At 58.3% G+C, this 56497-nt stretch carries 51 protein-coding genes and 1 pseudogene (2 of these 52 only partly in view); 27 read left to right on the top strand and 25 right to left on the bottom strand.

The features are described 5' to 3' along the window. From ACIGHL_RS06425 to dctP, 4 genes and pseudogenes are all read right to left on the bottom strand, one after another. Positions 1-1018 carry the 5' portion of an IlvD/Edd family dehydratase gene (locus ACIGHL_RS06425; protein ID WP_128120629.1) on the bottom strand. 719 nt of this gene lie to the left of the window's left edge, so the window shows 1018 of its 1737 coding nt (coding positions 1-1018); its start codon is at positions 1016-1018; its stop codon lies beyond the left edge, outside the window. Positions 1019-1082: 64 nt separating this feature from the next. Beyond that, complete coding sequence (locus ACIGHL_RS06420) at positions 1083-2384, bottom strand: TRAP transporter large permease (protein ID WP_046164197.1); 1302 nt, start codon at positions 2382-2384, stop codon at positions 1083-1085. Continuing rightward, the gene (locus ACIGHL_RS06415; RefSeq protein ID WP_128120628.1) at positions 2381-2887 is read right to left on the bottom strand and encodes a TRAP transporter small permease subunit; all 507 of its coding nucleotides are present in this window, start codon (positions 2885-2887) and stop codon (positions 2381-2383) included. The genes ACIGHL_RS06420 and ACIGHL_RS06415 overlap by 4 nt, the downstream gene beginning before the upstream one ends. A gap of 143 nt (positions 2888-3030) precedes the next feature. Continuing rightward, a pseudogene (gene dctP / locus ACIGHL_RS06410) lies at positions 3031-4049 on the bottom strand (TRAP transporter substrate-binding protein DctP). Positions 4050-4209: 160 nt separating this feature from the next. Between dctP and ACIGHL_RS06405 the strand changes: the two are divergent. Then, positions 4210-5184 carry a LysR substrate-binding domain-containing protein gene (locus ACIGHL_RS06405; protein ID WP_045428055.1) on the top strand — a complete coding sequence of 325 codons (975 nt, stop codon included), beginning with the start codon at positions 4210-4212 and terminating at the stop codon, positions 5182-5184. A 21-nt stretch (positions 5185-5205) separates the two neighbouring features. On the opposite strand, the gene ACIGHL_RS06400 is transcribed toward ACIGHL_RS06405, so the two are convergent. Both ACIGHL_RS06400 and araD1 read right to left on the bottom strand, forming a co-directional pair. Beyond that, positions 5206-6786: an aldehyde dehydrogenase (NADP(+)) gene (locus ACIGHL_RS06400; RefSeq protein ID WP_128120627.1), complete on the bottom strand. Its 1581-nt coding sequence runs from the start codon at positions 6784-6786 to the stop codon at positions 5206-5208. Between the two features lie 129 nt (positions 6787-6915). Next, entirely contained in the window at positions 6916-7911 is a 996-nt protein-coding gene (gene araD1, locus ACIGHL_RS06395; RefSeq protein ID WP_128120626.1) for an AraD1 family protein, read from the bottom strand. Between the two features lie 124 nt (positions 7912-8035). On the opposite strand from araD1, the gene ACIGHL_RS06390 reads away from it, so the two are divergent. Next, positions 8036-8965 carry a LysR family transcriptional regulator gene (locus ACIGHL_RS06390; RefSeq protein ID WP_128120625.1) on the top strand — a complete coding sequence of 310 codons (930 nt, stop codon included), beginning with the start codon at positions 8036-8038 and terminating at the stop codon, positions 8963-8965. 22 nt (positions 8966-8987) lie between these two features. On the opposite strand, the gene ACIGHL_RS06385 is transcribed toward ACIGHL_RS06390, so the two are convergent. After that, positions 8988-9272, bottom strand: coding sequence for an Rdx family protein (locus tag ACIGHL_RS06385; RefSeq protein WP_046164204.1), 285 nt, complete (start codon positions 9270-9272; stop codon positions 8988-8990). A 73-nt stretch (positions 9273-9345) separates the two neighbouring features. Here ACIGHL_RS06385 and ACIGHL_RS06380 point away from each other — a divergent pair, with 73 nt between their 5' ends. After that, positions 9346-11526: a patatin-like phospholipase family protein gene (locus ACIGHL_RS06380; RefSeq protein WP_128120624.1), complete on the top strand. Its 2181-nt coding sequence runs from the start codon at positions 9346-9348 to the stop codon at positions 11524-11526. Positions 11527-11554: 28 nt separating this feature from the next. On the opposite strand, the gene ACIGHL_RS06375 is transcribed toward ACIGHL_RS06380, so the two are convergent. From ACIGHL_RS06375 to recQ, 3 genes are all read right to left on the bottom strand, one after another. Then, on the bottom strand, positions 11555-13528 hold the full coding sequence (locus ACIGHL_RS06375; RefSeq protein ID WP_128120623.1) for a FimV/HubP family polar landmark protein: 1974 nt from the start codon (positions 13526-13528) through the stop codon (positions 11555-11557). Positions 13529-13860: 332 nt separating this feature from the next. After that, on the bottom strand, positions 13861-14298 hold the full coding sequence (locus ACIGHL_RS06370) for a MarR family transcriptional regulator (RefSeq protein WP_045428075.1): 438 nt from the start codon (positions 14296-14298) through the stop codon (positions 13861-13863). Between the two features lie 166 nt (positions 14299-14464). Beyond that, positions 14465-16588: a DNA helicase RecQ gene (gene recQ, locus ACIGHL_RS06365; protein WP_128120622.1), complete on the bottom strand. Its 2124-nt coding sequence runs from the start codon at positions 16586-16588 to the stop codon at positions 14465-14467. Between the two features lie 243 nt (positions 16589-16831). Here recQ and ACIGHL_RS06360 point away from each other — a divergent pair, with 243 nt between their 5' ends. Then, the gene (locus ACIGHL_RS06360; protein WP_128120621.1) at positions 16832-17419 is read left to right on the top strand and encodes a UPF0149 family protein; all 588 of its coding nucleotides are present in this window, start codon (positions 16832-16834) and stop codon (positions 17417-17419) included. A 14-nt stretch (positions 17420-17433) separates the two neighbouring features. After that, positions 17434-17835, top strand: coding sequence for a YbaN family protein (locus ACIGHL_RS06355; protein WP_128120620.1), 402 nt, complete (start codon positions 17434-17436; stop codon positions 17833-17835). Between the two features lie 6 nt (positions 17836-17841). Here the strand turns inward: ACIGHL_RS06355 and ACIGHL_RS06350 are convergent, their stop codons facing one another. Continuing rightward, positions 17842-18426, bottom strand: a complete 585-nt coding sequence (locus ACIGHL_RS06350; protein ID WP_128120619.1) for a tRNA-uridine aminocarboxypropyltransferase — start codon at positions 18424-18426, stop codon at positions 17842-17844. Between the two features lie 91 nt (positions 18427-18517). On the opposite strand from ACIGHL_RS06350, the gene ACIGHL_RS06345 reads away from it, so the two are divergent. Further along, positions 18518-19189 (top strand): glutathione S-transferase family protein, encoded by a 672-nt coding sequence (locus tag ACIGHL_RS06345; protein ID WP_128120618.1) that lies wholly within the window; start codon positions 18518-18520, stop codon positions 19187-19189. A 25-nt stretch (positions 19190-19214) separates the two neighbouring features. On the opposite strand, the gene ACIGHL_RS06340 is transcribed toward ACIGHL_RS06345, so the two are convergent. Together ACIGHL_RS06340 and aceK are read right to left on the bottom strand one after the other, a co-directional pair. Beyond that, positions 19215-19340 carry a PA1414 family protein gene (locus ACIGHL_RS06340; protein WP_256203908.1) on the bottom strand — a complete coding sequence of 42 codons (126 nt, stop codon included), beginning with the start codon at positions 19338-19340 and terminating at the stop codon, positions 19215-19217. 179 nt (positions 19341-19519) lie between these two features. Further along, entirely contained in the window at positions 19520-21241 is a 1722-nt protein-coding gene (aceK, locus tag ACIGHL_RS06335) for a bifunctional isocitrate dehydrogenase kinase/phosphatase (RefSeq protein ID WP_128120617.1), read from the bottom strand. 152 nt (positions 21242-21393) lie between these two features. Between aceK and ACIGHL_RS06330 the strand changes: the two genes are divergently transcribed. Continuing rightward, the gene (locus ACIGHL_RS06330; RefSeq protein WP_128120616.1) at positions 21394-22311 is read left to right on the top strand and encodes a DMT family transporter; all 918 of its coding nucleotides are present in this window, start codon (positions 21394-21396) and stop codon (positions 22309-22311) included. Positions 22312-22382: 71 nt separating this feature from the next. On the opposite strand, the gene cysK is transcribed toward ACIGHL_RS06330, so the two are convergent. Continuing rightward, a complete protein-coding gene (gene cysK, locus ACIGHL_RS06325) occupies positions 22383-23357 on the bottom strand; it encodes a cysteine synthase A (RefSeq protein WP_045428091.1) in 975 nt (324 codons plus the stop codon). 138 nt (positions 23358-23495) lie between these two features. Here cysK and ACIGHL_RS06320 point away from each other — a divergent pair, with 138 nt between their 5' ends. From ACIGHL_RS06320 to ACIGHL_RS06300, 5 genes are all read left to right on the top strand, one after another. Further along, positions 23496-24572, top strand: coding sequence for an AsmA family protein (locus tag ACIGHL_RS06320; RefSeq protein WP_216706854.1), 1077 nt, complete (start codon positions 23496-23498; stop codon positions 24570-24572). A 141-nt stretch (positions 24573-24713) separates the two neighbouring features. Further along, positions 24714-25559 (top strand): AAA family ATPase, encoded by an 846-nt coding sequence (locus tag ACIGHL_RS06315; protein ID WP_019341637.1) that lies wholly within the window; start codon positions 24714-24716, stop codon positions 25557-25559. A gap of 49 nt (positions 25560-25608) precedes the next feature. Continuing rightward, complete coding sequence (locus tag ACIGHL_RS06310) at positions 25609-26007, top strand: GFA family protein (protein WP_128120615.1); 399 nt, start codon at positions 25609-25611, stop codon at positions 26005-26007. Positions 26008-26053: 46 nt separating this feature from the next. Beyond that, positions 26054-27232 (top strand): vWA domain-containing protein, encoded by a 1179-nt coding sequence (locus ACIGHL_RS06305; protein ID WP_064482145.1) that lies wholly within the window; start codon positions 26054-26056, stop codon positions 27230-27232. A 34-nt stretch (positions 27233-27266) separates the two neighbouring features. Further along, entirely contained in the window at positions 27267-27797 is a 531-nt protein-coding gene (locus tag ACIGHL_RS06300) for a hypothetical protein (RefSeq protein WP_128120614.1), read from the top strand. On the opposite strand, the gene ACIGHL_RS06295 is transcribed toward ACIGHL_RS06300, so the two are convergent. Genes ACIGHL_RS06295 through ACIGHL_RS06285 form a run of 3 tightly spaced genes read right to left on the bottom strand, consistent with a single transcriptional unit; the run spans position 27772 to position 29603 of the window. Continuing rightward, positions 27772-28311, bottom strand: a complete 540-nt coding sequence (locus ACIGHL_RS06295; RefSeq protein WP_128120613.1) for a DUF2937 family protein — start codon at positions 28309-28311, stop codon at positions 27772-27774. The two genes, ACIGHL_RS06300 and ACIGHL_RS06295, sit on opposite strands and share 26 nt — an antisense overlap. Continuing rightward, positions 28311-29087, bottom strand: a complete 777-nt coding sequence (locus ACIGHL_RS06290; protein ID WP_128120612.1) for a class II glutamine amidotransferase — start codon at positions 29085-29087, stop codon at positions 28311-28313. Before ACIGHL_RS06290 ends, ACIGHL_RS06295 begins: the two co-directional genes overlap by 1 nt. Positions 29088-29138: 51 nt before the next feature. Then, positions 29139-29603 carry a hypothetical protein gene (locus ACIGHL_RS06285; RefSeq protein WP_064482142.1) on the bottom strand — a complete coding sequence of 155 codons (465 nt, stop codon included), beginning with the start codon at positions 29601-29603 and terminating at the stop codon, positions 29139-29141. 208 nt (positions 29604-29811) lie between these two features. Between ACIGHL_RS06285 and ACIGHL_RS06280 the strand changes: the two genes are divergently transcribed. Continuing rightward, positions 29812-30252, top strand: coding sequence for a universal stress protein (locus ACIGHL_RS06280; protein WP_019341630.1), 441 nt, complete (start codon positions 29812-29814; stop codon positions 30250-30252). Between the two features lie 27 nt (positions 30253-30279). On the opposite strand, the gene ACIGHL_RS06275 is transcribed toward ACIGHL_RS06280, so the two are convergent. Beyond that, positions 30280-30972: a DUF6901 family protein gene (locus ACIGHL_RS06275; protein WP_128120611.1), complete on the bottom strand. Its 693-nt coding sequence runs from the start codon at positions 30970-30972 to the stop codon at positions 30280-30282. A 127-nt stretch (positions 30973-31099) separates the two neighbouring features. Then, positions 31100-33016: an ATP-binding cassette domain-containing protein gene (locus ACIGHL_RS06270; protein WP_128120610.1), complete on the bottom strand. Its 1917-nt coding sequence runs from the start codon at positions 33014-33016 to the stop codon at positions 31100-31102. Positions 33017-33292: 276 nt separating this feature from the next. On the opposite strand from ACIGHL_RS06270, the gene ACIGHL_RS06265 reads away from it, so the two are divergent. Further along, positions 33293-35224, top strand: coding sequence for a transglycosylase SLT domain-containing protein (locus ACIGHL_RS06265; protein WP_128120609.1), 1932 nt, complete (start codon positions 33293-33295; stop codon positions 35222-35224). A 105-nt stretch (positions 35225-35329) separates the two neighbouring features. Here ACIGHL_RS06265 and ACIGHL_RS06260 read toward each other — a convergent pair whose 3' ends face one another. The 3 genes from ACIGHL_RS06260 to yegS form a co-directional block, all read right to left on the bottom strand. Continuing rightward, positions 35330-36133 carry an MOSC domain-containing protein gene (locus tag ACIGHL_RS06260; RefSeq protein WP_128120608.1) on the bottom strand — a complete coding sequence of 268 codons (804 nt, stop codon included), beginning with the start codon at positions 36131-36133 and terminating at the stop codon, positions 35330-35332. A 26-nt stretch (positions 36134-36159) separates the two neighbouring features. After that, on the bottom strand, positions 36160-37092 hold the full coding sequence (locus ACIGHL_RS06255) for a chemotaxis protein CheV (RefSeq protein ID WP_064482137.1): 933 nt from the start codon (positions 37090-37092) through the stop codon (positions 36160-36162). 125 nt (positions 37093-37217) lie between these two features. Continuing rightward, positions 37218-38147, bottom strand: a complete 930-nt coding sequence (gene yegS / locus ACIGHL_RS06250) for a lipid kinase YegS (protein ID WP_128120607.1) — start codon at positions 38145-38147, stop codon at positions 37218-37220. A gap of 375 nt (positions 38148-38522) precedes the next feature. On the opposite strand from yegS, the gene ACIGHL_RS06245 reads away from it, so the two are divergent. From ACIGHL_RS06245 to ACIGHL_RS06200, 10 genes are all read left to right on the top strand, one after another. Next, positions 38523-39959: an undecaprenyl-phosphate glucose phosphotransferase gene (locus ACIGHL_RS06245; RefSeq protein ID WP_128120606.1), complete on the top strand. Its 1437-nt coding sequence runs from the start codon at positions 38523-38525 to the stop codon at positions 39957-39959. Between the two features lie 159 nt (positions 39960-40118). After that, positions 40119-40556 (top strand): low molecular weight protein-tyrosine-phosphatase, encoded by a 438-nt coding sequence (locus ACIGHL_RS06240; protein WP_128120605.1) that lies wholly within the window; start codon positions 40119-40121, stop codon positions 40554-40556. A 15-nt stretch (positions 40557-40571) separates the two neighbouring features. Next, positions 40572-42782 carry a polysaccharide biosynthesis tyrosine autokinase gene (locus ACIGHL_RS06235; protein WP_128120604.1) on the top strand — a complete coding sequence of 737 codons (2211 nt, stop codon included), beginning with the start codon at positions 40572-40574 and terminating at the stop codon, positions 42780-42782. A gap of 158 nt (positions 42783-42940) precedes the next feature. After that, on the top strand, positions 42941-43999 hold the full coding sequence (locus ACIGHL_RS06230) for a glycoside hydrolase family 5 protein (protein WP_241509156.1): 1059 nt from the start codon (positions 42941-42943) through the stop codon (positions 43997-43999). Between the two features lie 324 nt (positions 44000-44323). Next, the gene (locus tag ACIGHL_RS06225; protein WP_128120603.1) at positions 44324-45580 is read left to right on the top strand and encodes a hypothetical protein; all 1257 of its coding nucleotides are present in this window, start codon (positions 44324-44326) and stop codon (positions 45578-45580) included. Next, positions 45540-46424 (top strand): glycosyltransferase family 2 protein, encoded by an 885-nt coding sequence (locus ACIGHL_RS06220; RefSeq protein WP_128120602.1) that lies wholly within the window; start codon positions 45540-45542, stop codon positions 46422-46424. The genes ACIGHL_RS06225 and ACIGHL_RS06220 overlap by 41 nt, the downstream gene beginning before the upstream one ends. Next, positions 46414-47175 (top strand): WecB/TagA/CpsF family glycosyltransferase, encoded by a 762-nt coding sequence (locus ACIGHL_RS06215; protein ID WP_128120601.1) that lies wholly within the window; start codon positions 46414-46416, stop codon positions 47173-47175. Before ACIGHL_RS06220 ends, ACIGHL_RS06215 begins: the two co-directional genes overlap by 11 nt. 160 nt (positions 47176-47335) lie before the next feature. Beyond that, positions 47336-48367 (top strand): GDP-mannose 4,6-dehydratase, encoded by a 1032-nt coding sequence (gene gmd, locus ACIGHL_RS06210; RefSeq protein WP_128120600.1) that lies wholly within the window; start codon positions 47336-47338, stop codon positions 48365-48367. A 282-nt stretch (positions 48368-48649) separates the two neighbouring features. After that, entirely contained in the window at positions 48650-49573 is a 924-nt protein-coding gene (locus ACIGHL_RS06205; RefSeq protein ID WP_082082174.1) for a GDP-mannose 4,6-dehydratase, read from the top strand. A gap of 571 nt (positions 49574-50144) precedes the next feature. Next, positions 50145-51233 carry a polysaccharide biosynthesis/export family protein gene (locus ACIGHL_RS06200; protein ID WP_128120599.1) on the top strand — a complete coding sequence of 363 codons (1089 nt, stop codon included), beginning with the start codon at positions 50145-50147 and terminating at the stop codon, positions 51231-51233. Positions 51234-51348: 115 nt separating this feature from the next. On the opposite strand, the gene ACIGHL_RS06195 is transcribed toward ACIGHL_RS06200, so the two are convergent. Further along, entirely contained in the window at positions 51349-51549 is a 201-nt protein-coding gene (locus ACIGHL_RS06195; protein ID WP_128120598.1) for a hypothetical protein, read from the bottom strand. A 292-nt stretch (positions 51550-51841) separates the two neighbouring features. Here ACIGHL_RS06195 and ACIGHL_RS06190 point away from each other — a divergent pair, with 292 nt between their 5' ends. The 3 genes from ACIGHL_RS06190 (at position 51842) to tal (ending at position 55383) form a co-directional block, all read left to right on the top strand. Continuing rightward, entirely contained in the window at positions 51842-52858 is a 1017-nt protein-coding gene (locus ACIGHL_RS06190; protein ID WP_128120597.1) for an SDR family oxidoreductase, read from the top strand. 470 nt (positions 52859-53328) lie between these two features. Beyond that, positions 53329-54333: a tRNA dihydrouridine(20/20a) synthase DusA gene (gene dusA / locus ACIGHL_RS06185; RefSeq protein WP_128120596.1), complete on the top strand. Its 1005-nt coding sequence runs from the start codon at positions 53329-53331 to the stop codon at positions 54331-54333. Between the two features lie 123 nt (positions 54334-54456). Then, positions 54457-55383 (top strand): transaldolase, encoded by a 927-nt coding sequence (gene tal / locus ACIGHL_RS06180; RefSeq protein ID WP_128120595.1) that lies wholly within the window; start codon positions 54457-54459, stop codon positions 55381-55383. 1 nt (position 55384) lies between these two features. Here tal and rssC read toward each other — a convergent pair whose 3' ends face one another. Together rssC and rssB are read right to left on the bottom strand one after the other, a co-directional pair. After that, on the bottom strand, positions 55385-55867 hold the full coding sequence (gene rssC / locus ACIGHL_RS06175) for an anti-sigma factor antagonist RssC (protein ID WP_216706855.1): 483 nt from the start codon (positions 55865-55867) through the stop codon (positions 55385-55387). Beyond that, a protein-coding gene (gene rssB / locus ACIGHL_RS06170; protein ID WP_216706856.1) for a two-component system response regulator RssB crosses the window boundary here: on the bottom strand, positions 55864-56497 show its 3' portion. The gene runs 551 nt beyond the window's last position; only the last 634 of its 1185 coding nucleotides appear in the window; the start codon falls outside the window, past its right edge — the gene reads right to left on this strand; its stop codon occupies positions 55864-55866. Before rssB ends, rssC begins: the two co-directional genes overlap by 4 nt.

Raw genomic sequence — 56497 nt, 5'->3', positions numbered from 1 at the left:
TCGGCAGCAGATTATTTTCACCCAGCCGACGGATCACCGCAGGCAATCCACCGGCGTAGTAGAACTCTTCCATCAGGAAGCGCCCCGACGGCTGCAGGTCGACGATGGTCGGCATGCCTCGGCCAATACGTGTCCAGTCATCCAGCTCGAGCTCGACCCCAATCCGCCCGGCGATGGCCTTGAGGTGAATAACGGCATTGGTCGAACCGCCAATGGCCGCGTTCACCCGGATAGCGTTCTCGAAGGCTTCTTTGGTCAGCACCTTGGACAAGCGCAAGTCTTCGTGAACCATGTCGACAATGCGCATACCGGACAGATGCGCCAGCACATAGCGACGCGAATCCACCGCCGGAATCGCCGCGTTGTGCGGCAATGAGGTGCCCAGTACTTCGGCCATGCAGGCCATGGTCGAGGCGGTTCCCATGGTGTTGCAGGTGCCCGCCGAACGCGACATGCCGGCCTCGGCGGAAAGGAACTCATTGAGGTCGATCTGCCCAGCCTTGTACTGCTCATGCATCTGCCAGACGATGGTACCCGCACCAATATCGCGGCCCTTGTGCTTGCCGTTGAGCATTGGCCCACCGGTGACGACGATGGTCGGCACATCACAGCTCGCCGCCCCCATCAGCAGCGCCGGGGTGGTCTTGTCGCAACCGACCAGCAGCACAACCGCGTCCACCGGATTGCCACGAATCGACTCCTCGACATCCATGCTGGCCAGATTGCGTGTCAGCATGGCGGTCGGTCGCAGGTTCGATTCGCCATTGGAGAAGACTGGGAACTCCACCGGGAAACCGCCGGCCTCTAGCACGCCCTTCTTCACGTGCTCGGCGATTTTGCGAAAGTGCGCGTTGCAGGGGGTCAATTCCGACCAGGTATTGCAGATGCCGATGATTGGCTTGCCTTGGAGTTCATGATCCGGGATGCCCTGGTTCTTCATCCAGCTGCGGTACATGAAACCGTTCTTGTCGGTAGTGCCGAACCATTGAGCGGAGCGCAGGGGGCGTTTATCAGTCATTTTGCGTGCACCTCTCCAGCGGCAGACCGCACGGGCCTGCCGGGTTGATCGTTTGTGGGTTGGGTCAAAGCAGCCAGGTCGAAATGGCTGGGAAGTAGAGCAGCAGGCCGAGTACCGCAATCTGGATGACGATGAAGGGCACCATCGAGCGAAAGATGTCGGTCAGTGTGATATCGGGCGGCGCCACGCTTTTGAGATAGAACGCCGCAGGCCCGAACGGGGGCGAGATGTAGGACACCTGCATGCTCACCGCGAAGAGGATGCCGAACCACACCGGGTCGTAGCCGAGTTCTACAACGATGGGCACGAAGATCGGCAGGCAGAGCATGGCAATGCCGATCCAGTCGAGGAACATGCCCAGCAAGAGGAAGATCAGCATCATCACCAGCACGATGACGAAAGGTGCAACCTCAAGGCCGGTGATCGCCGACGAGACGAAACGGTTGCCGCCCATGAGGTTGTAAACCCCGACCAGGCAGGCTGCGCCAATGCCGATCCAGACGATCATGCCGCAGGTTTCGAGGGTCTGGGTCAGGCTTTCCTGCAGCAACTTGATGCTGAATTCACCGCGTACCAGCACCGCCAGCAGTACACCCATCGCGCCCATGGCTGCCGCTTCGGTCACCGAGGCGATGCCGGCGTAGATACTGCCGAGCACCAGTCCGGCGATGGCAATCGGAAAGAACATGCCTTTGAAGGCTTCGCCAAGGGTAAGCCGCGGCAGGCTGGAGTCTTTTTCCAGATGAGCACCGCCCATGTGCGGATAACGCATGCACATCACCACCACATAGAGCATGTAGCTGCCCATCAGCAGCGCCGCGGGAACAATCGCTGCCTTGAACAGATCAGCGATGGAGACACTGGCAATCAGGCCGTAAATGATGAGTACGATGGATGGCGGCACCATGGTACCCAGCGAACCGCCGGCGCAGACCACACCGATGGCGATGCGCTTGTCGTAGCCCAGCCGCAGCATTTGCGGCAACGCCAGCACACCGAGCAGGACAATTTCGCCACCAATGATTCCGGAGATGGCAGCGAGAAAGAACGCCACCACGATGGTCTGCACCGCCACCCCACCCGGGAGCCGCCCGGCGAAAAAGCGCATGGCGTTGAACAGATCCCGCGCCAGCCCTGACCGGTCCAGCAAGCCGGCCATAAACACAAACATCGGCACCGCCACCAACGAATATTCAGTGATGAAACCGAACAGGCGGCTGGCCACTAGCGGCACGGCCACCGGGCCGAACCAGCCTAAGGTGAAGCCGGCAGCGACCAGGCCGGTGACGAATGCCAGCGGCAGTCCCAGCACCAGCAGCGCGAAGATCGCGAAGATCATCAGGTAGGTTGCGATCTCAATACTCATGGCTTGCCATCCCCATCGAGACGCGCACGCCGGTGAGTCGCGATTCGCACCACTTGCTGCACCGCCATCAGCGCGATGGAGACCAGCACGACTATCTTGGTGAATGCAGGCAAAGGCTGGTTCCAGGACGATCCCGAGGTCTCCAGCCGCCAGCTGCCATCGGGCGCGTGGGTGGCGTTGTAGGCCAGCACCCAGGCGGCATAGCCGATCGCCAGGCAGAACAGGATGCCCAGCGCCAGGTTCAGCAATTCGAGCCAGCTGCGCTTACGGGGTGAAAGGCGGTCGAGCAGGATGCGTATCTGGATGTGCCGGTTGGTCGCCAATGCATAGGGTCCGCCCAAGGCAAAGATGGCCGCGACGAGGAAGGTCGTGGTCTCGTGCGCCCATTCAGTGGGCGAGTTGAAGCCGTAGCGCATGACAACTTCAAACACACTGACCAGCATGGCGATGAACACCAGCCAGGCAATGACCTGACCGCCACGTCGAATGCCACGATCAAGCATGCCCTGGCCCGGCTCTGGGGCGCAGACATCCAGATGATCGTCAGACGAAGATTGAGTTTTTTCCCAGCGAAACTCCTCGGACTCTCCGACATGGGCCGGAAAGTCTTTGGTTACTCGGAGATTGGATGGCCGGCTTGCGCGGCTCAGAGCATGCCCTTGTCCTGCAGGTAGCCCTGCATGGAATCCACCGCCTCCTTCGCCTGGGGGCTGCGGTCACGCCAGCGCGACCATTCGTCCCGCGCGGACTGGCGAAACTTCTTCACCTCATCCTCGGGAAGCGAGGTCAGCGTCACATCGCCTTTCTGCCTGGCCAATGCAACCTGCTCCTCGTCTTTCTTCTGCAGATCAGTGACCAGTTGCTCGGTAAAGGCATCGACCGAGTCTTCGAGGATCTTCTGTTGCTCAGGCGACAGGTCATCCCATAGCGCCTTGTTAACCGAGATGTCCTTCATCGGCATCGAGTGGAAGCCGGGATAGACGGCGACGGCGCGTACTTGTGGTAGCCCTGCTGGTAATTGGTGGAAAACACCGTGTAGTCGGCTGCATCAATCACGCCTTTTTCCAGCCCGGTATAGACCTCGGAGGTCGGCAGGTTCACCGGCGCTGCACCGACCAGCTTGAAGATATTCGAAACCATGCCTTCCGGCGCTCGCACTTTCAGGCCTTTGAGGTCGTCGAGGGTTTCGATCTTGCGCTTGCTGATCAGGGACTCCGCGCCCACAGCGCCAGCACGGATAAGGTGAACGTTGTACGGCTCCACCAGACGGTTGTAACCCGCCTCGCCGCCAGCGTTGCGCATGTAATCCAAGAACGGTGCCGGGCCGCTCCAGGCACCGACCATGTTGCCGTATACCGCGAACGCAGGATTTTTACCGGAGAAATAGCCAGGATCGGTGATGTGGCCCTGAATGATGCCGGCTCCGACCGCATCCAGTGTCTCGTTGTTACCGACAATGGTGCCGGTTGGCAGAACCTCTACGGTGATTTCACCATTGGTTTTCTCGCCGACGCTTTTTGCCCACTCCTGAGCGATGCGATATTCGTCATCGCCGGCGTTGACGTTGATCTGGAATTTCCATTCCTGCTTGGCAAAGGCACTGCCGGACGCGAGGATCAAAGTGGCTGCGAGACCGAACCCGAAACGCTGGATATTAAATTGCATAAAGGCTTCTCCGATTATTTTTATTAGGCACCGTCACGATCGAGGCGCTAGCCACCGGAAGCAGCAGAGCAGCGCTCTCGTTGTTTTGAAGCCTAGAGAGACAAGACATCATCAACAAATATATATTTCAGCACTACCGATACACGAATGGATATACCTGATGAAGCCAATCAACAGTAACTGGTTTGTCCGGGCACGGCTCAAGAACCGTCATATCCCGTTGCTAGCCGCTCTCGGTGATACCGGTAACCTTAATCGTGCTGCCGCCGGCCTGGGCATTTCCCAACCGGCAATCTCGAAGCTTCTGAAGGAGCTGGAAGACGGGCTGGGCGTTGAGCTGTTCGAACGACATGCCCGCGGCGTAGTCCCGACGCTGTATGGCGAAGCGATGATTCGCCACGCCAAGCGCATGCTTAATACGTTGGATAGAGCCTACAGTGAGGTCGATGCGCTGCGTCACGGGCAACAGGGCCATGTGCGCATCGGCACCATCCTGACGCCCTGCGCAGAGCTGCTGCCAGAGGTGATCCGACGCGCCAAGCTTGGTTTCCCAGAGTTGGAAGTCACCATCCGCACCGGCTCAAGCCGCGATTTGCTGACGATCCTGGACGATGGCGAGTTGGACTTTCTGGTCGCGCGCTTTTTTGCCAGCAGTCAGCAAGTCGACTTGCACTTCGAGCCTTTGGCCAAGGAGCCCTTGCAGATCTGTGCCCGCGCCGGGCTGATCAAAAGCCCTATGTCTCGCGCGCAACTGAACGCCGCTGACTGGGTGCTACCCCCAGTCGGCAGTGTGTTGCGACAGGAGTTTGATGCGCTGTTCCAGCGCGTCGGCATGCGTCCGCCACGAAAGGTCGTGAATGCGGAGAACTTGCTGATGGTGACCACGTTGGTCGAGAAGGACGACATGCTGACCGTCCTGCCACGCGATGTGCTAGCGCACTATGCGCGCTACGGCATGTTGGAGGAGATCGAGGTCGATGCGAGCATCGACGCCGATCTGAACCAAGGGCTGATGGCCTACGGCATTATCACCAAGACCCCGCAGCAACTTTCGCCAGCAGCCGCCAGCGTGCTGGAACTGCTGCGCGATACCGCGCAGCAGATGGGGCTAGGTCACGGAGCGGCACAGCGTTAGTCGAGCGAGCCGCTCCACCCATCAGAGCGCCGCGTCGGTGGTTTCACCATCCACCAAGCGCTTAATACCCAGCGGGTTGGTGTTCTTCAGCGCGTCCGGCAGCAGCGCATCCGGGAAGTTTTGATAGCAGACCGGGCGCAGGAAGCGGTCGATCGCCAAGGTGCCGACTGACGTACCCCGGGCATCCGAGGTGGCAGGATAAGGCCCGCCATGAACCATGGCATCACAGACTTCCACCCCGGTCGGATAGCCATTGAGCAGTATCCGTCCGGCCTTCTGCTCCAGCAGCGCTACCAGATCGGCGGCGTCCGCCAGGTCAGTAGGTTCGGCGATGAGCGTCGCGGTGAGCTGGCCATGCAAGCCTGACAGCGCGCGCATCAGCTCAGCCTTGTCATTCACTTCCACCACAACGGTGGTCGGGCCGAACACCTCCTCCTGCAACAGCGGATCCCCCTCGATCAGCAGCTTTGCGTCAGCCTTGAACAGTTGCGGCTGCGCCTGGCTGCCCTGCTGGTCCTGGCCGGCAAGATGGCTGATCCCCGGATGGCTTTGCAAATGCTGGACGCCCTTGCCGTAGCTGCTGAGCGTGCCCGCATTGAGCATCGTCTGCGCCGGTTGCTCGTTCATGAAGCCGACCAGCCGCTGCAGAAACTCGCTGAACTCCGGCGAGCGAACACCAATGACCAGACCCGGGTTGGTACAGAACTGGCCGCAGCCCATCACCACCGATGCGGTCAGCTCGTTAGCAATAACATCGCCGCGGCTCTTGAGCGCATCAGGCATCAGCACCACAGGGTTGATGCTGGACATCTCGGCAAAGACCGGGATCGGCTGCGGACGCGCGGCGGCCATGTCACAGAGTGCACGACCGCCGCGTAGCGAACCGGTGAAACCTACCGCCTGAATGAGCGGATGCTTGACCAGCCACTCACCGACACCGCCGCCGTAGATCATGTTGAACACACCCTTGGGCATGCCGGTTTTCTCCGCCGCGCGAATCACTGCATCAGCTACGCATTCAGCCGTCACCATATGGCCGCTATGGGCCTTGAATACCACCGGGCAACCGGCTGCCAACGCAGAGGCGGTGTCGCCACCGGCAGTCGAAAACGCCAATGGGAAGTTGCTCGCGCCGAATACCGCAACCGGCCCCAGCCCCATGCGGCACTGGCGAAGATCAGGGCGTGGCAGCGGCTTGCGTTCTGGCAGCGCTCGGTCGATTCGTGCGCCCAGAAAGTCTCCGCGGCGCAGCACCTTGGCAAACAGCCGCATCTGCCCGCTGGTACGGCCACGCTCACCCTGGATTCGACCTGCTGGCAATGCTGTCTCGCGGCAGACCAGCGCAACGAAGTCATCGCCCAATGAATCCAGCTCGTCGGCAATAGCATCGAGGAAGTCGGCTCGCCTGCCCGCAGGAAGCGCTCGGTACTCTGGATAAGCGCTGGCTGCCGCTTGCGCTGCGGCATTCACTTCGTCTTCGGTCGCCTGATGAAATTCATACGGCAATGCTTCGCCGGTGCTGGCGTCGACGCTCTGGACGACAATCGAACCCTGCGCGCTGCGGGCCCCGGCTATGTAGTTCTGACCGCTGATGTTCGGCATGGAATTGTTCCTCTGATGATGTGGTTCATGAGGCTTCGCCCAGTCCGCCTAAGAGCGAAGAGTTTGAAACGTAAAACCCAGCGCGTAGGTGCGCCGGGGCGTTGCGGCCAGTCACTAGCCATGCGGATGTCAGAGTGGCTTCACGCCGCCCGGGGAAATACCCGAACGGCAAATGCTGATGCCGTTGCGCAGTGGTGCGCCAAACTCATCCAGGCTGACCTCAAACTGATCGCCCGCCTGGGCTTTGATTCCGTCAGCGAACGAAAGCGTCGCCGTCCCGAAAAAATGCACGTGAACATCACCGGGACGCAGGAACTGTGCATATTTGAAATGGTGATACTCAAGGTTTTCCAGCGTGTGACACATGTTTTCCTCGCCGGACAGAAACTCTTTCTCCCACAGCACCTGGTCGCCTCGGCGAATGCGACTGACTCCAGCCAAGTGCGCCGGCAATGGCCCTATCCGCAACTCGGGACCAAACGAACAGTAGCGCAACTTCGAGTGCGCAAGATAAAGGTAGTTCTTGCGCTCAAGCACGTGATCCGAGAACTCGTTGCCCAAGGCAAAGCCCAAGCGGTACGGCTGACCGTCATCCCCGATCACATAGAGGCCGGTTAGCTCGGGCTCTTCGCCGTAGTCCTCGGCAAAATCAGGCGCCGGGAAGTCCGCACCGGGACGCACCACAATGCTGCCGTCTCCCTTGTAGAACCATTCAGGCTGGGCACCAACGTTGCCTGACTTCGGGCGACCGCCTTGCATACCCCAGCGGAACATCTGCATCGAATCGGTGAGTTTGGCTTCGTCCTGCTCGCCCTGTTGATGCATTTTGTCGCGAGTCGCGGCACTGCCCATGTGGGTCAGACCCGTGCCGCTGACCAGGCAATGGGCAGTATCTTCATGGTCGAGCGGCGGCAGCACCCGCCCTGCGTCGAGCAGCTCGCGGTACAAAGGACCGGCTTCGCGTGCCTGGGACTGGACGTGCTCAGCGAGGCTGCGATGCTCGCGGATGGCCGCCAAAGCCAACTCGCGCGTGCTGGTGACGCCAGTTAGGACCTCGATCCGCTCGTCGGCTACCAGCCCCACGTGCCTGCAACCCAGTTCGCTCTCGAATTGAATCAACCGCATGCGCACCTTCCTTTTATTGTGATGACGCCCAGCCTGATGGGGGTGTTGTTGCGATCACTTTAAAAACCGCGTCCGCTGGTGCCTAATGACGACTTCTGATTGAGCGATAACCTCCAGTCATCCCATGATTGCCGCCCTCCCCTCCATTGTTTCTCGTCTCAGGCTCAAGCAGCTGCGGTTACTGATTGCGCTGGATGAGCAGGGCTCGGTGCACCGCGCGGCCGAGCAGGTCTTCATCAGCCAACCTGGCGCGACCAAATCGCTGCATGAGATCGAAAATACCTTCGGAGCCGAGCTCTTCACCCGCAATAGCCAAGGACTGGTGCCCAACGATCTCGGCCGCTGCGTGATCCGCTACGCCCGGTTGATTCACAGCGACGTGGCGCACCTGCGCGAAGAAATGGTGGGAATTCTTCAGGGTCATGGCGGGCGGCTTTCCGTTGGAACCATCATGGGTGCCGTACCGATGCTGATGCGCGCACTCGGCCGGCTTAGGCGCAAGCAGCCGGAGCTTTCGGTCGAGATCGTCGAGGATACGAGCGCGCGGCTGCTGGGTCTGGTCGATCAGGGCCGGCTCGATCTGGCGATCTGCCGCAGCAGCGTCAGCCAGCGCCCGGACGCCTACGACTGTCTGACGCTACACCCAGAACAATTGACGGTCGTGGCCCACCCAGACCATCCGGCGCGCGTCGCCACGCTCGAACTGGCCGACCTTAGCATCTACCGTTGGGTGGTCTACCCAGCGAACATGCCCATGCGCCTGCTGCTCGAACGCGAGTTCAGTCAATGTGGGCTGGAATTCCCGCGTTACCCGGTCGAAACCGCCTCGACCTTCACCATGCTCAGCCTCTTGCAGGAGGATTCCGAACTGGTGGCCGTCATGCCATTGGCCGTGGCCGAATTCAGCGAGAGGTTCGGCATGATCCGCCGTTTGCCATTGAATCTGCAGTCACGCAGCGAGCCCTATGGCGTGATAGCCCGCCACGGCAGCACGCTGTCAGCAGCGGCGCAGCTGCTATTGGAAGAATTGCAGACCGAGCAGCTGTCGGTCTGATCGGTTCGCCGCTGGAGCAGGCTCAGGCCCGATCGTTATGCCCCAGATTTCGCTCCGGGTCGATCTGGTCCCGCACCCGCTGTTTCAAGATCTTGGCTTCAGGAAAGCCGCCGTCCAGCTTGCGCTCCCATATCTGCACACCGTCGCAGGTGATATGAAAGGTCCCGCCCGTTGCGGGCACGAGCGACACCTTGCCGAGGTCATCCGCAAAGGTTGAAAGCAGCTCCTGAGCCAGCCATGTCGCGCGCAGCATCCACTGGCACTGGGTGCAATAGGTGATCACAATTTCGGGCTTGGTATCGGCCATGTCGAGGCGCTCGGGTAGCTGACGGGACCCTATAATACCTGCCATTTCACGTCAGTCCGTCCGGTGTGCCTTCATGTCTCGTCTCCTCTTTCTGCTGATCCTGCTCGTCCCCCTGGCAGGCTTTGCCGAAACCCAGCCGCGCACTGGTCTGGTCCTTTCCGGCGGCGCAGCGAGGGGCCTGGCGCATATCGGCGTGCTTAAGGCGCTGGAAGAACAAGGCGTGCAGATCGATGCGATTGCTGGCACCAGTATGGGGGCTGTAATCGGCGGCCTGTATGCCGCTGGCTACAGTGTCGATGAACTTGAAAAACTGGCACTCGAACTGGACTGGCAGCAAGTGCTTTCCGATGATCCTCCGCGCGAGGACATCCCCTTCCGGCGCAAGCAGGACGACAGGGACTTTCTGGTCAAACGCAAGCTGAGCTTTCGCGACGATGGCAGCCTCGGCCTTCCGCTTGGTGTGATCCAGGGGCAGAACCTGGCACTGCTGCTCGAACGGCTGTTGGTTCATGCCAGTGACATCCGTGACTTCGACCGTTTGCCAATCCCGTTCCGCGCTGTGGCGACCGATATCGCCAATGACAAGAAGGTCATTTTCCGTAGCGGCCACCTACCCCAGGCCATCCGCGCCAGCATGTCGATCCCAGCCGTCTTTGCCCCGGTCGAAATAGATGGCCGGCTACTGGTCGATGGCGGGATGGTCGACAACGTTCCGATGGATGTCGCTCGCGACATGGGTGTAGACCGTCTGATCGTAGTGGACATCGGCACGCCACTGCTGCCGCGCGAACAGCTGCTGACCGTCGTCGATGTGCTCAACCAGTCGATCACCATGATGACCCGGCGCAACTCCGAAGCGCAGCTGGCCACCCTTAGACCGGAAGACCTGCTGGTGCAGCCGATGCTGGCGGCGTTTGGGTCGACCGATTTCGGACGAGCCGAACAGCTGATCGATGCGGGCTATCGTGCTGCCGATGCGCTGGGTGGTCGGCTGGCTACCATGCGCAGCGAAAGCGGCGGCAACCTTTCGCTGAGCCTCGCCCGCTCGGCCGAACCGCGCACTCCGCTGATTACCGCCGTTCGCATCGAGAACGATTCCAAGGTCGGCGATGCAGTGATACGCCGACACATCCGCCAGCAGATCGGCAAGCGGCTGGACGTGCAAGACCTGCAAAAGGACATGGGCACGCTGTACGGACTCGATTACTTCGAACAGGTCGAGTACCGAATCGCCCACGGTAAACCCGGCAATACGCTGGTCGTCACAGCCCGAGAAAAGCGCTCCGGCACCGATTACTTGCGTCTTGGAATCAATCTTTCTGATGATTTTCGCGGTGACAGCGCATTCAACATCGGCGCAAGCTTCCGCAAGAACGGCATCAACGAACTGGGTGCCGAGTGGCTGACGCGCCTGCAACTGGGCGATCGTCAAGAATTCTTCAGTGAGTTCTACCAGCCGTTAGACGCTGGCTCCCGCTGGTTCGTCGCGCCGAACCTCATTGCGCAAGCGCAGAACGTCGAGGCTATCCTGAATAACGACCCTATCGCCGAATACCGCCTGCAGCGCTATGGCTATGGGCTAAGCCTGGGTCGACAGATTGCCAATAACGGCGAAATCCGCTTTGGTGTGGGGCAAGCCTGGGGTGAGGCTGATGTTCGCGTCGGTGACCAGCAACTGCCAGACTTCTCATTCGAGGAAGGTTACTACCAGCTGCGGTATTCGTTCGACACGGTGGACGACGTCGACTTCCCTCGTGAGGGCGAGGACATCGGACTTACCCTTCGCCAGTACGATCCTAGTCTGGGCTCCGATAGGCGCTATCGTCAGTGGGAGTTTCGCCTGGACAAGGCCTTCAGCTTCGGCCTGGATACGTTGGTATTTGGCGGACGCTACGGACGAACACTGGATGATGCCGAGATCGTCACCTCAAGCTTTCTGCTCGGCGGCGCGCGGCAATTGTCGGGGTTCCGGCAAGACGCCCTGTCCGGCCAGAACATCAGTCTGGCACGCATGATTTATTACCGCCGAATGACACCCCGCTCGTTTCTGCCCCTGGATTTCCCGCTCTATCTGGGTGCGTCACTGGAACGTGGGCGCGCCTGGAACAATGACAACGCGTTCGATAGCGGCTATATCAACGCAGGCAGCATCTTTATCGGCTACGAGACACCGCTGGGGCCGCTGAATTTCAGCTACGGCCTGAACGACGAAGCTGAGCGCGCCCTGTATCTGAATCTGGGGCGAAGTTTCTGATCGGTGCGCCGTCTCTAACCCTGCTCCGTTAGGCGATCATTGCAAGCAACTCGTTGACCTGCTGCCGCTGCGCTTCATCTCCCTCAGTCGCGAGGGTTTCGAGAATGATGCAAGCATTCTCCATGTCGCCCTGCTTGATATACGCAACCGCCTGGTTGAGACGGACCAGGTGTTCGGGATTCGGCTCGAGCTGGCGAAGTTCTTCCGCTGTCGGTTTCGATTCGACCGGTTCCGCATTGCCGAGCAACGATGTCAGCTCGCCAAGCGTAAGTGCCTCATCGAAACCATCGATCAATGGCTGGGCGGGGTACGCCTGTCCGGCTTCCACCGCTGAAGTTTGCGGGACGGGTTCAGATCCAGAGTCCGGAAAGTCTGCCGCCAGTGACTCGTCCAGAACAAAGGTGATATCCGGATCCAGGAACGGTTCAGACGCTGCTGGTTTGGCGATAGAAACCGCCGAAGCCAGCGCGGGATGCAACGCGAGCAGCTGATCGAGCTGTGCACGCTCGCCCCCCGCCTGCAGATAGGCGTCGGCAGCCACGCAATAGCTGGCGACGTTGCCGACCTCAGCAAGAAGCCCGAGATGGCGAAGGCGAATATCGAGTTGTGTCGGCGCCCGCTCGATTCCGCGCGACAGCACGTCAATCGCTTCATCGCGGCGGCCATAGGTGATGTAGATATTTGCCGCTTCAAGCACGTCGGTCTCGCTGACAGATGCATGCGCGGGCTGGCGAGGCATTTCCGGCGCAGCCACGACGGCCACCGGCGGCACGCGCGTCGGCTGGGGAGCGGCAACGGCAACGGGCACCGCATCTGGATATTTGGGTTCGGATTTTTTGCGGCGACTGAACCACAGGCCACCCAACAACATGGAAATCAACACTCCGCCGCCGGGCAACGTCCAGTCCTGCCAGCGAAACGACGAAACAGCCTCGGCTGGGCTCGCCTCAGCTGGCGGCAGCACGATCGGCTGACCCTCCGGCATTATCGCTGGTGCCGATTGCTCCACAGCTGGCGAAGCAACCGCCTGCGGCCGCCCCTGCTCCACTAATTGTGCAGTAACGGCTTCAAGCTGAAGCCGCATGTCGATCAGCATTTGCTTGAGCTGCTGATTCTCTTCACGGCTGGCGGCCAGCTCTTCGAACAGCTGACGACGCAACATGGCTACCTGATCGTCAACGAGTGTCGGATCGGCAGGCGCCGGTGAAGTTGGCTTGCCATCGGCTGTCAGCTGGCCCTGCGTGGTGGTCTCGGCCATCGGCGCTGGCGAAGCGGGCTCTACGAACTCTGCAGCGGCTTGTATGGCTGCATCTGGCAACAGCAGCTCAGCCCCCGCTTTGAGACGCGCCGCATTACCATCGGCAAAGGCATCGGGATTCAAGGCCTGAATGTCGCGCATGAATTGCGCCTGTGACGCTCGGGTGCGACCTGCGTAGGCGTCGGCGATAGCCCACAGGCTCTCACCGCTAGCCACCCGGTGACGCTTCCCCTGCGACGCTTGCGGCAGCTCGGCAGGCGGCACGAAACGCGCTGGTTCGACACGCGCCGGGCGAGCATCGGCTTGCGGATTACTCACGACGAAACTGCTCGAAACCTCGGACGAACTTGGCATCGGATCAAGCAGAACCGTGTACTCACGGAGCATCCGGCTCTTCGCCCGGGTGATCTCGACCAGGAAGTTGAGATAAGGCTCGCGGACGGGCTTATTGGTCGCAACGCGGATCCGGCTCCGGTTACCGTCGATCACCGGCGTGAAGCGCAGATCCTGCAAAAACGCCAGCCGCTCGACGCCCACACGCGCAAAATCTGCGTTGGAAGCCAACACCACACGGATGTCATCGACGCCCAGATCGCCTACGTCCAATAGGTCGATTTCGGCACTCAGCGGTTGATTCAGGGCAGAGTTGAGCGTGATGTCGCCCATACCTAAGGCGGAAACCATGCCCGAATAGATCAGCGAGCCAGAGGCCACCGTAAACAAGACTCGACGACCGAGTGCCATGAAACCTCCGCAGGTGGCGTTCGGCGTGTTTCTTCGCCGGTCCACGGTTCGATTACTGAACTGTGACGCGGTTATCGACTGATGCGGAAGAAATTAGAGGCAGTTCGTCGGCGTGCGCGCGAAGGCATTGTGCCATCATTTGCAAAACATAGCCTAGCGTCAAAAGACAAAAGGCAGCTGATGGCAGTGCCTGAAATCGGGCGGCCTACACACGCGCTTTAAAATCTTGCGTGGCCACCTGGCGAGCCAACCTAGCCATGGCCAGACCGTACGCAGGCCTATGCGCAGGCCTATGCGCAGGCCTATGCGCAGGAACGTATGGCAGGGCTGCCTTAACGCTTGGCTTTTACAAGGTTCGCCAAGATGCGTTCATGTACTTGCTGGCACTTACGCAGATCTTCTTCGTCGATTCCGTCGAAGAGTTCGTGGCGAACCTGAGTGGAAATCGCCTCGATTCTTTGGATGAGCGGGCGCGCTGGGGCACCTAGCGTAATGAGTTTGGCGCGGCGATCACCGGGAGCCGGCTGGCGATGGACTAGACCTTGTGCTTCGAGACTGTCCAGTAGCCTCGCCAACGTTGGCCCTTCGACTGCAACACTTTGTGCAAGCTCCCGTTGTGTAGGGTCGTGGTCGAATCGGGCCAGATGCAGTAGAACCAACCATCGCGCCTGAGAAAGGTCGAGGTCTGCTAGACGGCGGTCCAGCTCGGCGCGCCAGCCACGCGAAAGTTGAGCCAACTGCATGGCGAAGCGATGTTGGTCGGGATACATGGAGCGGTCTTTCCGGAAAAACTAATTATTAGCGAGCTAACCACAGCTCCGAGAGGCTGGCAAGGCTACCATCGGCCCGGTACGTAACCCTGTATTGCGGTGCACCTCGCTAGCCCGTACAGCGAACAAGCGCAGCGGCAATACGCCGCACCCCTGAGGGTGACCGCTAGAGCTCGAATTCGGCTTGCAACGATGCTCGTACGCAGAACAAGACCGGCTCGGGGACTCGTCCGGCAAACTGTTCAGCAACGGCCGCAACCGGAGGTAATTCCCCCTCGCCATCAAGGAAGGCTTCCTGGATCTCCCCGAGCAACTCCTCTGGCAGGTCCAGCGCCTGCTCAAGGCTCAACTGCTGCTGGCCTATGGCTTCGGCAAGCATGGCGTAGACGTTCTTTTCGCTGCAATCGAGTTGCCGTGCGATCTGCGCCGGCGTCATGCCCGCGCGGGCCAGAGTGATCAGTTCGTGGCGAACATCGGCTGGCGATTTGGCCGCTGGTGCCGTGCCTTGCAGCACTTCAAGAAACGCTTGGCCGTAACGGTCGAGCTTGCGTGCGCCGACGCCGCTGATGCGCGCCATATCGCTGAGTGTGCCAGGCTGGCTGCGAAGCATCTCCAGAAGCGTCGCGTCCGGGAAAATGACGTAAGGCGGCACACCATGCTCCTCAGCCAGTTTACGGCGTAGGGTGCGCAGTGCTTCCCAGGTCTCACGCTCTTCGCTGCGCACCAGCTGACTCGCTGCGCTCGCGGCGGACTTCGGCGCCTTGGTGGACAGCTCTCGACGCAGCTCCAGGGCGACCTCGCCCCGGAGCAAAGTACGGCAGCTGTCGCTGAGGCGAAGGCCACCGAAACCTTCCAGATCGACGTCGGCCAGCCCGCGGGCGACCAGCTGGCGAAACAGTGATCGCCACTCCCCTTCGGACAATGCCTTGCCTACGCCGAATACTGACAAGTGCTGATGACCGAGGCTGCGGATCTTTTCGTTGTCTCGACCAAGGAGGATATCGACCAGGTGACCAACACCGTAGCGCTGGCCGCTGCGGTAGATCGCCGACAGGGCTTGTCGCGCCGGCTCGGTGGCATCCCATGTCTGCACGCCGTCGACACAATTGTCGCAATGCCCGCAGGGCTCCGGCATATCCTCATCGAAGTACGCCAGCAGCACCTGACGACGGCAACGAGTTTCCTCACAAAGCGAGAGCATCGCGTCGAGTTTGTGCTGCTCGATGCGCTTGTGTCGCTCGTCGCCTTCGGAATTGTTGAGCATCTGCTTGAGGAAGATTACGTCTTGCAGCCCGTATGCCATCCAGGCGTCGGCGGGCAAACCATCGCGACCCGCGCGGCCGGTTTCCTGGTAATAGGCCTCCAGCGATTTCGGCAGATCCAGATGAGCAACGAAACGCACGTTGGGCTTGTCGATGCCCATGCCGAATGCGATGGTCGCAACCATGATCAGGCCTTCCTCATTGAGAAAGCGCCTCTGGTGAAATGCCCGAAGATCATTCGGCAGACCGGCATGGTAGGGCAACGCCGGAAAGCCCTGCTCGGTAAGAAAGGCGGCGATGTCATCAACCTTCTTGCGCGACATGCAATAGATGATTCCGGCGTCACCGCGGCGCTCAGCAAGGAACGCCATGAGCTGCTTGCGAGGCTGTTCCTTCGGCACGATGCGATAGAAGATGTTTGGCCGATCGAAACTTGAAAGGAATCGCTCGGCATTCCCCAGATGCAAGCGCTGGACGATTTCTTCCCGCGTTCGCTTGTCGGCCGTGGCAGTCAGCGCAATTCGTGGGACGCTGGGGAAAAATTCAGCCAGCTGGCCGAGCTGCAGGTACTCAGGACGAAAATCATGCCCCCACTGTGATACGCAGTGCGCCTCATCGATGGCAAACAAACCGATCTGCAAGCGCTGCAAGAACGCCAGCATGCGTGGCTGAACCAGCCGCTCGGGCGCGAGATAAAGCATCTTGATTTCGTTACGGCGCAAACGGTCGGCAATGTCGCGCTGCTGTTCGGGCGTCAAGGTCGAGTTGAGCGCAGCCGCCGCAACGCCCAGTTCCTCGAGCGTAGCCACCTGATCGTCCATCAACGCGATCAGCGGCGACACCACTACGGCCAAGCCGTCGCGAAGCAACGCCGGCACCTGATAACAGAGCGATTTACCGCCGCCGGTCGGCATCAGCACCAGCGCATCGTCGCCGTCGGCCACGCGCTGGATGATCGCACCCTGGTTGCCACGAAACGCGTCGTAGCCGAATACATCTTTTAGAATGCGCTGTGCCTGATCGAGCATGCCGGTCTCCGAAACAAGACGCGCGAGTATACGCGACACAGCCGTCCGGTTCAGGCAGAACACTGCTCCTGCGATAGTTGGGTGTCCCACGGCGGTACGGCGGAACTCCGGGCGAAATTTTCAATCAGTCGAAGACGCAGTGGCAGGAAATGCCCGCAGCCGCCGCAGCGTCAAAGCGCGCGGTAGCCTGAGGCCTGCGGCTCGTCTAGAATCAGCGCTGTTTTCTCTCCAAGGTAGCCATCGATGTCCTTCGCCGAGCAACTCGCCCGCCTGCAAGTGTTTCTGGATGCAGATGATCTGCACGAAGAAGCCCTCGATTACATCGCCGCCCATGGCTATCTCACCGCCTTGTGCATCTGTTCGGAGCAAGTGCCGGAACGCGAATGGATCGACGCGCTGTTTGCCGAGCCGCCAAAATATGCGGACGACACCGAGCGCGAAGCCATCGAGGCGACGCTGATCCAGCTCAAGGCACACATTGCACGGCAACTGGCCAGTGATGAAGACATGGAGCTCCCCTGCGAACTCGACATGGGCGACGAGCCTGACGAATCCGACCTGCGCGGCTGGTGCATCGGCTTCATGGAAGGCGTGTTCATGCGCGAGTCGGTGTGGTTCGAAGATTCCGAAGAGGAAGTCAGCGAGCTGCTGTTGCCGATCATGGTCGGATCAGGTCTTTTCGACGAGCAACCCGAATTCAGCGATATCGCCACAGATCCGAACCTGGTCGCGGAGATGGTCGAGCAGATTCCAGAGATCCTTACGGCGCTGTACCTGATCTGTCACGCACCTGAAGAGAAGCCCGCACTTCTCAAACCTCGCAAGCACTGACGCCGGATAGCCTCTTGGCTCACCGCGATATTCCAACGTATCGCAATCCAGTAGCACGTTATGTGCTGCTGGTGATCGGTTGGTTAAGCGTCACGCTCGGCATCATCGGAATCTTCCTGCCGGTCCTGCCAACCACGCCTTTTCTTCTTCTTGCTGCTGCCTGCTTCGTCCGTAGCTCTCGTCGTTTCTACGACTGGCTCGTGACACACCCCCGGCTAGGTCCTTGGTTCTGCGATTACCTGGAAGGTAAAGGCATTCCACTCAAGGGCAAGGTTTACGCTATTACGACCATGTGGATCAGCATCGGCGTCTCCTGCTGGCTGGTACCGATGTTCTGGGCGCGTATCGGCATGCTGACCAGCGCAACGCTGGTCAGCCTCTATATCCTCCGCATGAAAACGATCCCTGCCCGTTGAGAAACCTCAGCCCTCACGGCCATGATTACGCTGGTAGGTTTCTTGGCCCATCGCATCTATCTGCGCCTCGATCAAGGCTTCAAACGGACGAAGCAATCTATCGAACCGCCCTTCGCCCTCCAGTATGTTCAACGCCGTGACAATGGCTTCGAGGGTTGAAAGCGCACCTGGCGCCGGCGCCTTCCGCAAGCGGTAACGGGAGACGAGCCCCGTGGGCAGTGAAACGCGAGGCAAGGTCGCCAGCTCGGGATTGAGATGAAGCATTTTGCGCGCCTTTCGCCACGTGCCATCCGGGACGACCAGTCGCAACGGTTTCTCACCCTGCGCCAGGCTTTCCAGCGGAATGGCACCCTCCCCGGGAAATAGCAGATAGTTGTCACGCTCATCGGCTGGAACGCTGACGACTTCGCCCACCACCAGCTTTGCACTGCGCAGCCCCAAGGCGGCCAATCGAGCCGTGTTGAGCGCATGCGCGGTTTCGCTGGGGTGCTGCAGGATAAGCACCTGCGTCTCGCTAGTCAGCGAGGGGATCAACGGGCACAAACAGTGGCTGGAAGGCCGCTGACAGTACGGGCATTGCGGACGGGACATGACTTCTCCTGTGGTCGACGAAGTCTGCCATATCGCACGCAACGGCAGGCTATGCTGGTCCCACTCACTGAAAACTGGGAGGCAGTCGCCAATGATCACGCTCCACCATCTGGAAAACTCTCGCTCGCAACGTGTGCTGTGGCTGCTAGAGGAGCTGCAGCTACCCTACGAAATCAAGCGTTACGCCCGGGACCCGAAAACCATGCTGGCGCCGCCCGAGCTGAAGCAGGTGCACCCGCTGGGCAAATCCCCTGTGATTACTGACGGCGACCTCACCCTCGCCGAGTCCGCAGCCATTCTGGAGTATTTGGTCGAACGCTACGGCGAAGGCCGGCTAGCGCCCACTGCCGGCACCCCAGAATACCTTCGTTTTCGTTATTGGATGCATTACGCGGAGGGCTCGGCAATGCCGCCCCTGCTGCTACGACTGGTCTTCGATCGCGTCGCCAACGGACCGATGCCATTTTTCATCCGGCCCGTGACCCGAGCGATCGCCAAAGGGGCCAATCAAGCGTTCATCGGCCCGCAGCTCAAGCTGCATCTGGACTACATGGAAAGCGAGTTATCCAAGACGCAATGGTTCGCGGGCGAAGATTTTACCGTAGCGGACATTCAGATGAACTTTCCGCTAGAAGCCGCTCAGGCGCGCGCAGGCCTGGACGCGAGTCGGCCAAACCTGACGGCATTCTTGAAGCGTATAAGAGAGCGACCCGCTTATCAGCGCGCCGTTGAAAAAGGTGGTCCGGTGATGCCGGGGCGCTAGAGCTACCGCGCCCGGCCCGCCGAGGTCAGCGACGCTGGGCCGCTGCTTTGTCTCGTTGCGCTCGTACCGGGATCGGCTGCAAACGAGGCGGTTCGACAAACCCAAGCGCCACTGCCAGATTCCAGCACACACTATTGAGCAATGCTTTCATGACTAACCCCTCCTGCTTGATACGGGTTTTTGGTGGAGCCCTGGGACTTCGAGATCAGCATAACTCAACAATCGCAACATAACCTGCAAGAGGTGTTGCAGAGTATTCAGCCAACGCGCCGTTCGTCCGGCTCTTATGAATAGCGACCCGCACTGTCCGAAAGCGTTCGCCTGGCGCGACTACTGGGCAGTCTGCATCTTGCGACGATAGGGAAAGACATCGATCACCTTGCCGTCGCTGATTGCCTGCTGCAGGCCCTTCCAATAGTTAGCGTCGTAGAGCTCTCCATGCAGCTTCGCGAACAGCCGGCGCTGCCCGATATCGGCAAACAAAAAGCGAGGGAACTCCTCCGGGAACACATCGTTGGGCCCTACGGAATACCAGGGCTCAGATGCCATTTCATCTTCGGGGTATCGAGGCTCGGGTATGTAGCGGAAATTGACCTCGGTGAGAAAGCATATCTCGTCGTAATCGTAGAACACGACGCGGCCATGGCGGGTCACACCGAAGTTCTTCAGCAGCATGTCTCCGGGGAAGATGTTGGCAGCCGCCAGTTGTTTGATAGCCAGCCCGTAGTCTTCCAACGCTTCATGGACCTGCTGTTCGCTTGCGTTTTCCACGTACAGGTTCAACGGGGTCATTCGCCGCTCGGTCCAGCAGTGACGCACCAGTACCGTATCGCCTTGGACCTCGACCGTAGAGGGTGCAACCTCAAGCAATTCAGCGAGGCACTCTGGTTCGAATTTAGCTTTTGGAAAGCGGAAATCGGCGAACTCCTGCGTGTCCGCCATGCGCCCTACCCGGTCGACACTTTTCACCAAGCGGTACTTTTCCACCACCGTCGCGCGGTTAACGTTCTTGGTATGGGAAAAGCGATCCTTGATGATCTTGAACACGGTATTGAAGCCAGGCAGCGTGAACACGCTCATCACCATCCCGCGCACGCCGGGCGCCATGATGAAGCGGTCGTCAGTGCTAGCCAGATGGTTAATCAGCGCCCGGTAGAACTCCGATTTACCGTGTTTGTAGAAGCCGATCGAGGTATAGAGCTCGGCGATGTGCTTGCCGGGCATGATCTGCTTGAGAAAGCCGATGAACTCCGCCGGGATAGAAACTTCCACCATGAAGTACGAGCGGGTGAAGGAGAAGATGATCGAAACTTCCGCCTCATCGGTAATCAGGGCATCGGCAACCAATCCATCGCCTTCCCGGTGCAACAGCGGGATCACCAGCGGCCATTGCTCGTCGCAGGTGAAGATGCGCCCCACAAGATATGCGCCTTTGTTGCGATACAGCACCGAGGTGAAGAGCTCGACGACGAGTTCCGGATCCTTGCAGACCCAATCGGGTAAGGACACCTGCAGCTGAGTCTCGAGCCGCTGCAAATCTCCTTCCCGATCAGCGTAGGGCACGTCGAACGCAAAGTCGCTGAGAATCTGTTCGAGCACACCGTGCAGATCACCACTGGGTTGGTAGCGCCGCGTCTGCGCCATCCGCTGGGCGCGGTTAGCCGGCCGCGTGGTGTGGATGAACATGGTGCTGTCATTGATGCAGTCATGGCTGAACAAGGTACAGAAGATCGAGTTGTACCAAGTTTCCGAAAGCTCATCGTCAAAGCGTGGATTGATCAGTCCAATGTATTCATCCTTGACCTGTGGCCAACGGTTCACGTCGAGCAGAACCCCTGGTTCCACAGCAGAGCGCAAGGCTGCCGCTGTCTCGCTGACCTTTTCTTCGTACAGGTTGATACGCGCTGCCGATGCACGCTGGGCATCTTGCCACCGGGCTTGCTCGAAGCGTGCCCGGGCGCCCTCAGTGATCAACCTGAACTGTTCGCGGTAGTCATCGAAGCCCTGAAGGATCTGCTGGGCGATCTCGAGGTTCGGCGAATGCTGCGCCATATCATTTATCCCGCTGCATGAAAGCGTCGAGCTTATCCACAGCAACTTCTCAATGAAAGCGAGTCAGCTCAACGGGCGTTTGAAAGCGAGTTTAGAGTTGTCAGGCGAGCCCGCCTCACCAACACTGACGACTCGACCGCCGGAGCTCTGCTATGCGACTTCTCGACCTGTTGCGTCTGCTCAGTCTTGCCGCAATCTGGGGTGCCAGCTTTCTCTTCATGCGGATCATCGCGCCGGAGCTTGGCACTTTCCCCACCGCTTTCTTCCGTGTGCTGTTCGCTTGCATTGGCCTGCTGGCGATTCTGGCGCTCATGCGGACCCGCTGGGATTTTCGCGGCAAACTAAAGCTGTGCCTGATCCTGGGCATGATCAACTCAGGCATTCCGTTCGCTCTCTATGCATTTGCGGCGCAATTCCTGCCGACTGGCTATTCGGCGATCTTCAATGCGACCACACCGATGATGGGCGTACTCATCGGCGCATTATTCTTCGCCGAAGCACTGACTGCAGCAAAACTGGTTGGCGTGCTGTTCGGCATGAGCGGCGTTGCATTGCTGACGCGCACCGGTCCTGTCGCATTCGACCTACAACTGCTAATCGGCGCACTCGCCTGCCTGGGTGCAACCGCGTGCTATGGATTTGGCGGCTTCCTGACCCGGCGCTGGATCAACCAACATGGCGGTCTGACTAGCGAACTGGTCGCCTTCGGAAGCCAGGTCGGCGCGGCACTATGTTTGCTGCCGCTGTTCGCTATTTCTTTGCTGACAGCACCGCCTGTTTCCTGGGGCGGCAGCACCGTCTGGCTAAGCCTTGCTGGCCTCGGCATCGTTTGCACGGCCTTTGCCTACATCCTCTACTTCCGCCTGCTTGCCGATATCGGTCCGGTTCGAACGCTGACGGTGACGTTCATCATTCCGCCGTTTGGGGTGCTATGGGGAGCTCTGTTTCTGGGCGAACCGCTGGACTGGGCCTACGCCTACGGTGGCGCGCTGATCGCCGTGGCGCTCTGGCTCGTGCTGAAACAGGCACCATCCCCAGTTGAGACTGCGCCCCAACCCCAACGCGGCTAGACGGGTTTGGCGCCGCGCGCCTGGCCTCTGGTGGCTGCGCCAGGCTGCAACACATCCCGGCGCAGGGCGGATTACTGCTGTAGCTCTTGCTCGCCGAACATATCGGAGAACAGCATGGACGACAGGTAACGCTCACCTGAGTCGGGCAGGATCACCACGATGTTCTTGCCCTGCATTTCCGGCTTTTCGGCCAGACGGACCGCCGCCGCCATCGCAGCACCGCAGGAGATCCCACAGAGGATGCCTTCTTCGCGCATCAGGCGCAGCGCCATGGCCTTTGACTCATCATCATCGACACGCTCGACCTGATCGACGATCGACAAATCCAGATTCTTCGGCACAAAGCCGGCACCGATCCCCTGAATCTTGTGCGGACTCGGTTTGACCTCTTCGCCCGCCAGGGTCTGGCTGATTACAGGGGAGCTGACCGGCTCCACCGCAACGCTCAGGATCTGCTTGCCCTTAGTGTTCTTGATATAGCGCGACACGCCAGTGATGGTGCCACCTGTTCCCACGCCCGCCACCAGCACGTCGATACTGCCTTCGGTGTCGTTCCAGATTTCCGGCCCGGTGGTTTTTTCGTGAATGGCAGGGTTAGACGGATTTTCGAACTGTTGAGGCATGAAATAGTTGTCAGGATCGGATGCTGCAATCTCGGCGGCTTTCTCGATCGCGCCTTTCATGCCTTTTGCCGGTTCAGTGAGCACAAGCTCAGCGCCGAGCGCCTTCAATACCTTGCGGCGCTCCAGACTCATCGAGGCCGGCATGGTCAGCATCAGCTTGTAGCCACGCGCCGCGGCAACGAAGGCCAAGCCAATGCCCGTGTTCCCAGAGGTCGGCTCAACCAGCGTCATACCTGGCTTCAGACGTCCCTTTTCTTCGGCATCCCAGATCATCGCCGCGCCGATCCGGCACTTGACTGAATAAGCCGGGTTTCGACCCTCGATCTTGGCCATGATGCTGACGCCCTTAGGCCCCAGACGGTTGATCATTACCAGTGGCGTGTTGCCGATGGTTTGCGCGTTGTCAGCGAAGATGCGGCTCATGACGGTATCCCTGCGATGAAAAACCAAGACTGATCAGCCTAAGCGCAGTCTCTCGACTCGTCCAGCCGAACTCATAGTTGGCGACAAGGGTCCATCCAGAAGCAGAGCCGCCCATGTTTCCGCTCGATCAGGCCTCCAATGAAGACACGTTATCGCCGCCCGCTGTGGGTCTTGTTGTCACTTGCACTACTGGTAATGGTTATTCATCTGGCACTGCCCTACGTAGTACTTAACTACCTGAACGGCAAACTTGCGGATTTGGGAGACTACCGAGGCCACATCGAAGACGTCGACCTCGCCTGGTGGCGTGGCGCCTATCGGCTCGATAGTCTGGTGATTGACAAAAAAAACCAGCAAGTCCAGGCGCCGCTGTTTACCGCAAACGCTGTCGATATCGGTCTTAGTTGGCGGGCGCTGTGGAAAGATCAAGCGCTGGTTGGTGAAATCATTTTGGAACAGCCTCACCTGAACTTCGTCGACGGTGAGGAACAGGAAAGCTCGCAAACGGGCGATGGGGTCGATTGGCGTGATCGTCTCAATGGTTTGATGCCGTTTACGCTCAATGAACTGAAAGTCGTCGACGGGCAAGTCTCGTTTCGCAACTTCCAGGCGAACCCGCCCGTTCATGTCTATGCCAGCGCGATCGACGCCAGCCTCTTCAACCTGACCAAGACTGCGGATCAGAAGCAAGGGCGCGTCGCGCGATTCGAGGGCAAAGCACAGTTATTCAATCAGGCACCGATGGAAGCCAGTGCACAGTTCGATCCCTATACAGACTGGGAAGACTTCCAGTTCAGCTTGCGTGTTACAGACGTCGATCTGACCAAACTGAATGACTTCAGCAACGCCTACGGAAGCTTTGATTTCGCAGGCGGCACTGGCGATCTGGTGATTGAAGTCGAGGCCACCGACGCTCAGCTGGACGGCTATATCAAGCCGCTGCTGCGTAACGTCGAAGTATTCAACTTCGAGCAAGACGTTAAGAACGAAGACAAAGGTTTCTTTCGCGGTATCTGGGAAGCGGTTGTTGGCGGTGGTGAGGAAATGCTGCAGAACCAGCGCAAGGAACAATTCGCCACGCGCGTAGAGCTGGATGGCAGTACCAAGAACACCGACGTAAGCCCTTTCCAAGCATTCATCGCAATCCTGCGTAACGCCTTCGTAGAGGCCTTCTCGGCGCGCTTCGAGCGCTCGCTGGGTGAAAATGACGAGTAAGCGCGAACACCGACGGAAAGGTCGCCCATTCAGTGACTGAATGATCCGCTCACGTTCACACTCGGGCGCCCATCACTTATAGTCGGTCGTCTAAATCAACATGAAGTGCCTGCGTGCCAGGCCCGATCCAAGGAAACTCCGATGAAGTTCGAAGGCACCCAGTCCTACGTCGCCACAGACGATCTCAAACTTGCCGTTAATGCGGCCATCACCCTGGAGCGTCCGCTTCTGGTGAAAGGCGAGCCGGGCACTGGTAAAACCATGCTGGCCGAGCAACTGGCTGAATCATTTGGCGCGCAGCTGATCACCTGGCATATCAAATCCACCACCAAAGCCCATCAGGGGCTTTATGAGTACGACGCCGTCAGCCGACTGCGTGACTCGCAGCTGGACTCCGACCGTGTCCACGACGTACGCAACTACATCAAGAAGGGCAAGCTGTGGGAGGCGTTCGAGTCCGAGCAGCGCGTCATCCTGCTGATCGACGAGATCGACAAGGCCGATATCGAGTTCCCCAACGATCTGCTGCAAGAACTCGACAAGATGGAGTTCTACGTTTACGAGACCAACGAAACCATCAAGGCCAAGCAGCGGCCGATCATCATCATCACCTCGAACAACGAGAAGGAACTGCCCGACGCCTTCCTGCGCCGCTGTTTCTTCCACTACATCGCCTTCCCTGATCGCGACACGCTGCAGCGGATCGTCGACGTGCACTACCCCAATATCAAGAAGGATCTGGTGGCCGAAGCGCTCGATGTGTTCTTTGATGTACGTAAGGTGCCAGGCCTGAAGAAGAAGCCGTCCACCAGCGAGCTGGTCGACTGGCTGAAACTGTTGATGGCCGACAACATCGGCGAAGCCGTCCTGCGCGAGCGCGATCCGACCAAGGCGATCCCGCCGTTGGCCGGCGCCCTGGTGAAAAACGAGCAGGACGTGCAATTGCTTGAACGTCTGGCGTTCATGAGTCGTCGCGCCAGTCGCTGACCGGCGGCGGCTCACAGGAGTCGGACGCCTCACTTACTGGAGAAGATCCATGCAAACGCATACCGGTAGTTGCCTCTGTGGCGTCGTTCGTTATCGCATCGACGCTCCGATCAACGAGCTGACCCATTGTCACTGCAAGATGTGTCGCAAAGCCCACGGTGCGGCTTTTGCCACTTATGCGGGCGTGCCGCTGGATGCGTTTCACTTTCTCTCCGGCAAGGATCAGTTGGGTGTCTATCACTCGTCCGACCATGTGACTCGGACGTTCTGCATTCGCTGCGGCTCCAACCTGCAATTCGTCGACAACCGCGAGCATGAGCTCGGCGTTGCTGCCGGCACGCTCGACTCGCCGTTGCCCGCCCCGTCTCAGGAGCACATCTTTGTGGGCTCGAAGGCGGACTGGTACGAGATCCGCGACGGACTCCCGACGCACGACGAAGACCGCTGACCATTAATACAAGGTGCCGCGATGACGGCACGCCTGAGGTTCTGCCATGTTGCTTGGCCTGTTCAATGAGATGCGCGCCGCCAAGGTTCCGGTGTCGGTGCGCGAGCTGCTCGATCTGATCAATGCGTTGAAACACAACGTCGTGTTCGCCGATATGGATGAGTTCTATTATCTGTCCCGGGCGATTCTGGTGAAGGATGAGCGGCACTTCGACAAGTTCGATCGTGCCTTCGGCGCCTATTTCAAAGGCCTGGAAAATCTGGATCAGCATATCGAAGCCTTGATTCCAGAAGAGTGGCTGCGCAAGGAGTTCGAGCGTTCCTTGAGCGATGAAGAGCGCGCCAAGATCGAGTCGCTAGGTGGCTTGGACAAGCTGATCGAGGAGTTCAAGAAACGTCTCGAGGAGCAGAAAGGCAAACATGCCGGCGGCAACAAGTGGATCGGCACGGGCGGTACCAGTCCTTTTGGCTCCGGCGGCTACAACCCCGAGGGCATCCGCATCGGTGACGCAGGCAAGCGTCAAGGCAAGGCAGTGAAGGTATGGGATCAGCGCGAATACAAGAACCTCGACGATCAGGTCGAGCTGGGGACGCGCAATATCAAGGTCGCGCTACGCCGCTTGCGCAAGTTCGCTCGCCAGGGCGCGCAAGACGAACTGGACCTGGACGGCACCATCGACCACACCGCTAAAGACGGCGGCCTGCTGAATATCCAGATGCGCCCCGAGCGTCGCAATGCGGTGAAGCTGCTGATCCTGTTCGACATTGGCGGTTCGATGGATGCGCACGTCAAGGTCTGCGAAGAGTTGTTCTCCGCCTGCAAGACGGAGTTCAAGCACCTCGAGTACTTCTACTTTCACAACTTCATCTATGAGTCGGTCTGGAAAAACAATTTCCGCCGGACTTCCGAACGCACCTCGACCCTGGACCTGCTGCATAAGTACGGTGCCGACTACAAGGTGGTCTTCGTTGGCGACGCGGCCATGGCGCCCTACGAAATCACCCAGCCTGGCGGCAGCGTAGAGCACTGGAACGAGGAAGCCGGCTACGTCTGGATGCAGCGCTTCATGGAAAAATACAAAAAGCTCATCTGGATCAACCCTTACCCGAAGGATACCTGGGGCTACACCTCTTCCACAGGCATCATCCGCGACTTGCTGGAGGACCGCATGTATCCACTAACCTTGAGCGGACTGGAAGAAGGCATGAAGTTTTTGTCGAAATAGGTCGCTATCGATCTTCAGCTGCAGGGACGCACCGATGAAAACACGATTGGCCCTTTGGGCCGTCACAGCCGTGACGGCCATCTCCATGGCCGGTGCGCTACAAGCAGCCTTTGGCTTATCAGGTGAGCGTGCCATACATAGCATCGGTGCCAATGCGCCAGCGATAGCCCGCTTTGCGTTGGGCTATGAGCAGACCATCATTATCGTGAATCTTGCCGCTTCGGCTCTGCTACTGATTTGGTGGCTAACCGCAACGGCCAAGCCGACTCACCGACCCACGTTGAGGCTAGCAAATGCTGCCTTCGGTAGTTGGATACTGGTCCAGATGCTGGTGATCTGGACGGCTGTCGTAGGCATTCTTCAGCAGGTGTCAGGGTTAGGCGATGGGGAGCCTATTCAAGCTGCCTTACTGATCATTGGGTCCTCTTCGCTCACATGGCTAATCCCGTCGACCTTCTGCTTGCCTATCTTTCAGTTAGGTCTGGGGGAATGGGCTTACCGCGTCACCGCGCAAGTAACACATCCCCAAGGCGTCCGGACTATCGCTTTGACGGAAGCGGGCTAGCCGTACGACGGCGGCGTCGATAACGCTGTGGAAACAGAGCCTGGCGAAGCAAGACGAAAAGGCTTTCGATGATCCACGCAAGCAACAGTGCGCAGCTTAGGCCCCAGGCGATGGCCTCGGGCGCCAGCAGTACCTGAAAGCGGTAGCTATTCCAGACCTGGCGTCTTATCTCACTGTTTGCCCCGACCAACACGTGCCAGGCCTGTGCGTACCAAGGCCCTTCCATGATCCGCCATTCACGATCAAGCAAACGGGCGCGCTCGACCAATGCCGAAACGCTGCGCGCGTCGCTCTGAAACACCGCATCTTCGCTGGCTCGGTAATGCTCGACCAAGGCGTTCAGATCACCTTTGAAAAATCGCCCGGCTGTTTCCTGGAACCCAACCAGACCCAGCTGCGCCTCCAGCCGACGCGCCTCGACGTGATCACTGTACGCATCGATGAAGCCCGGCACCTGAATACCGATGAGCAACCCAAGGGCAAACAAGGTCAGCCGCAGATAGCTTCTCAACATCATTGCACCTGCCCGCGCGCAACACACTCGCCCAGACGCCACAGCGTCCATTCGCCCGATTGATGAATATCCCACTGCTCGTTGTCGGTTAATGGCTCGGTCGCCAGCACTGTCACGACGTCGTTTGGCGTCGTCTCCGCATTGAAGTCCACCGTCAGTTCAGCATCTTTCAGTTGCGCCGGGCCGAAAGGGGCGCGACGGGTGATCTGCGCCAGCTTGGTTGAGCAGAAACTGAACAGCCATTCACCATTACTGAGCAAGCAGTTGAATACGCCTTTGGCACGGTAACTGGCACAGGCATCGAGCAGATGCGGGACCAGATCCTCCGCAGCGACCCGCTCGGGAAAGTCGCCGCGTATGAGATTGAGCAAATCGCAGAATGCCGCTTCGCTGTCCGTATCACCTACCGGCTGATAGAAGCCGCGAGCCGGGCTGAAATCCGCTAGTTGGCCGTTGTGGGCAAAACACCAATGCTGCCCCCACAGCTCCCGGACGAAAGGATGCGTATTGACCAGCGCAACTTTGCCGACGTTGGCGTGACGGATATGGCCGATCACCACATGACTTTTAATCAGGTAATGCTGAACCATCTTCGCCACTTCCGACTCGCAGCTGGCCACCGGATCTTGGAACAGTCGCAGACCGCGGCCTTCGTAGAACGCAATACCCCAGCCGTCCTTGTGTGGTCCAGTGCGGCCGCCGCGTTGCATCAGTCCGGTAAAGCTGAAGTGGATGTCGGTGGGTACATTGGCGCTCATGCCGAGCAGTTCACACATGCGCTATCTCCCGATAGGTTCTGCTGCGCCTTGGGTGAGAAAGGTTCAGCGTCAGAGTCTGGGTTCGGTCCGCGCCTCGTAGCGGTTCATCGGACGGTAGTCCTCTTCGTCGTCATCCTCGAGTCGTTCGCGCAGGGTACGAGGGTCCTCATGGCGCGATTCGCTCGGGTGCTGTTTCGCCCGCCGCTCGATCAGCCAACGTATAAGCACAAAAACCGCATAGATGGCGAATGCAATCAAGCCGTAGAGCGCGAGGTCAGCCACGGCACGCCAGGCATTACTGCCGACCTTGAACAACAGATCCAGAGCTGTAATGGCGACCGCCGGGGCGAACAGATCCTTTGCGGGATCGACGATGGTCGGCGTCAGCAGCAACACGGCCATGATCAGCCGCAACGGCTCGCGCAGCCAGCGCCACAGGGGACGGGTGATGCGCAACCAGACCAGCAAGCAGCCCAGCGCAGCGATACCGTAGGCAGACCAGGCAAGCAAATATTCATTGGCGGGTAGGAACATGGCGATCTCTGTACAGGCCGGAGGAAGCCCCGGCATTAACGCCGGGCATGATAACAGTCGTGAGCGACGGCACGGCTAGCCAACTGATGCAATGCAGCTGGCCATTGCGCATCCAACGCCGTATAAACCCTGAAAAAAAACGCGTTGCAGCCCATATCGCGTGCCTAGAAGCCATACTTGTAGCAACCGACATTTCAGGAGATTCATCATGATCTACCAGCATATTCTGGTCGCCACCGACCTGAACGACGATTGCCATCCAGTGGTCGCGCGCGCTCAGGCGCTGGCGACCGCCAGCGGTGCGAAACTGGCGTTGGTCCATGTCATCGAACCCATGGCGATGGCCTTCGGTGGGGACGTGCCAATGGATCTTTCAATGCTGCAACAACAGCAGTTCGACCAAGCCCGTGAGCGCTTGGCCGGGTTCGCTGATCGTTATCCGGGGCTAACCGCGGAACAACGCCACCTGGCCTACGGTCAGCCTCGTCAGGAAGTTCACCGACTGGCCAAGGAGCAAGGCTGTGATCTGGTAGTGGTGGGTAGCCATGGCCGCCACGGCCTCGCTTTGCTGCTTGGCTCCACGTCCAATGACATCCTGCATGGTGCGCCCTGCGATGTGCTCGCCGTACGCCTGAAAAAACCCGAGTGATCCGTCGCCCGGCCTGAGTCAGCTGGTTCAGGCCGTTTCGACTCCGTCCCCGGCACTCATCACAAGTGGCCGAATCTTTTGCAGCTGCGTCTCCAACGAGTAGGTCAGGCTCGATGCCATGGAGAAGAAGGTCAGGAAGGCCTTTAAGTTCGAGTCCTCGTGACAGGTATCGTGGATGCGCTGCCAGAACGCTTGATTGACCAGCTGCAACTGCTGGAACGACCTCACCAATCCCCGCAACTCCCAATCGGCGTGCCGTCCTTCGCGCAGGTTGAAGTACTGTCTCGCCAGGTACAGCGATACCGCCCGAAGTACAAACTCCTGATTGCTCGCGAACGGCAAATGCTGATGGGCCATCGGCTTGAGCCGGCCAAGTATCGGACATGCACTGGTGGCCATGATCACACCCAGAAGCGCGCGCAATCCTTCTTCCAGCCCGACCAGCTTGTTGTACTCCCGCTCAGGGGTACGGACATGCACCTGCGCTTTACGAATGGCGGGCAGACCTTGGAAATCCTCGATGACTCGATGCAGGTCGACCGCCGCCGGGCAATGGCTGAACTCGTTACGACTCAACGGGCAATTGTTGCACTGCTGATGATCCAGTCGCGTCCATCTCGGCGCCAGCTTCGCAGTCTCGTGATCAAAGACACGGTCCGGCTCGATCCGGTAGCTGAACTCATGCTCGTCATCGAGGATGATTCGGTATTCGATTGCCATCTATGCTCCGTCTGCTGGCAGATATCGTTATCTTCACAAAGTCCCGCTCAACGCAGACTCGTAAGTCGCACGCTCTATCGGCGAACGTGCGGGTCTTGCAGGCCGGGGTCACGTCGTTGCGGACGGCTCAGCCCTCCAACTCGGCCCAGCGCTCGAGCAGCGCATCGAGTTCCAGCTGCATCGCTTCGAGCTTGGCGATGGTTTCGCCGGTCCGCTCAGCACTCTGCTGATAGAACGCCGGCTGTGCCATCTCCTCTTGCAGCGCAGCGATGCCCTTTTCCACTGCGTCAATCTTGCCCGGCAGTGCTTCCAGCTCGCGCTGAACCTTGTAACTGAGCTTTTTTTTCGCCGGGGTCGGCTCCGCAGGCGCTTGCTGTGCAGCCGACTTGGCCTGCGCCGCCTCGGCCTTCGCCTCTTTGCTCTCCTTGCCTTCACCGACGCCGAGCAACTTTACCGAGCCGCCTTGACGCAGCCAATCCTGATAGCCGCCGACGTACTCACGGACCACGCCATTGCCTTCGAATACCAGCGTGCTGGTCACTACGTTATCGAGAAATGCCCGGTCGTGGCTCACCATCAGAACCGTACCCTGGAAACTCAGCAGGACTTCCTCCAACAGCTCGAGGGTTTCCACATCGAGATCGTTGGTGGGCTCATCGAGGACCAGCAGGTTGGCGGGCTTGCTGAACAGCTTGGCCAGCAAGAGCCGTGCCCGCTCTCCGCCGGAGAGCGCCTTAACCGGCGTACGGGCGCGCTGGGGACTGAACAGGAAGTCTCCGAGGTAGCTCAGTACATGTCGGTTCTGGCCGTCGATGGTGATGAAATCGCGTCCCTCGGCAACGTTGTCTATGACGGTCTTTTCCAGTTCCAGCTGGTGACGCAGTTGGTCGAAATATGCCACTTCCAGCTTGGTGCCGGCTTCTACCGTGCCGCTGGTTGGTTGCAAATCGCCAAGTAGAAGCTTGAGCAACGTGGTTTTGCCGGTACCGTTAGCGCCGAGCAAGCCGATACGGTCGCCACGCTGCAACACCGTCGAGAAGTCGCGAATCAACAACTCGCCCCCCGGATGTCCGAAGCTCGCATGCTCGACAACGATGACCTGCTTGCCAGACTTCTCAGCCGCATCGATCTGAATGTTGGCCTTACCCTGGTGCTCGCGTCGTTCGCTACGTTCAGCACGCAGGGCTTTCAGCGCTCGCACGCGCCCTTCATTGCGGGTACGCCGCGCCTTGATGCCCTGGCGAATCCACACTTCTTCCTGAGCCAGCTTCTTGTCGAACAGCGCATTGGCCGTCTCTTCGGCTGCCAGCTGCTGCTCCTTGTGCACCAGGAAGCTGGCGTAGTCGCCGTTCCAGTCGATCATATGGCCGCGATCAAGCTCAAGAATGCGGGTTGCCAGGTTCTGCAGGAACGCGCGGTCGTGAGTGATGAACAGCACCGCACCGTTGAACCCGGTGAGCGCTTCTTCCAGCCAGGCGATAGCGCCGATATCCAGGTGGTTGGTGGGCTCGTCGAGCAACAGCAGATCGGGCTCTGACACCAGCGCCTGGGCCAGCAGCACGCGCCGTCGCCAACCACCGGACAACTCGGCGAGGGTTTTATCGGCCGGCAACTGCAAGCGGCTCAAGGTGCTGTCCACCAATTGCTGCAGGCGCCATCCATCCTTGGCTTCGAGCGCCTGCTGGACATGCATGAGCTTATCGAGATCGGCTTCGTTCTGGATGTTCTGGCTCAGATGATGATATTCGGCAAGCAGCTGCCCTACCCCGGCCAGCCCCTCAGCCACCACATCGAAGACGGTACGCTCATCGGCAATTGGCAATTCCTGCGGCAACTCGCCAATCTTCAACCCTGGCGCTCGCCAGATTTCGCCGTCATCCGGTAGCTGACTGCCCTTGACCAGGCTGAGCATGCTGGATTTGCCAGTGCCGTTACGCCCGATAATACAAACCCGCTCACCCCGCGCAATCTGCCAGGACACTCCATCAAGCAATGGATTGTTGCCATAGGCGAGGGACACATCGGTCAACTTGAGCAGGGTCATGACTATCTCCGGAAAACAGGGCGCGCATTCTAACAGAAGGCATCGCCCCGCCGGGCTGCAGCGGACGCCTGGCGGCCTGTTTGACGATAAATTCCCGCCGGTTCGTCAGCTTCTGCCCGAGCGGACCAAGACAACCCGGACCTGGCACGGGCATGACGCTCGTCGGAAGTTTCGCTTTGAGCCTTTCAAGCGCTTAATCCTCGTTTAACTGCTTGACCGGCCAAGCTAAGCTAGCCGCAGAAATTCCCGTACCTCCCCCCCGTTTTCGGAAGTCTCATGCGCGGTCGACTCTCCAGTATTTGTTTGTGTTTGTTTCTCTCCATCATCACCCTTGAAACCACCCAAGCTGCGAGTTTGCAGCAGCAGCGTCAGTTGTACGACGAAGCCAAGCGGGCCTTGGCCAAGGGCGATAGCGGACCATACCGGCGCCATGCCAGCGCCCTGCGTGACTATCCGCTCGAGCCCTATCTGGCATATGACGATCTGACCGCACGCTTGAAAACTGCCAGCAATGACGAAGTGGAGAAATTTCTCGCCGAGCATGGTGATTTGCCACAGGCGAGCTGGATGAAGTTGCGCTGGCTGCGGCGGCTGGCGGCACGCGGCGACTGGCGGCCCTTCGTCGCTCACTACGACCCAAAGATGAACTTCACCGAACTTGACTGCCTGTATGGTCAATACCAGCTCATAAGCGGTCAGAAGGAACAGGGCTATGCCACCGCCGAAAAGCTCTGGCTGGTGGGCAAGTCCCAGCACAACGCTTGCGATGCCCTGTTCGAACGTTGGGAAGACGCGGGGCAGCTTACCGAGGCTCTACGCTGGAAACGGGCCAAGCTGGCAGTCGAGAACGGCGACTATGGCCTGGCCAAGTTCTTGGTCAAAAGCCTGCCGACGCTGAAAACACAGGGCGAGCTTCTGCTCGATGTCGCCCAGAAGCCACAGCTGCTCAGCCAGCCTGAACGCTTCTCGCCAGCCACAGAGACCATGGGTGATGTCGTCTCGATCGGCTTACGTCGGTTGGCCCGAGCAAACCCGGAGCAAGCCCTTGGACTGCTCGACAGCTACGCCAGGCGGATGTCCTTTTCGGCGGAAGAAAAGGTCTCCATCGCACGTCAGATCGGCCTCACCCTGGCCAAGCGTTTCGACCCCCGCGCACTGAAAGTCATGGCTGAATACGACCCAGAGCTGCGTGATGACACGGTCAGTGAATGGCGGGCTCGCTTGTTGCTCCGCCTGGGCCGCTGGGATGACGTCTATGCGCTGACTCAGCGATTCCCCGAAGAGCTCGCCAACACCAATCGCTGGCGGTACTGGAAAGCGCGCAGCCTGGAACTGGCCAAGCCCAAAGATGAGCGAGCCGTCCAGCTCTACCAACCGGTCGCTGGCGAGCGCGACTTTTACGGTTTCCTTTCGGCTGACCGCATCCAGGCGCCCTACAAGCTCAACCATCAGCCCCTCGCGCTTGACCCAAAGCTGATCCAGAAGGTTCGCAATACCGCTGGGATTCGCCGCGCCATGGAATTCCATGCTCGCGGGCAAATCGTTGATGGGCGCCGCGAGTGGTATCACGTCAGCAGGTTGTTCAGCCGCGACGAGCTGGTCGCTCAGGCGCGACTGGCCTATGAAATGGAATGGTACTTCCCTGCAATTCGTACCATTAGCCAGGCGAAGTATTGGGACGACCTGGACATCCGCTTCCCCATGGCCCATCGCAGCAGCCTGGTGAACGCCGCGAAAGCGCGTGAAATCCACCCCAGCTGGGTGTTTGCGATCACTCGCCAGGAAAGCGCATTCATGGCCGACGCCCGCTCCCATGTGGGCGCCACAGGCCTGATGCAGTTGATGCCGGCTACGGCGAAAGAAACGGCCAAGCGCTTTGGCATTCCGTTGTCGTCGCCCCAGCAAGTGCTCAACCCCAACGTCAACATTCAGCTAGGTGCTGCCTATCTCAGCCAGATTTACGGTCAGTTCAACGGTAACCGAGTGCTAGCCTCGGCCGCTTACAACGCCGGACCCGGGCGGGTTCGCCAATGGCTGAAGAATGCAGACCACCTTCCGTTCGACGTGTGGGTCGAGAATATCCCGTTCGATGAAACCCGCCAGTACGTGCAGAACGTACTGACCTATTCGGTCATTTACGGGCAAAAGCTCAACTCGCCACAACCACTGGTGGAATGGCACGAGCGCTACTTCGATAATCAGCGCTAAGGCGTAAGGATTGGATGAGCTGCGGTGTATGTTTGGCGCCGCAGCAGGCGCAGAAAGGCTTAGTTGTGGCACCGTTTCAGGTGCGGTGGCTTGCCCCAGCCGAGGTTACTCGAGCACTTCAACAGGCATGCCAATCTGCAAGAGGCCTGTGCCTTCGGCGATCAGATTCTGACCAAAGAATACGCCGCCAACGCCCTTCCGGTAGTTCATCAGCGTAGCCAGTGGCTCGCGGACGGGGCTCCGTTCACCGCTCAGCGGATCGATAGTCGGGATGATGCAACGTGAGCAAGGCTTGACCACGCGGAACGCCAGATCACCGATGCGAATGCGCCGCCAGCCATCCTCGGCGTAGGGCGCCGCCCCGGCGATCACTAGATTGGGCCGAAACCGGCGCACATCGAGTATTTGCCCAACCCGGGCCGAAAGATCATCGAGTGATCGCTGGCCGATCAACAGAAACGGAAATCCATCGCTGAATGCCGTGCGTTCGCCTGGCCGGGCATAATCCTGATCGACCTGGATGCCCCGAGACGTGGGCAGATGAACCAGTCGACAAGGACGACCAAGCAGGCGTGTCAGCCACTCAGCTGCAGCGTCGCCAGCATCGGGCACCTGTAGACTTTCGCGCCAGATCAGCACGCCACGCTCAACGCCACTCTCCTCCGGAACCGCAACAGCCAACGCATCCATCCCCGGTGCCGTCAACAGTAGCTCGGCGTCACCTTGCCAACGAGCGTTCAGCAACGCCATGCCGGGCAGCATTCGCTGGGTCAGGAATTTTCCACTTGCGGCGTCGACCACCATCCAGCGCCGGTCACCACACAAGCCAAGCTCGTCACATCGTTCCTGCTGCAGAAGCTCTGCCGAACCGGACTTGAGCGGAAAACGATACAGCGAGGCAAGATGCATGTGGGGCCCTCGAGCGATTGGTCAGGTCAGCGTGTTTCGTCCAGCAACAAACGCTCACGGACGACATCCACCAGTTTCTCCGGCTGAAACTTGGAAAGGAAGTTGTCACAGCCAACTTTCTGCACCATTGCCAGATTGAAACTTCCGGAGAGGGAGGTATGCAACACCACGTAAAGATCACGCAGGCGCGGATCGTTGCGGATCTCCGTCGTGAGCCGGTAGCCGTCCATCTCCGGCATCTCGGCATCGGTGAACACCATGAGCAGACGATCAGTGAGCACCTCCCCACTATCTGCCCAGGCCTTCAGTTTGTTCAAACCCTTCATGCCATCGCTGGCGGAGTGCACGGTGATACCCAGCTGGCTCAAGGTTTCCCGCAGCTGCGCCAGGGCAACGGTCGAGTCGTCGACGCATAACACTTCACGCCCCCTGGCGCGCTCGAGCACCGGATCAGTCAAGCGCTCCGGCGCGATGCTCGTGTTGTAGGGCACGATCTCAGCCAAGACCTTTTCCACGTCTATGACTTCGACCAGCCTGTCCTCGACCTTGGTGATCGCTGTGAGGTAGTGCTGCCGTCCCGCGGTGGTCGGCGGGGGCAACACTTCCTCCCAGTTCAGGTTGAGGATGCGGTCCACGCCGCCGACCAGAAACGCCTGAATCGAGCGATTGTATTCAGTCACGATGATGGTGCTGCGCTCATCCGGGACCAAAGGTCGCAAGCCAATGGCACGCGACAGGTCGATGACCGGCAGCGTCTGCCCGCGCAGGTTGACCACGCCGCATACGGAGCCGTGCCGATGCGGCATCAGCGTCATCTTCGGCAGCTGCACGACTTCCTGCACCTTGAACACGTTGATCGCGAACTGCTGCCGTCCGGACAGACGGAACATGAGAATTTCCAGGCGATTCTGCCCCACCAAACGGGTGCGTTGATCGACTGACTCCAGAATGCCGGCCATTGCGGGCTCCTTTGGCGAATAAGGGACTTAGGAGCTATCGGCCGTAAGTGCCTATGCTTTATCCACTGGCGATAGATTTTGTCAGCCCTACCCGCTCGTTGCGCTCGTATCTGAACCGCAAAGGATCAAGCGGATGGATCATCGTGCTCGATCAGTGGCTCGTCACGCAGCAGCGGGCTGTCCGCAGGTAGATGCAACCGCAGAGCTCGGCGCTTCACGGAGAAACGCATCTGCTTTGCGGAGACCGGTTCGCCGTCAAGATTAATGCTGATTTCTTCGGGCGCCTCTACCTCGAACCATGGCGCACGGGCTTTTACCGAAACCGTATCGATGCCCAGCAATCCGCCACTCAGCAAGGTCCCGAGCGTCCCAACCGCATCGGCCGGCGCAGGAACGATACAGATATCGAGCAACCCGTCGACGATCGAGGCCTGAGGGCAGAGTTGCTGGCCGCCACCCGACTGGCGACCGTTGCCAATGCCCAGCGCCAGAAATTCACCCTCCCAGGTAAACTCGGGCGCCACAAAGCGTCCCCAGGTAGCCCGCAACTCACTGAAGCGCGACAAGCCGGTCAGGAGATAGGCACTCCCGCCCAGAACCCGTTTCAGTTCTGACGAAGTGGTAGCTGTCACTTTAGAGCCGAAACCACCCGTCGCCATGTTCATGAAAAGCTCGCCGTTCATTTCACCGACGTCGACCCAGACGGGTTCGCGATTGAGCAAGGTGAGCGCATCAAACGGTTCCAGCGGTATTTCTGCTGCATGGGCAAAGTCATTGGCGGTGCCCAGCGGCAACAACGCCAAACTCGCGTCAACGCCGCTGTCTATCAAAGCCTGCGCCATCTCCCGTAAGGTCCCGTCACCGCCTCCTGATACCAGGGTCCGATAACCTGCCGCCAGCGCTTCCTTGACCAGGCGCGCGGTGTCCCCCGGCTCCCACGTCACCCGGACGGCGAGCTCGTTACCCAGCTGACGCCATTCGGTTACGGCTGCTCTAAGTTCTTCGTTGAGCCCTTGCTTCCCATGAAGGACGAGCAATGCCTTGGGTTCATTCATGCAGGTCGTTCCAGTCATCCGTTTCAGTATGCGCAGATAGACACGCTCCAGGCGCATAAAGTTGTGAAAGGTTCCTTTCTACAGGCTTAAGCCGGGCACGCAAAACACTGACCATCGGTCAGCGAAAGATGCGCAAAAAGCCCGAAAGCCGACCGCTTTGATCGCTTTATCACTTAGATATCAACCAGTTGCGTAGTGCATTTAATTCTTTCCGGGCAATTGGCTCTTTCCACGATCCCGGTGAACTCATTTCTGGAAGGGCGGTCGGAGCACTTGTCCAGATGAGGGTTGCAATAGCGGCCTGCCATCAGAACCGCGGATCGCGGCGATCAAAACGAGTATTGAGCTAGCAATAGCCGTAGGAAGGAGCCTTGTATGCGCTTACAGTCCGTTGGAACCCTTGAGTACGCCCACCCCAGTTTCGTCGATTACTTTCTTGCCAGCATTCGCCTTATTCACGGGCTGACCTCTGTGCTGCCGGGCGTTCTGTTGTTGCTGTTTCTGCCCCTTGACCTGCCCGCAGGCGGAGGCACGTTCAGCACCTTCCTGATGTTTTTCGGCGTGATTAGCGTGGTTATCTTTCAGTCGGTAGGCATCTACAGCGAGGAAGTGTTCAGCACGTTGCTGCGCTTTCGCACCATGCTCGTTGCCTGGGCCGCGGCTTTCAGCTTGATGATTTTCATGCACCAGGGCCTAGGCATGTTCGGCTACCTCGAAGCCAAACATCTGACCTTCTGGTTCGTCACCAGTGGCATCCTGTTCGGCGCCGAGCGACTGATGATGCTCGCGCTGTTCCGTCGTCTGATGGCGAAAGGCGTGTACCTGCAAAATGCCGTAATCCTTGGTGGCACCGACAACGGCGTGCGCGTTGCCGAGTATCTGGCTCATCACCGCGATATACGCACCGGTGTGCTCGGTTTCATTGACGACCGCCTCGAGCGCCTGCCGAAGACGTTGGCCGACCTGCCGCTCCTGGGCAACACCCGCGACCTGGAACAGATGATCCGTGAGGAAAAGGTCACCCAGGTACTGGTCGCGCTGCCCTGGTTCGCTGACAGCCGCATCGGTCAGCTGATCAACGAGTTGCGCAGACTCCCCGTCAACGTTCTGCTGGTACCGGACATGGTCGCTTTCCGCCATGCCAACAAGCGCATTACCGAAGTCGGTGGACTGCCGACGCTGATTGCCTCGGACCTGCCGCTGCGTGGCTGGTCGCCAATGTTCAAGCGCATCGAAGACATCGTGCTCTCCAGCCTCGCTCTGCTGGCGGCTGCCCCGGTCATGCTCCTCCTCGCGCTGGCGATCAAGCTCGACTCGCCCGGCCCTGTGTTGTTCAAGCAGAAGCGCTACGGCTACAACAACCGGCTGATCGAAGTGTTCAAGTTCCGCTCGATGTACCACGCCAAGTCGGATGCCAACGCCGAACAGCAAACGACGCGCAACGATGACCGCATCACCCGAGTGGGTCGTTTCATTCGTAAAACCAGCCTCGACGAGCTGCCACAACTGCTCAACGTATTCCTTGGCAGCATGTCCATGGTCGGTCCGCGCCCCCATGCAACCGCGACCAAGGCTGCAGGCGTGCTGTTCGAAGACGCAGTATCGGAATATTCCGCACGGCATCGCGTCAAGCCGGGCATCACCGGCTGGGCGCAAATCAATGGCTACCGCGGCGAGACCGACACCCTGGAGAAGATCGAGAAGCGCGTCGAGTACGACCTCGATTATATCGAGCGTTGGTCGGTCTGGTTCGACATCTACATCCTTGCCCGCACCATCCCCGCCCTTCTGTTCAACAAGGATGTTTACTGACTGCCACACGCATTGACCAGCTCCATCCTGGCAACAAGCCACATTCATGCGCGAGCGCAGCAGGAAGATTGAACTAATGAAGCGAGCCAATATCAGATTTGCGTTCTGCAACAGGCAGACCTGTATGCCCACGACACCTGGGCTACGAGGCTGAGCGAAATGTTCCAGAACATATTGATTGTCTGTGTGGGCAACATCTGCAGAAGCCCCGCAGCAGAAGCGTTGCTAGCCCACAAACTTGAAGGCAAAGGCCTGACGATAAGTTCGGCAGGCATAGGTGCTCTAGTAGGCAACCCAATGGACAAGACTGCACATGAGGTGCTTAGCGACCACGGAGTGGAACACGCGTCCCACCGTGCCCGTCAGGTCGATAGCGAAATGCTGCATCGCGCAGACCTGATCCTTGTGATGGAACAAAGCCATGTCCAGCACATTCGTCAGATCGCACCCGAAGTACATGGCAAAACCTTCCTGCTGGGTAAATGGCTGGACGATACGGAAATCCCTGATCCCTACCGCCAGTCCAAGCCCGCATTCGAACATGTTCACAGCCTTCTGACTCAGTCCGTCGAAAGCTGGCTTCCTTACCTGAAATAAGAAGAAGGAACTTCAATGACCACCATGCCACGACCCATCTATGAGACAAAAGAGGACAAGGACATTGACCTGGCCCACCTCTTTGACACGTTTCTAAATAATCGAGGGCTGATACTCACGATTACGGGGTTCTTCGCCGCTCTGGGCGTTGCCTATGCCCTGCTCGCGACGCCGGTATATCTGGCAAGCGCGATGATTCAGATCCAGGCGAAAGGTGGCTTGCCAAGCCTAACCGATGTGGTTGGCACCGCCCCAGCCGTTTCGCCGGCGCAGACCGAAATCGCACTACTCAAGTCGCGCTCGGTGGTTGGCGGAGCGGTCGAGGATCTGAACCTCGACATCATCATCGAGCCTCACCACTTCCCGGTATTCGGTGGTTATATCTTCCGTCGATTCGAGCCCACCGAAGAAGGTGAGCTGGGCTGGTATCCCGAAGGCTTCGAATCCTACGCCTGGGGTGGCGAGTCGTTGCGCGTCACGCAACTGATCGTGCCAGACAAAATGCATGGGGAAGAGCTGACACTCGAAGCTGCTGAAAACAACGGATTCATCCTGCGCGACCCCGAAGGCGAGGTTGTCGTGCAAGGGGTCGTCGGCGAGCCCATCGAGACCCCGGATTACGGCATCACCGTGGCAGAGCTGAACGCACGGCCGGGCACCACCTTTACAGTGATCAAGAACCGCACCTACGCCACCACCGAGGACTATCAGAATCGCCTGAATGCCGGGGAGCGCGGCAAGCAGTCGGGCATCCTCAACGTGACGTTGGAGGGCACCGATCCAGAAAAAGCAGTCACGGTACTTGAGGCAGTAGCGCAACGCTACGTCGACCAGAACATTGCGCGTAACGCGGCGGAAGCGACTCAGAGCCTCGAATTTTTGAGTGAGCAGGTGCCGGAGGTCCGCAAGAAGCTCGACGCCGCGCAGACAGCCCTGAACGAGTTCCAAACAGGCAATCGTTCGGTGGATATCTCGGCGGAAACCCAGTCGGTGCTCGATCGCATCGTTGATCTGGAGAGCCAGATTTCCGAGCAGAACCTCAAGCGCACCGAGATGGAAAGCCGCTTCACCCGTCAGCACCCTAATTTCCAGGCGCTGATGAACCAGATCAATCAGTTGCAAGCGCAAAAGACTGAACTGGAAAAGCAGATCGGAACCCTGCCGTCTACTCAGCAGGAGCTGCTGCGCCTCAACCGCGATGTAGAGGTTTCTTCTGAGACCTATTCGATGCTGCTGAACAAGACTCAGGAGCTGGACATCATTCGTGCCGGGACCGTGGGCAACGTGCGCATCGTTGACCACGCTGCGGCAGACATCGATGAGCCAATCAAGCCGAACAAGCCGTTGATTGTCATCGTCGCCACACTGCTTGGCGGGATTCTTGCGGTCGCCTTCGTATATGTTCGTGAAGCACTCAAGCGTGGCGTGGAAAATCCAGAAGAGATCGAGCGCGTTGGCATTCCGGTGTACGCGGCGATTCCGTTCAGCGAGAAGCAGGGCCTGCTGGAAAAGCGCCTGGCCAATTTCAAGCGGGACAAGAGCAGCGCTTCGTATCTACTCTCGATCAATGATCCCGCTGATCTGGCGACCGAAGCGATGCGCAGTCTGCGCACCAGCTTGCACTTCGCGATGATCGAGGCGAAGAACAACATCCTGATGATCACCGGCCCGAGCCCGGCGGTGGGCAAGTCGTTCGTGACCAGCAACCTCGCCGCAGTTATCGCGCAGTCCGGCAAGAAAGTGCTGCTGATCGACGCCGACATGCGCAAGGGGTATCTGCACAAGGTCATGCGCTGCCAGGGTGAAAAAGGCCTATCCGACATCCTGTCTGGCCGTATCACGCTGTTCGATGCAATTCAGAAAACCCAGCTGAATAACCTGCACGTGATCACCCACGGTCAGCTACCGCCTAACCCATCGGAACTGCTGATGCACGAGAACTTCTCGCGCTTCGTCAAAGAGATCAGCAGCATGTACGACCTGGTGATCTTCGATACTCCGCCGATTCTGGCCGTCACCGACGCTGCACTGGTCGGCAGCCAGGCCGGCACCACCCTGATGGTGACGCGTTACGGGCTGAACGGCGTGAAGGAAATTGAGTTCGCCAAGCGCCGCCTTGAGCAGAACGGACTTCTGGTCAAAGGCGTTATCTTCAATGCCGTGGTGCGCAAGGCGTCGACTTATAGCGAGTACGGTTATTACCAGTACGAGTACCAGAGCAAGTAATGCCTCTCTGGCTTTAAGCAAGCCCCGGCCACATTACCCAATTGATGCTATCCGAACCGCTCTCCTGATTATCAAGGAGAACGGCTCGCATCGTTTGCTTAGCTGAACATCAACAGGGCCGTCGAGTTGACAGTGGCCCTCTGGAGATAAAGGTCATCATGGAACGTCGCCCCCTTTCTCTATTGTTTCGCACCGCAAGGTTGATAGCCGGCCTGACGATTGCCGGATGCGTGTCGTTTGTGCAAGCGCAGCCCAGCGAAGATAAAGGCATCGACCTGATCGGCATCAATATGTCTGGTGCAAACTTCGCTCCGCATATCACGCCTGGAAAACTGGGCACCAATTATTTTTATCCCGAAGAGAAATACTTCAAATATTACGCGGACAAGAACATTCGCTTGATTCGGTTCCCCTTCATCTGGGAGCGCCTGCAACATGATCTATACAAAGGCGTCAATTTCGATCAGATGCGGCTACTCAAACGAACGCTCGACTTCGCCGCCCAACATAACCAGAAGGTCATTCTGGATATGCACAACTATGGGCGGTACAAGGGCAAGCTGATCGGTTCGCCACACGTACCCTACGAAGCTTACGCAACTGTTTGGCGCAAGCTTGCCGAAGAATTCAAGGACCACCCCGCATTGTTGGGCTACGACATCATGAACGAGCCCCACTCCACCGATGGGTTGTGGCCTGGAGCAGCACAGGCAGCGGTCGATGCCATCCGCAAGGTGGATATGGACAGCTTGATATTCGTCGAAGGTGACCGCTGGGCGAGCACCTTTCACTGGCGCTACGTCAATGAGGATTTTCTGATCGAAGATCCGGCAGACAAGATCATTTACGAGGGACACCTGTACCTCGACAAGGATTTTTCCGGGCGCTATGCGAAGGACGAGGTGGTCGATCCAATGTTAGGGGTGGAGCGCGTTCGGCCGTTCGTCGAGTGGCTGAAGGAAAACAACCTGAAGGGTTTTCTCGGCGAGTACGGTGTGCCTGGCCATTCCGAATCGATGCTGGTCGCCATGGACAACCTGCTCGGCTACCTCAACGAAAACTGCATGCCCAGCGCCTACTGGGCCGGCGGCCCAGGCTGGGGCAAATATGTTTTGGCCATTGAACCGCTCAACGGCAAGGACAGGCCTCAGATGGATGTCCTGCAAAAGCACATTCCCAATAGCTGCAAGGAGTATGGCCCTACCCCGCAGCCTTGACAGGCTTGTGGCATGTTAGCGGCGAATGGTGTGACGCCGTTCAGAAAGTTTTCAGCGAAACCTGAAAATCACACGCAACCCTGCCATCCCTCGCTTGTCCAAATTCAACCTTACATCGAGCGGCTTAATGCGGGCGGAACTCAAATACCCCTGCGCAATCCAATCAGTTTGGATACTGAACCATTGCTGGAGCCAGTTGGCCTACCACCGCTCAGCGGTACGAAAGGTGGCGGCGCACCGAAGCAATTGATGTGGCGATCCTGAAGCTTGAGTTTGTTGCGGCGTAGTTAATCTGGAATGGAAATGCACCTAAGGACCCAGGTGATGACAAACATCAGCTCGAAATTTTTCTTTTTGCCGTTGGCCGTGCTGGCAATCGTCCTGCACTTTTCGGTATTTGGTGACAGCACGCATAACCCGATCGGCTTCAAGTTCCTCAACGAAGCCTATTTGGCTGTTAGCCTAGGTCTTTCGCTCCTGTTAATTCTCGCCAGTACCGAGGAAGCTTCCAGAGAATTTCGCATCCTGATGTATTACGCTTTTTACAGCGTTTTCGTGTTCACCGTGCTGCCTGCAATCTTCTCGTTCTATACCTTTGGCCAGCCAATCACCTACGGCCTGATCGAAGAACGTCGGATTCTTTTTACATTTGGCTTCGTACCGCTGCTATTGCTTGCCAAGCACATCAGCACCCGCCAGTTCGAGCATGCACTAATCTACGCGGCACTGATTGCTGTGATCCTCTCTTGGTGTTTCAAGTTCGGACTGGTCCCGGATCTGCGCGAGGAGCAAACATCCTGGGACCGCCCGGACCGCTCATCCATTGGGCCGTTCCTGATCTGTTTCGCCTATTTCTACTGCATTCAGGTATGGGCAAAAGGCAAGTCGCCTATCAATGGCGAAGAACGGCATCGAAAACTGTACCTCCTCATTGCCGCCGTACTGTTGCTGACCCTGGTCTTCGCCACTCAAACGCGTCAATTGATTGTGCTATGTCTAGCATTCACGTTGTTCTCATTGAGGGCCAAGGCAATTATCTGGGCTGCCTCGCTTTGCGTGCTGTTATCGCCGCTGTTTTTCTATCCGGAGCTCCTTGAAGTCCTCGGTTTAAACATCGAGTTCTATGAGAACAGCCTAGACGGCGACGTGGAGGATGGCGTGCGCCCCCATACGATCGCATCCGTCTTCAGTCATTTGAGCCTGGTTAACTGGCTGCCCAGCGGATCGTTATCGCTGATGTGGCAGGACGGCTTCATCCCCTATTTTGGTGAGCACTTCTTCCTGTCCGATATTGGCATCATCGGCACGCTGTTTCGGTTCGGTTTTCTCACTTTTTTGCTGGTCCCCCTGACATTGTTTGTCTACCGATGGATCGCCCGCACTATCAATACCGAAATGGAGTTCACCTACGCTGTGATGCTTGCCTTCTTCGTGATATGGCCACTTAACGGTCTATTCGAATATACCCAACCAGTTATTTGTATGCTTTTCGTATTACATGCTCTAAGGGCACGCCATCTTCGCAGCAAGGAACGAGTACATGAACGTCGCACTTATTCTCAACTACAAAGCTGCTACTGAGACGATCAGCTGCGCTGAAAGCCTGCTCGAGCATTGCACGACGATTGGCCATATCGTCATCATCGACAATGATTCGCAGGACGGTTCCGCGATCGCCCTTCAAAATTGGCTGGATGAAAAAGCTTATTCAAATGTGACTTTGCTTTGTAATCCAGACAACAGCGGTTATGCGGGTGGCAACAATTACGGGTTGCGCTGGGCAATGGAGCACCTGCAGCCCGAGTATTTCTGGGTTATCAATAACGATACCTATGTAGACAGTGATGCCTTCTCACCGCTATTGGAAGCATTGCAGCGAAATGATCGCCAGTTTGTCGGCTCGCTCGTATTGAGCGCAGACACAGGCCGACTGGAATGCTACGGCGGCGGAAAGCTCTATCCGATTCTTGGCAAGGCTCGATTACTCGGAAAAGACCAGAGCATCGAAGCGTCTCAGCGACAGAATCCTCAGCACGTTCCAGACTACATCATGGGCTGCAGCCTGGCGTTTTCGGCCGCTTTGACTGAAGAAATCGGTTTGATGGATGAAGATTACTTCATGTATTTCGAAGAAGTGGATTGGCAATACCGTGCGAAACGCTTTGGTGTTTCGACGAAAGTGATCCCTGAAAGCCGCCTATACCACTACGGCTCACTCAGTCTGGGCAACCGCTCAGCGTTTTATCACTACTACCGCAACCGAGCAGCCACCCGTTTCAACAAGCGCTTCTACGGCCCGGCATTCGCGATTGTCTCCGCGTTCCTGCTTTCGGCCGTTACAACTGTCAAGGAATACAAAAATCCCACCCTCGCCTGGTCAGGTATCAAGGGCGCCTTTAAGGGAGTAGCAATGAGTGTCGAGTGATACTAATGCGTTCGGAATAGATTTCTTTTCCGGCAATAAGAAAACTTTATTGACCTGCATACGCGAGGGAGTCAAGCAACCCTATTCGTTTGTGGTGACGCCGAACGTTGACCACCTCGTTCAACTGGAACATGACGCACAGCTGCGTGATGCTTATTTCAAAGCGCGCTGGAGAGTCTGCGACAGCCGGATTCTTCTGTCGCTGTTAAGTCGCCTGGGCGTGCATCTGGATGAAGCTATTCCCGGCAGTGATTTGACGCTTGATCTGCTCAAATGGGCGGACCGGGATCGGCTGCGAATTGTACTGATCGGTTCGGCAGCATCCGAAGCCGACAAACTCAGAGTCCTTTATCCCGGCATTTCCCTCTATCACTACAACCCGCCGATGGGCTTCATAAAGAAGCCGGAAGAAGTGCAGCGTTGCCTGCAGTTCATTCGTGAAAATCCATCGGAGCTGGTTCTGTATGCCGTGGGTACGCCGCGCGGAGAAGTCCTGGCCGCAGCCACTCAGCCCTATGAGCGCACGGGTATGGGCTTCAGTATCGGCGCCTCCATTTCTTTTGCGACGGGGACCATCAAGCGGGCCCCGAAGTGGATGCGCGAATACAAACTCGAATGGCTTCATCGCATGTGCATGGAACCGCGCAGGCTCGCCAAACGCTATTGGGCGGATGCGGTGTATATCGTGCCAGCATTTTTGCGGGAAAAAAGCTCCAGGCAAAAAGGCAGCCCAGCAAAACAGGAGTCTTGACCAATATTTGCAAGCCAACTTCCGGACACACCGGTCACTGAATGCAGTGGTCGTCGGTTCTTGAAGATTATTGAAAAACTTCGCTGCCGTTCAGCGTCACGTGCCAGGCAGGAACGAAGCAAGAGCATTTAAGAAAACCTATCTTCGAACAAGGAAGAAAATGAAAGCAATCATCACGGGTATCACAGGACAAGACGGCGCCTACCTGGCAGAACTTCTGCTGGAAAAAGGCTATACCGTCTACGGCACGTTTCGTCGCACCAGTTCAGTCAATTTCTGGCGAATCGAAGAGTTGGGCATCGACAAGCACCCCAACCTGCATCTTGTTGAGTATGACCTGACCGACTTGTCTTCCAGCATCCGGTTGCTTCAGAACACTGGCGCAACCGAGGTGTACAACCTCGCCGCCCAGAGCTTCGTAGGGGTTTCCTTCGAACAGCCGCTGACCACTCTAGACATCACCGGTGCGGGCGCCGTGAATCTGCTGGAAGCCATTAGGATCGTCAATCCTAAGATCCGCTTCTACCAAGCGTCGACCTCGGAAATGTTCGGCAAGGTGCAGGCCATTCCGCAAGCCGAAACCACACCGTTCTATCCCCGCAGCCCTTATGGCGTTGCCAAGCTCTATGCGCACTGGATGACAATCAACTACCGCGAGTCATACGGAATATTCGGCTGCAGCGGCATCTTGTTCAATCATGAATCTCCCCTGCGCGGACGTGAGTTCGTGACTCGGAAAATTACCGACTCGGTGGCCAAGATCAAACTGGGCAAACTCGACGTGCTAGAGCTCGGCAACATCGATGCGAAGCGTGATTGGGGCTTCGCCAAGGAATATGTCGAAGGCATGTGGCGCATGCTGCAGGCGGACGAACCCGATGTTTTCGTGCTTGCAACCAACCGAACCGAAACCGTGCGTGATTTCGTGACACTGGCATTCAAGGCGGTTGATGTCGAACTCCAATGGGAAGGCTCCGGCGAACAGGAGCAAGCCACCGACGCGGTAACCGGCAAGGTCGTTGTACGGGTCAATCCGAAGTTCTATCGCCCGGCAGAAGTCGACCTTCTGATCGGCGATCCGCAGAAGGCCAAGGACGTGCTGGGTTGGGAGCCTAAAACGACACTCGAGCAATTGTGCCGCATGATGGTTGACGCCGATATGCGCCGCAACCAGCAGGGCTTTTCGTTCTAGGGGCCTGCGATCGGCGGTTCCTCGCTCTTGATCAAGCATCCGACTGAAATCCGGTTACCCAGATGGGTAATCACGCAGGATCGCCAGCCGATACCTTGATCCGGAGCGGCCTGTTCGTAGTCCTTACGGTCGGTACCAGCTCTGCTGGCACGCCGAGCCAGCGTTGGCGCTATGGCATCGATCTAACGGAGCCGTTGAGGGTAACCGTAACGCCATATCTCACACTTATACGAAGGCTTTGCATCGCCGTAGAAACTGGAATTTCATCCTATCGGGAAGATCATGCGTAAAGTGCTGATTACCGGCGCCACCGGCTTTACCGGCCGCTACATGGCAGAAGAGCTCGCAGGCTGCGGCTACGAGGTCCATGGCCTCAGCTATCGTCAACCTGTCGGCGAACTGCCCGCGGCTATTTCAGCCGTCCATTGCTGCGCACTGAACAATGCAGAGCTGCTACGAGCCTTGCTGACGGAAATACGCCCAACCTACGTTGTGCACTTGGCGGCGGTCTCGTTCGTCGCCCACAGCGATGCGGATGCCATCTACACAGCCAACCTGCTCGGCACTCGCCATCTTCTGGAAGCGTTACGTACCACCGCTGCCACCGAGCTCGAAGGCGTGCTGCTAGCCAGCAGTGCAAACGTCTATGGAAACGCTACCGAAGGCGTCCTGGATGAGTCGTCGCCCTTTGCTCCGGCCAATGATTACGCTGTGAGCAAAGCTGCCATGGAGTTCCTCGCGAGGCTTTACCAGGATCGTTTGCCGCTGATAGTCAGCCGCCCGTTCAATTACACGGGCGTTGGACAGGCGGAGCAGTTTCTCATCCCGAAAATCGTGACGCACACGCGCCGTCGGGCCGCGGTCATCGAGCTCGGCAATCTGGATATCGCCCGCGATTTCTGCGATGTCCGTCAGGTTGTCCAAGCCTATCGACGCTTGCTCGAAACACCGGCTGCGATTGGCCAAACCGTCAATATCTGTTCTGGATCAGCCTATACGCTGGAGTACGTACTCGAACAGGCAGCGGCCATCTCCGGTCACCGCATGGAGGTCCGGGTCAACCCAGCGTTCGTGCGCAGCGCGGATGTGAAGAACCTGTTCGGCAGCCGAGCCAAGCTGGACTCGTTGATTGGCGACATGTCCCGAATCGAATTGAAGGAGACGCTGCGCTGGATGATCGAGCATCCCTCCGCAGCGAGCGCATGACCTACCAGCTTTACTCCCAGCACCGAGGTGCGGATCTCGGTCTATGGCGGTAATCACCCCTAATTGCACAAAACAGTGAGTTCAAAAGTGCCTCGCTCGCCGACCTGCCGTGCTTAGTGGAGTCAATTAACCTTATCCGGCCGGTCAATAACAATCGCCAAAACGGTCACTCGGTTGTTTTTTAATTTCTATATTGCCTGGAAGCAGCAGCGTTGCAGCCCGCCTCTTTTATGTACATCCGTCGTGAACCGCAGAGAAACGGAGCGGTCTATGGCTACTGTGAGCAACGCAGCGCCTTCTTCCTATACGGGAAAGACGCTAACCCAAGGTTGAGCGGAACCTATTCAGTGGCTCATCCAGCACCGATCTCACACCGAGTCTGAAGGTATACCTCTCAGAGCTTGCAGTAGCGGCATCAGGAACAGCAGAGATTGGATGCGTTTGTTGCACCGCCGAAAGAGCTTCGGCGATTGTCGATAGACGAGTCAGTGTCGGCTCGCTCCTTCAGCTAAAGGTGAATTGCGCTGTTTCACTTCGTAAAAACAACTATTCCGTCAAGGATGAAGAAACCATGAAACCACTATTTGCTCTCGCTTTCTCTTCCGTGCTGGTGTTGCAGGGATGCGTATTCTCTCCTGGTCAGCACCTGGATCCCGGTCAGTTCAAAGACGGCGCAGAAACGGAAGATGGCACCGTCCAGCTGATGCGCATTACCCCTGAAATGCTCAAGGGCGAAGTCTCTTCCGACCAAGGCACCTCCAGCAAGCAAGAGCTACTGAGCTTCAAGCCCGAGGCTTACCGCATCGGCGCCAACGACCTTCTCTACATCACCGTCTGGGACCATCCTGAACTGACCGCTCCTTCGGGCCCGCAACAGCAGCTGGATGCTAACGGTCGCCTGGTTCGTCCGGACGGCACCCTCTTCTACCCCTACATCGGGAACATCGAAGCAGCAGGCAAAACCATCGAGCAACTTCGCTCCGATATTTCCAAAAGGCTGGCCAATTACATCGACAGCCCGCAAGTCGACGTCAGCCTGCTGCGTTTCGGTAGCCAGCGCATCGTGCTTTCCGGGGCATTCAATACGGCTGGCGAAGTTGAAGTGACTACCGCTCCGATGACCATCATGCAGGCTATTGGTCAGGCCGGTGTCGATACCGATACGGCCGATCTGTCCGGCCTGATGCTCAAGCGTGACGGCCGTGAGTACATGCTCGATCTCGACGATCTGAACCGCCCCGACTCCTGGCTGCACAAGGTTTATCTGAAGGACGGCGACCAGCTCCATCTGCCGTACAACGATCAGAAGAAGGTCTACGTTCTGGGCGAGGTGGTAAATCCGCAAGCCATGACATTCAAGGCAACCAGTCTCAACTTGATGGATGCTATCGGCACCGCAGGCGGTATCCGTCAGGACACCGCCGATGGCGAAGCGGTTTACGTTATTCGTGGCGCAGAGAATATCGCCACTGAAAAAGCCACAGTGTTCCAGCTGAATGCCGAATCCCCAGCGGCCTTCGCTCTGGCTCAACACTTCCCACTGCAACCGCAGGACGTCGTGTTCGTTGGACCGGCTGGCATCACTCGCTGGAACCGCTTCATCAGCCAGTTGCTGCCGTCGGCTAGCGTGATCGGTACCGGCGCTGCGTTCAACCGCTAACAGCATCTGATCATCAGGTCGAGATCGACCTGATTGAACCGCAGTCAGCCGCAAGGCGACTGCGGTTTTTTAATTCACCTGAACCCACTCCCCTGCCAGACCGACTCTAAGCTCGCTACTCGGTCGGAATCGACGGATCGTCTTCGAACATATCTATATCGTCATCGCTGATTTCCGTTTCATCCGGATCAGACATCGGTGCATCGTTGATGCTGGCACCATCCGGATCGCCTGGAAGGGGTTTGTCGTTGCTCGGATCATTTGCGGCCAACATCCGACCGGTATCGATCTGTGTATCCAGCATTTCATCTCGCATGACTCACCTCGCTACAGGCCGTCAGTGACCTAGGAAATTCGAACCATACGAACCTGGATCGTGCGTCTCCGCTAGTCGGAACGACGCAGCGGCAGCTTGGCGAATAGCAGGTGATCAGGCCTCACGAGTCGCCTGGTTGAATACCGATTGTCAGGGATGGGGGAACGGGCCGTGTGCTGTCTCCTCTATAAAGAGCACGCTCACGAAGCCCGGCCAACGGTATGAACGGGCTGAACTCTTGCAACATCAGGCAACGGAACGCTCGGTGCAGCACTGTCTCGAAGGAACAGCCATGCATTCGGATGACCATTCCCTGTCTCGCCGCCGACTGATTCAAGGCGCCGCCGCCACGGTAGCGGTCGGTGCGACAGCTTCGGCGTTAGGCCAGACTGCAAACTCAGGTTCCGCTTCCACCCAACCAAAGCCCGACCCGTTACGCTCGCCGCAAAAGATCTATCCACAACCACCTTTTTCGGCACAGCCGCAGCCATGGCCGGGACTGGCGGAAAAGATGGAACCGAAACCCGACCACGGCGAGACCAGCTACCACGGCAGCAACCGCCTGGCTGGACGAAAGGCACTGATAACCGGTGGTGACTCGGGTATCGGTCGGGCCGCGGCGATTGCGTTCGCGCGTGAGGGTGCCGATGTGGCTATTGGTTACCTGCCCGATGAAGAACCCGATGCACAAGATGTCGTGAGGCTGATCCGCGAGGCCGGACGCAAAGCTGTGGCGCTGCCCGGCGATATCCGCGACGAAGCCTTCTGCCAGCGGCTGGTCGAACAAGCTGTGGAAGGCTTGGGCGGCCTGGACATCCTAGTCAACAACGCGGCGCGGCAAAACAGTGAACAATCGATTCTCGACATCACCACCGACGAGTTCGATTGGACACTAAAAACCAACCTCTACGCGATGTTCTGGATCACCAAGGCCGCGGTCCCCCATCTCCCTGCAGGCGCGTCGATCATCAATACGTCCTCGGTCACCACCTATGATCCACCGCCCAACCTGCTGGACTACTCCATGACCAAAGCGGGCATCGTCAACTTCAGCAAATGCCTAGCCAAGCAACTGATCAGCAAAGGCATACGGGTCAATGCCGTGGCGCCCGGTCCGTTCTGGACGCCCTTGCAGGTCAGCGGCGGGCAGACCATGGAAAACCTGAAGAGCTTCGGCAGTAGCACCCCGATCGGCCGACCGGGGCAACCAGTGGAGCTCGCCCCCGTCTACGTATTGCTTGCCTCGACGGCGGCCAGCTACGTGACAGGTCAGGTCTACGGCGCAACCGGTGGCACCGGCCAGCCTTGAGGTCCGATCCAGACCGGCTCCAAGGCATGCATAACGCGCCGACCGCTCAAGCAGCCTAGGCTGAGCATCAGCCCAGGCGGCGCCGCCATCATGACATTCAAGGCCATGGTTAACGGATGCCAGGATAACGCCGCCCCGGCGACCCGGCAGTTCAAGGCTAGGCAGGCTGAACCGGGTGCTTGGTTCGGCCAGGATCGCGGATTGTCCGCCAAGGGCTCGCGCGGTTACTTCAGCAGGTTTCAGCATTCCTAGAGCGGTAACGCGGCGGGCCTTGCGCGCGAAGCCCTCGCTCTCCTGATAAACTTGCCCGCCATTTCTCGAGGCGATTGGTCAGCAACTGCCCCAGTGCCCCGCAACGCGCCCTGATAGCCGCTACGTCACCACGTCTCCGAAACAGTGGCAAGTACGCCAGCCTTCATAAACGTATCGAAACAGCTGAAGCGCGTCAGAACACTCAGCCGGAAAGCCGCATGAACCCAAGTTACAAGCTCGTCACCACACACCCTTCGCCATCGCGCCGGTTTTCCGTCGCCCCGATGATGGACTGGACAGACAGGCACTGTCGGTATTTTCTGCGCCAGCTTTCTAGGCACGCCCTGCTCTATACCGAGATGGTCACCACCGGCGCATTGATCAACGGCGATGCCGATCGCTTCCTACGTCATGATGAGGCGGAGCATCCGTTGGCGCTACAGCTTGGCGGCAGCGTGCCCGGTGATCTTGCCATTTGCTCAAAGATGGCCGAAGCGGCTGGTTATGACGAGGTGAATCTCAACGTCGGATGCCCCAGCGACCGCGTGCAGAACAACCTGATCGGCGCGTGCCTGATGGGCTATCCGGCACTGGTCGCCGAATGCGTGAAAGCGATGCGAGATGCGGTGGATATCGATGTAACAGTCAAGCACCGCATCGGTATCAACGGACGCGACAGCTATGCCGAACTTTGTGATTTCGTTGGACAGGTCCGAGAAGCAGGCTGCCGCAGTTTTACCGTCCATGCCCGTATTGCGATTCTGGAAGGACTCTCACCGAAGGAGAATCGGGAGGTTCCGCCCCTTCGCTATGACGTCGCGCAGCAATTGAAGCGCGACTTTCCGGATCTGGAAATCATCCTCAACGGCGGCATCAAGACGCTGGACCAATGTGAAGCCCACCTTGAGCAGTTCGATGGGGTAATGCTCGGCCGCGAGGCCTATCACAATCCTTACCTGCTAGCGCAGGTTGATGCCAGGCTGTTTGGCAGCCAAGAGCCGATTATTACCCGCGCCGATGCACTGCGACGGATGCGCCCTTATATTCAGAATCATCTTGATAGCGGCGGCTCGATGCATCACGTTACCCGTCATGTTCTAGGCCTGGGCCAGGGTTTCCCAGGAGCTAGACGCTTTCGCCAGTTGCTATCGGTCGACATCCACAAAACCAAGGAGCCAATGGCGCTGCTCGATCAAGCGACCATGCTGCTCGAAGGACACTGATTCAGTTATCGGGAACACACGACCGCATTTTTGATCCAACAGCTGCCCCACCCTGACCATCCGATCCAAATGGCGCGATGGCCACGGATTCAAGTTACGTCAACCAAAGGATAGAGCGCCCATATGACGTCCAAGCTGGAACAACTCAAGCAATTCACCACCGTGGTTGCCGACACCGGCGACCTCGACGCCATCGCCCGCCTCCAACCGGTTGATGCGACCACCAACCCATCGCTTCTGCTCAAAGCCGCCGCCCTGCCCCGCTACGCCGATCACCTTAAGGCGGCCATGTCTAACTGCAAGGGCGACATCGGCCTGGGCTGCGATCTGTTCGCCGTCGCAGTTGGTCAAGAAGTGCTCAAGTTGATCCCGGGCCGGATCTCCACGGAAGTCGATGCGAGGCTTTCCTTCGATTCACAGGCCATGGTTCAGCGCGGCGAACGCCTGATCGGCCTGTACGAGCAGGCCGGCGTATCCCGCGACCGCGTATTGATCAAACTAGCCTCGACCTGGGAGGGCATTCGTGCCGCTGAGCAGCTAGAAAAATCGGGTATCCAGACCAACCTGACGCTGCTGTTCTCTTTCACCCAGGCCGTCGCCTGTGCCGAGGCTGGTGTATATCTAATTTCACCCTTCGTCGGTCGCATCTATGACTGGTACAAAAAGTCCGAAGGTCGTGACTACGTCGGTGACGAAGATCCAGGCGTACAGTCGGTCAGCCGGATTTACGACTACTACAAGGCACACGGTTACGAGACCGTCGTGATGGGCGCCAGCTTTCGCAACGCGGGGCAGATCGAAGCGCTTGCCGGCTGTGATCGACTGACCATCAGTCCCGAGCTGCTGAGCCAGCTGGCGCAGGAGGAAGGCACTCTGGAGCGCAAGCTGTCACCGGGCCGCAAATCCGAGCCACGCATTACGCTGGACGAACGCAGCTTCCGCTGGGGGTTGAACGAAGATCCAATGGCGACTGAGAAGCTGGCCGAGGGGATTCGGCAGTTCGCGAGGGATCAGGAAAAGCTCGAAGCGCTCCTACCAACGAAGCTGTAGTTCAGGACCGCTCCAACGCCGTCACGAGGTCGCGAAAGGCCTCGCGGTTGGATTCGTTGAGGCTCATCAGAATTCGGTGCGCCTCAAGTACCTTGTCTTTCACGACTTCCTCAGACTGATCCTGGCTTGGCAGGTCGGCCAGTTGCTCAGGCGACGGCAGCGGCTGGTCGACAATGTTGAAGACCTGATCGAAGCCCATTGATTGCAGAAGACGCGTAATGTCTGCATGGGTGGTAACCAACGTCGGCAGCATGCCGACCTTCTGCCGCGAAAGTATTGAAAGTTTGGCGAGCAGGCCCAGCGTCGTGCTGTCGATGCTACGGCTTTCGGTGAGATCGATAACGATCGATGAGAAATTGCGTGACGAAAATATCTTCTCGATCGTTGCGTCCAGCGCCGAGCAAAGTGTCAGGCGGATCTCACCGACAAACTTAAGAACGAATGTACCGTTCTGCTCAGCAAACTGGATTTTACCAGCGCTCATGCAAGGTTCCTGCTCAGTACCAACAACGCGATGTCATCGGGCATATCCTCTAGATCGGCTAGGCCCAACACCCGCTGTAGCCCGCCCAGCGTGCCGCCTGCTTCGCGAATCAACCCGGGTAGCCCAGCCTCTTTCTCTTTGAGGGTATCGCCCGGCAAAAGGTCCAAAATGCCATCGGAAAGTAGCGTCAGGCTGAAAGAATCAGGCAACTCTATCTCGTAATTATCGTAGGTCGCTTCGACAAACAAACCGACCGGTAGACCTTTTCCTTCGAGATACCTGGCGACGCCGTCGGCGTATATCACCGGCATCGGAAGGTGGCCACCGATACTGTAATGCAGCAGGTTGCGTTCCTGATCGATCACGCCGCCCAGCATCGTGACGTGCTTGCCGAGTTTGCAATTGATCAGCCCACGATTGATGTGGTCAAGCACCTCGGACGGCTTGAATGCGCGCAGCGCTCTGCCCCGCCGGGATTCGTAGAGCAGGCGCGTGGTCATGAACTTCAACAGGACCGTGACGAATGCAGAGGAGGCGCCATGGCCGGACACATCCGCCAGATAGAAGCCAATGCGGTGCTCGTCGACGCGAAAATAATCGACGAAATCACCTGAGAGGTAGAGCGAGGGG

Source organism: Pseudomonas sp. NPDC077451, from assembly GCF_044543345.1.
Taxonomy (GTDB): domain Bacteria; phylum Pseudomonadota; class Gammaproteobacteria; order Pseudomonadales; family Pseudomonadaceae; genus Stutzerimonas.
Note: the sequence above shows the minus strand (reverse complement) of the source record. Positions and strands in the feature narration are given on the sequence as shown.

What these genes read in the sequence shown, in the direction of transcription:
- ACIGHL_RS06290 (WP_128120612.1), bottom strand. Translation starts at nt 29,087, where the DNA reads ATGTGTGAACTGCTCGGCATGAGCGCCAATGTACCCACCGACATCCAC.
- recQ (WP_128120622.1), bottom strand. Translation starts at nt 16,588, where the DNA reads ATGCTCGATCAGGCACAGCGCATTCTAAAAGATGTATTCGGCTACGAC.
- ACIGHL_RS06285 (WP_064482142.1), bottom strand. Translation starts at nt 29,603, where the DNA reads ATGTTCCTACCCGCCAATGAATATTTGCTTGCCTGGTCTGCCTACGGT.
- ACIGHL_RS06275 (WP_128120611.1), bottom strand. Translation starts at nt 30,972, where the DNA reads ATGGCAATCGAATACCGAATCATCCTCGATGACGAGCATGAGTTCAGC.
- rssC (WP_216706855.1), bottom strand. Translation starts at nt 55,867, where the DNA reads ATGAGCGCTGGTAAAATCCAGTTTGCTGAGCAGAACGGTACATTCGTT.
- ACIGHL_RS06380 (WP_128120624.1), top strand. Translation starts at nt 9,346, where the DNA reads ATGTCTCGTCTCCTCTTTCTGCTGATCCTGCTCGTCCCCCTGGCAGGC.
- ACIGHL_RS06280 (WP_019341630.1), top strand. Translation starts at nt 29,812, where the DNA reads ATGATCTACCAGCATATTCTGGTCGCCACCGACCTGAACGACGATTGC.
- ACIGHL_RS06300 (WP_128120614.1), top strand. Translation starts at nt 27,267, where the DNA reads ATGAAAACACGATTGGCCCTTTGGGCCGTCACAGCCGTGACGGCCATC.
- ACIGHL_RS06420 (WP_046164197.1), bottom strand. Translation starts at nt 2,384, where the DNA reads ATGAGTATTGAGATCGCAACCTACCTGATGATCTTCGCGATCTTCGCG.
- ACIGHL_RS06405 (WP_045428055.1), top strand. Translation starts at nt 4,210, where the DNA reads ATGAAGCCAATCAACAGTAACTGGTTTGTCCGGGCACGGCTCAAGAAC.
- ACIGHL_RS06225 (WP_128120603.1), top strand. Translation starts at nt 44,324, where the DNA reads ATGACAAACATCAGCTCGAAATTTTTCTTTTTGCCGTTGGCCGTGCTG.
- ACIGHL_RS06360 (WP_128120621.1), top strand. Translation starts at nt 16,832, where the DNA reads ATGTCCTTCGCCGAGCAACTCGCCCGCCTGCAAGTGTTTCTGGATGCA.
- ACIGHL_RS06265 (WP_128120609.1), top strand. Translation starts at nt 33,293, where the DNA reads ATGCGCGGTCGACTCTCCAGTATTTGTTTGTGTTTGTTTCTCTCCATC.
- ACIGHL_RS06345 (WP_128120618.1), top strand. Translation starts at nt 18,518, where the DNA reads ATGATCACGCTCCACCATCTGGAAAACTCTCGCTCGCAACGTGTGCTG.
- ACIGHL_RS06205 (WP_082082174.1), top strand. Translation starts at nt 48,650, where the DNA reads ATGCGTAAAGTGCTGATTACCGGCGCCACCGGCTTTACCGGCCGCTAC.
- ACIGHL_RS06415 (WP_128120628.1), bottom strand. Translation starts at nt 2,887, where the DNA reads ATGCTTGATCGTGGCATTCGACGTGGCGGTCAGGTCATTGCCTGGCTG.
- ACIGHL_RS06230 (WP_241509156.1), top strand. Translation starts at nt 42,941, where the DNA reads ATGGAACGTCGCCCCCTTTCTCTATTGTTTCGCACCGCAAGGTTGATA.
- ACIGHL_RS06240 (WP_128120605.1), top strand. Translation starts at nt 40,119, where the DNA reads ATGTTCCAGAACATATTGATTGTCTGTGTGGGCAACATCTGCAGAAGC.
- ACIGHL_RS06190 (WP_128120597.1), top strand. Translation starts at nt 51,842, where the DNA reads ATGCATTCGGATGACCATTCCCTGTCTCGCCGCCGACTGATTCAAGGC.
- ACIGHL_RS06375 (WP_128120623.1), bottom strand. Translation starts at nt 13,528, where the DNA reads ATGGCACTCGGTCGTCGAGTCTTGTTTACGGTGGCCTCTGGCTCGCTG.
- ACIGHL_RS06400 (WP_128120627.1), bottom strand. Translation starts at nt 6,786, where the DNA reads ATGCCGAACATCAGCGGTCAGAACTACATAGCCGGGGCCCGCAGCGCG.
- aceK (WP_128120617.1), bottom strand. Translation starts at nt 21,241, where the DNA reads ATGGCGCAGCATTCGCCGAACCTCGAGATCGCCCAGCAGATCCTTCAG.
- ACIGHL_RS06315 (WP_019341637.1), top strand. Translation starts at nt 24,714, where the DNA reads ATGAAGTTCGAAGGCACCCAGTCCTACGTCGCCACAGACGATCTCAAA.
- ACIGHL_RS06390 (WP_128120625.1), top strand. Translation starts at nt 8,036, where the DNA reads ATGATTGCCGCCCTCCCCTCCATTGTTTCTCGTCTCAGGCTCAAGCAG.
- ACIGHL_RS06235 (WP_128120604.1), top strand. Translation starts at nt 40,572, where the DNA reads ATGACCACCATGCCACGACCCATCTATGAGACAAAAGAGGACAAGGAC.
- ACIGHL_RS06350 (WP_128120619.1), bottom strand. Translation starts at nt 18,426, where the DNA reads ATGTCCCGTCCGCAATGCCCGTACTGTCAGCGGCCTTCCAGCCACTGT.
- ACIGHL_RS06255 (WP_064482137.1), bottom strand. Translation starts at nt 37,092, where the DNA reads ATGGCCGGCATTCTGGAGTCAGTCGATCAACGCACCCGTTTGGTGGGG.
- ACIGHL_RS06330 (WP_128120616.1), top strand. Translation starts at nt 21,394, where the DNA reads ATGCGACTTCTCGACCTGTTGCGTCTGCTCAGTCTTGCCGCAATCTGG.
- yegS (WP_128120607.1), bottom strand. Translation starts at nt 38,147, where the DNA reads ATGAATGAACCCAAGGCATTGCTCGTCCTTCATGGGAAGCAAGGGCTC.
- ACIGHL_RS06220 (WP_128120602.1), top strand. Translation starts at nt 45,540, where the DNA reads ATGAACGTCGCACTTATTCTCAACTACAAAGCTGCTACTGAGACGATC.
- ACIGHL_RS06385 (WP_046164204.1), bottom strand. Translation starts at nt 9,272, where the DNA reads ATGGCCGATACCAAGCCCGAAATTGTGATCACCTATTGCACCCAGTGC.
- ACIGHL_RS06245 (WP_128120606.1), top strand. Translation starts at nt 38,523, where the DNA reads ATGCGCTTACAGTCCGTTGGAACCCTTGAGTACGCCCACCCCAGTTTC.
- ACIGHL_RS06305 (WP_064482145.1), top strand. Translation starts at nt 26,054, where the DNA reads ATGTTGCTTGGCCTGTTCAATGAGATGCGCGCCGCCAAGGTTCCGGTG.
- ACIGHL_RS06260 (WP_128120608.1), bottom strand. Translation starts at nt 36,133, where the DNA reads ATGCATCTTGCCTCGCTGTATCGTTTTCCGCTCAAGTCCGGTTCGGCA.
- dusA (WP_128120596.1), top strand. Translation starts at nt 53,329, where the DNA reads ATGAACCCAAGTTACAAGCTCGTCACCACACACCCTTCGCCATCGCGC.
- ACIGHL_RS06320 (WP_216706854.1), top strand. Translation starts at nt 23,496, where the DNA reads ATGAAGACACGTTATCGCCGCCCGCTGTGGGTCTTGTTGTCACTTGCA.
- ACIGHL_RS06270 (WP_128120610.1), bottom strand. Translation starts at nt 33,016, where the DNA reads ATGACCCTGCTCAAGTTGACCGATGTGTCCCTCGCCTATGGCAACAAT.
- gmd (WP_128120600.1), top strand. Translation starts at nt 47,336, where the DNA reads ATGAAAGCAATCATCACGGGTATCACAGGACAAGACGGCGCCTACCTG.
- ACIGHL_RS06295 (WP_128120613.1), bottom strand. Translation starts at nt 28,311, where the DNA reads ATGTTGAGAAGCTATCTGCGGCTGACCTTGTTTGCCCTTGGGTTGCTC.
- cysK (WP_045428091.1), bottom strand. Translation starts at nt 23,357, where the DNA reads ATGAGCCGCATCTTCGCTGACAACGCGCAAACCATCGGCAACACGCCA.
- ACIGHL_RS06340 (WP_256203908.1), bottom strand. Translation starts at nt 19,340, where the DNA reads ATGAAAGCATTGCTCAATAGTGTGTGCTGGAATCTGGCAGTGGCGCTT.
- ACIGHL_RS06200 (WP_128120599.1), top strand. Translation starts at nt 50,145, where the DNA reads ATGAAACCACTATTTGCTCTCGCTTTCTCTTCCGTGCTGGTGTTGCAG.
- ACIGHL_RS06310 (WP_128120615.1), top strand. Translation starts at nt 25,609, where the DNA reads ATGCAAACGCATACCGGTAGTTGCCTCTGTGGCGTCGTTCGTTATCGC.
- araD1 (WP_128120626.1), bottom strand. Translation starts at nt 7,911, where the DNA reads ATGCGGTTGATTCAATTCGAGAGCGAACTGGGTTGCAGGCACGTGGGG.
- ACIGHL_RS06370 (WP_045428075.1), bottom strand. Translation starts at nt 14,298, where the DNA reads ATGTATCCCGACCAACATCGCTTCGCCATGCAGTTGGCTCAACTTTCG.
- ACIGHL_RS06195 (WP_128120598.1), bottom strand. Translation starts at nt 51,549, where the DNA reads ATGCGAGATGAAATGCTGGATACACAGATCGATACCGGTCGGATGTTG.
- tal (WP_128120595.1), top strand. Translation starts at nt 54,457, where the DNA reads ATGACGTCCAAGCTGGAACAACTCAAGCAATTCACCACCGTGGTTGCC.